The organism is Mesorhizobium sp. M0830 (assembly GCF_040319965.1).
Taxonomy (GTDB): domain Bacteria; phylum Pseudomonadota; class Alphaproteobacteria; order Rhizobiales; family Rhizobiaceae; genus Mesorhizobium.
In genome coordinates, this window is sequence record NZ_JAMYOR010000021.1 from 1 (window position 1) to 54,876 (window position 54,876).

The following is a 54,876-nucleotide window of genomic DNA, read 5'->3' on the forward strand; positions in this document are numbered from 1 at the left end:
CTCTGCTTTGTCCACATCTAAAGCTTGAATCATAACCCAGCCTCAGACGAAACCCCCCGGCAAGCCGATTTTCAAAACAGTCTCTGAGAGCAAATCCCTAATTGTACCGGCGGGTCCTGCGAGGTCGGCCAGCCATACGGATTCAAGCAACCGCACGGCGTTCCAATTTCCCAGCTGATCATAGAGAGGCTGATAGCTCCGTATCTTCCTCAAATCATACGAGATCATATAACTTGGCATTTTTCTTTTGCACTCCGGCCGCGATTAACAAGAGGTAACTGCATTGTGACTTGATACCCTTGGTAGTCATCTCCGTCCATATGGTTTGTTTGAGTGCCTCCTCAGCCGAGGATTAGCTAATGCGAAATAGCAAGAGTCGCGGCTTTCTAAGAATCGTGCTTTATGGCGCAGGTCTTGGGAGCAGTGAATATGGCGGAAGAAAAAACAATTGAATATTGCATGCTCAACGTTGCGGCGAGTCCGCATCCTGACGGTGCTTACCTAGGCCTTTTGGAAACTGCTGCGCTCAAACCAGTCAACTACTGGGGCGACCACTTCGCCACGATATCAAGGCCAGAGAAAGTCAAAGACGGCTTCTTACGAGGCCGAGTCGTCGCGTGGACGGAGATCGACAAAAACGAACCTGCCGTCCTGACGGATCGACTGCAGGAAATAAATTTCAACGACTTGAAGATCGATATTCCCGATAATGTTGGATTTAATGGGAGGGTTTTCCTATATGTGTTCAGGGAGTCCGATCACACGCTGTTTGTCGAAGTAGCAAACGATCTCGGCAAACGGTTGTCTCCGCAGCGAGCGCGTAAAATCTTTGGGATGCTTTTCGATGCGATAATACAAGGTGTGGACGCTCCCTTGGTTGAGGTGACGATCATTCCGGAAGAAGATGCGCTACGGCGCATTCTATCGATACCCACGCTTAAGCGCCTACGTATCCACCTGGTGAGGCCGAACGCGGATGACCTTGATGTCAAACGCATCATGGAACGACTGGAGGCCCAAAGGGCAAAGAGCGAAGACATCATACTTGTCGCTTTGCCCAGTCACGGTATCGAACTAAATGAAGAAAATAAAACAATTGCCGAAGTCGCGGAACACAATGGCTTTGTCGAAGGCTCGGGACAAGAAGATGATGGCGCCGGCGTCAAGTATAGTACGCGGGAGTACCCGCGCATCATCAAGCGGATCGTCGGCCAAATCGGCTCCTCCTTCGCGGAGGCAATGGCAGTTGCCTCTGAGACTCTTCTTAGAGCACCCCGCGACTAAGGTTTTCCGGCTCTACTGGAATCTATATGGCGGACTTCCGGCGCTGCTTAGGTCGCCTTATCTTTACGTGGCTGCGATTCTTACGTATTTCGGCAGTTCGCTCTGGCTTCCCGCAACGGGCGTTGAGAAAGCTTGGCCACAGGTGGCGATCGACATTATCCCGAGCATGCTGGGATTTTCGATGGGCGGTATGGCTATCGTTTTAGCGTTTTCATCCGCTCAGAGTTTCAAAGTCCTAAGCGAGAACGGTGCGGCCGACTCCGCCTTTCTGAAGATGATAGGAAATTTCTTTCACTTCATCCTTGTTCAAACTGTCGCAATTTTCACCGCAGTCTTTGGAAAGGGATACCATAACGAGGTTTTGGCAGCCTTCGGATTCTTCTCGTTTGGGTATGCCATCCTCGTGGCAGTTGCTACAGCTGGGCAGCTATTGAACACCGCCCAAGTGGTAAATTTGGCCGAATCAATTCCAGAGGAAAAGCCGGATAAGTGAGATTGCCGCATGCGATTTTCACCCAGCCCAAGCCTTTGGCTGAAGCGCATGGAAACAAATCGGCCGGGCACGCAGCAGACGTCTGATAGGTCCGACTCGCCGTCGCTTACTCAATCACAGAACATCATCGTAGGTTTCGCCGCAATCTCGCGAATCGGCGATCTTGAGCCAGCTCCTACTCCACGATCTTCCAGTAAGAATCCTTGCGGATCACCTTGCCGTCGCGAAACGTATAGAAGTCGCAGCCCCGGACTTCCTTTTTCACGCCCTCGCGGGTGGTGCCGGTGAGGGTCCATTTCGACATGCCGGTGTCGGCGGCCTCGTCTGCAAAGTGCTCAGCCTTGCCGTAGTGGACATCGGGCAGGCCTTCGAAGCGTGTCGCCAGCGCGTCTCTTACGTTGCGTCTGCCCTCGAAGCGAGCGCCCCAGGGCTCGGCTCCCCTCGGCATCTCCAGGACGCAGTCGTCGGCAAAGGACGCCATGATGCGATCGAGATCGTGCGCGTTGAAGGCTTCGCATCCGTCAGTGTCGCTCGAATGTCCATTGGCCCGTCTCCTGGATAACCGACAGCGTCCCGAAGTAGGTCACTGGCGACGGGGACGGTCAAGCGCGCAAGTCGCCGAGACTCCGCCCGAAAGCGGATTCGCACCTCTATCGCATTGGTTGCCCATGACCCTCCGCATCATCCCCGCCACGCTGCGCGACCTGTCCTACATCGCCGCCAATCTGCGCCCCGAAGATCGGGCCGAGATCGACTGCCAGCTTGACCGCTGGTCGCCGGCGCTGCTGGCGCTGACGGCGTTGCAGGGGTTTGCCTATGTCGCCGAGCTCGACGGCAATCCGGAGGCCGGGTTTGGCGCTGCCGAACAGCGTGGCGGGCTGTGGATCGCCTGGAGCTGGGGCACGCGCCGCATGAAGCGCTGCGTGCCCGGGATGACGGAATTCTTTCACGCCGTGCTGGGGCCGCAGGTGGCGGCGCGGGGCGCCTGGCGGGTCGAGGCGCGGGCTCTGGCCGCCAATGATCTCGCGCTGCGCTGGCTTGGCCGGCTCGGTGCTACGCAACGTTGCCTGCTGCCGGGCTACGGCAAAAACGGCGAAGATTTTTTCCTCTACGATTGGACAAGAGAAGGCTGGAACCATGTGTCTGTTTCAAAAACCACCGGAACTGAAGCCGCTGCCGCCGGTGCCGACGGTCGAGGACAAGGACGTGCAGGCGCGCGAGGCGGCTCTGCGGGCTGAACTCGAACAGCGCCAGGGAACGCTGAGCACCATCAAGACCGACCTCGCACCCGGCAGCCTCACCGGCCAGCGCCGCGTGCTTTTGGGGCTTTGACCATGACCGCGATGAAGCGCAGTTTCAGGAAGCGCGTGTGGGATTGGTGGGTGTGGAGACGGCATGCGCGGGCGGCGAAGCGGCGAGGATAATCTCCCCCCTTGAGGGGGAGATGGCCGCAGAGCGGCCAGAGGGGGTCGGTGCGACTGGGCGCGACTTCTATCTTGAAAAAGAGAATGCTGGCGCTCCACGCGAGGCGACCCCCTCTGGCCTGCCGGCCATCTCCCCCTCGAGGGGGGAGATCGGCTGCTTCAGCGTCCTGCCGGCTTTCCGTAACAGCAGAGAGCAATTCGTCATCTTGCGGCGGGTTGACAATCCGGCCTCAGCCGCCATGCTGCACTGCAACATTTCTATCTCGGAGTCCGCAATGACAGATATCAGGTCATCGCGCATCGAATGCCTGGACGGGCTTCGCGCGCTCGCGGCGATCTGGGTGCTTGTCGGGCATTGCCTGCTCCTGACCGGCTGGCGTGTTCCCATCGTCGGCGAGCCGGATCTCGGCGTCGATCTCTTCATCATGCTGTCCGGCTTCCTGATGGTGTTTCATTATCAGCTGCGCCAGGACAAGGAGCCCTGGCAAAGACCGGAAACATGGCTGAAATTCTGGACGCGCCGCTACTTCAGGATCGCGCCACTGTTCTACGTCATGCTTTTGCTGGCACTCGTGCTTGGCCCCTATCTCTACGACTGCAGGATGATCATCGACGATTTCCTGTCGAGATCGCACCAGGCGCCCGAGCGCTATCTCGACGGCGGGTGGAAGAACATCGTCGCGCATCTGACGTTCCTGTTCGGCTTGGTGCCAGATTTCGCCTACCGCACGCCGCTCCCCGACTGGAGCCTGGGGCTGGAGATGCAGTTTTACGCAGCCTTCCCGGCCATCATGCTGTTGGTGCGCAGGTTCGACTGGATAAGAAGCGCCGGGCTGGTCGCCGCGGTTGGCTGCATCATCGTGTTTGCGCTGGGCCGATTGTCGATCCATTTTCCGATGCCGTCGTTCCTGGCCCTGAAGATGCAGATATTCCTGTGCGGCATGCTGCTTGCGGGCGTCGTGCATCAAAGCCAGCCACGGCCGTATCTGGCCTTGGCGCTGCTGCTGGCGGCGCTGCCGTTTGGCGGCGACTACGGACTGGAAAAGCTGCTGGTGCGTGAAGTGCTGGTGGCGGGGTTCTTTGCCCTGGTTCTCTACCGCATGCTGCCGGGGGCGGCGGGAACGCTGGCGAGGGCGATAGCCATGACGCTCAGCAACCGGTTCTTTCATCTCATGGGCGAGCTTTCCTTCAGCATCTACCTGATCCACCTGCTGGTGTTGCAGCCTGTCGCGGCATTCGTCATCAGCCAATACGGCCACGGGCTGGCGGCGCCGCTGCGTTTCGCGATCGTCGTTGCCGTCGTCCTGCCGACGGTGACCCTTTTGTCCTGGATCACCTACAATCTGATCGAGGTTCCCGGCCAGAAGGCGGGCCGCTTCGTCGTCCGGCGCTTTGGCCGCAAGGGCGGCGCGCCGGCGCTGGAGAGCGTCAAGCGCAGCGCGTGATCCTGCTGCCGATCGCAATCGCTTCGGCCAATGGGTACGCTGCCATGACACGACCGGCGGCGAACCAAATCCAGCTAGAACTGTGTCACGCCCTCTCGTGCGCGCCAAAGTGAGAGCCACTGCCGCAGCAGTGTCCGGATGTTCTTGTCGTAGACATAATGCGCGAATGCCGAGATCGCGATGATGACGACGGATGTTCCCAGAATGAACGGCAAGCCGTGCTCGTTCCACGAGGCCCCGGTCACAGATTCGACCACGGCGTTCGAAAGGCGGATGAGCGGAGTGTGAAGAACATAGAGGGCATAAGAGATATTGCCGGAGAAGAGCGCAATCCAGCGCCAAAACCCGGATAGCCGCAAACGGGAGGCGACGAGAACGAGCCAGGGCCAGACCAGGGCTATGATCGCCAGACTGTATAGTTGCACATGTTCGACGGGTCTGAAGATCATGAGCACGCCGCATAGCGTCAGGAGAAACGGCATATAGAGATTGCCATCCCGACTCTTCCCGGTCGCATATCGGTTGAGAAAGACCCCGAGAAAGAACGAGAACGCGATCCGGGCGGGAGCCGCGATCGTGTCGTCCCAATGGGCGCCGCCCCCAAGGACGAAACCCTGCCAAGCCAGAAGCACCAGGGCCAGGAAGGCAGCACCGACAATGAGCGCAAGTGACCGAGCAGCCAGCCTTACGGCCAGCGCGGCAAAAACGGCGTTGGCGACGAGTTCATAAAATAGCGACCACGCCGGGCCATTCAGCGGGAAAAGCACGTCGGGAAATGTCGAGAGCGACGGCGGCGTGGGTAAGAAAAGAACGGAAAACCCAAGACTTGCGAGCAAGTCCAGCCGCGAATACGAACTGAGCCCATGCGTTGCGACGATTGCACCCACGCCGATCACGGCCAGGCCGACCGCGGCAAAATATAGCGGGTAGAGCCTGAGAAGACGGATCTCCGCGAACTCCCAAAATGACATGCCTTTTCGGAACTTGTCGTCGTAGGCGTGGGCGATCACGAAGCCGCTCAACAGGAAAAACAGGTCGACGGCGAGGAACCCGGACGGCGCCAGATCATATCGCCGGCCCGTGAATTCGGTGAAGTGGCCTAGCATCACCAAAACAGCAGCGATACCCCGGAGGCCATGCAGAGCGTCGAAGTGGGCCGTTTCCGCCCTTGGTTCTGGCTTTTTGGTCATCCCGTATCCGTTACTTCCTCCATCTACGCACGGATTGCTGCAACGCACAAGAATGTTTTGCAACGCACACTCAACCCACATCCAGGAGCCCCACATGGCCATTGCAGAAGGCTCGGTCAGCCGCGCCCGCGATATTCTTTCCCGCCAGTCCGAGCTCGAGAGCGAGCGCAGCCAGTATGAGGCCGTGTGGGAGCAGGTGGCGGAGTTCTGCGACCCCGATGCGCCCGATATCTGGAGCGGCCGCCGCACAGGTAGTGCGAATTCGCAGGCCGAGCGGCAGGAGCGGCGTGGTGCGCGCGTCTACGCCAACACCATCAACTCGGCCGCCAACCGGCTGGCCGCCGGCCTGGAAAGCCTGATCATTCCGCAGTCGGAAAAATGGCACGGGCTGTCGACCGCCGCCATGAATGACGAGGAGACCGACGAGGAGAAAGAATGGGCGGAAGGTTTGCGCGATTTCCTGTTTGCGCTGCGCTACTCCGCCAATTCGAATTTCGTGCCGGCGACGCAGGCCTGCCTGCGCAACGTCGTGCGCTACGGTCCGGCCTATCTTTATGCCGAGGAGGGGTTCGGCGCGACGCTGATCCGTTACGCCTCGATCCCGGTGGTCGAGGGGTATCTCAGCCGCAACCGCTGGGGCCAGGTCGACATTTTCCACCGCCGCTACGAGCGCACGGCGCGGCAGGCGGCACAGCTGCTCGGTTATGAAAGACTACCGGCGCGGATAAAAGTGCTGGTCGACGATCCGGCCAAATGCGAGACGAAGATCTCGCTGATCCAGTGCATCCAGCCGCGCGACGAGCGCAAGATGTATCGGCTGGGCGGCCAGTACCAGTATCTCGACACGGCCTTCGCCTCCTACCACGTCATCGAGGACGAGGAGGAAATCGTCCGGGAAAGCGGCTTTCGCACCTTTCCGGTGTCGACCTTCAACTGGCGCCGCTACGAGGGCGACCCCTATGGCATCTCGCCGACCATCGAGGCGCTGACGACGGTGCGCGAGGAAAACGCCGTGCGCCGCTCCGGCCTGCGCGCGCTGCAGCAGATCACCGATCCGGCCACCGCCTCGAAGGCCCGGCTCGACTATGTGCCGGTGCTCAATCCGGGCGAGAATTATCCGGGCCTGATCGACGACAATGGCAGGCCGCTCATCGCGCCGATCTCGACCGGGCAGAACCCGACCTATGCCTTCAACTACGCGCAGAGCCGCGCCGACGAGATCCGCGACATGATGTTCGTCAACCTGTTCCAGACGCTGGTGCAGAACCCGCAGATGACGGCAACCGAAGCGCTGATCAGGCAGGAAGAGAAGGGCGCGTTGCTCGGGCCGTCCGGCTCGATCATCCAGGCCGGCTTCGCCAGCAATCTCGACCGCGAGCTCGGCATTCTGGAAGACAAGGGGCTGTATGACGAGGACAGCAGCTTCCTGCCGCCGGACAGTCTTGCCGGCAAGGCGTTGCGGCCGACCTTCACCGGCCCGCTCGACGTGCTGCGCCGCTCGGCCGAGGCGCGCGACACCATCCAGGTGGTGACGACGGCCATGCAGATGGCGCAGTTCGATCCGGGCGTGATGGACAACATCGACAGCGACGAGGCGATCAAGATCGTGCAAAGCGCCGGCCGCAGCCCGCAACGGATATTTCGCCGCAAGGAGGAGGTCGACGGCCTTCGCGATGCCCGCGCCAAGGCAAGCCAGGCGCAGGCCGGCATGGCGGCGATCGCCACCGCCGGCAAGGCAGCCAAGGACGCGGTGCCGGCTGCCGTGCAGGCACGCGACAGCGGCTTGCTCGACGGGTTGCAAGACATGCTGGGCGGCGCCCAAGATGCGCAAAGCGGTCAAAACGGGCAGCCCGTTAGCCGGGCGGGTAACGGCGCATGAGCCGGAAACGCTTCGCTCACTCCGGACAGGCCGGCAGTCCTGCCAGGGCGCGGGACGCGCTGGCCAAGGCGTATCTCCGTGTGTTCTCCGGCGAGGATGGCGAGATGGTGCTCGCCGACCTCGCGGCGACGACCGGCTATTACCGGCGGCCTTCCTATGGCGAGTGGATGGCGCGCACCAGGACGCCGAACGGGTTCGAGCTGCACAGCGCACTCAGCAATGCGCGGGCCGAAGTGGTGCAGCACATCATGGGGTTTCTGACGCTGGACGAGACGCAGCTTGTGGCGCTGGAGAAGGCGGCAAGGGCGGAGGGGTAGCTGTTCTCCAACGCTGGTGCCCTCTCCCCGTCCTACGGGGAGAGGATGCCGGTAGGCAGGTGAGGGGCGGCACCGGCATCTCAGAAGGTCGCGCTGCCCCTCATGCGAGCGACACGGAAACAGGTACACTAGATGCATCAACAGATGCGTCGGAACCGAATTCGGGGAGCGGGCAACGTTCTGAGGCGTTGGGGAACCAGCAGACCCAGACCGCGTCCGCAATTTATGAACAAAATGAGAACATCTATCCTTCCGTCGAGGTAGCTGGTATATCAAAGTCGGTCGCGAGGAATTTGTGTATCGACTTTTGCACTAACGCCACATTGCCCACCGGCACGTACGACGGAGCACCATTTCACTATTGTATGGCCAGGTGTATGGAAAATTATGGGCATTGAAGGATGAATTAAATGGTAGACAATCTCCGCAGAGATGATGCAGAGGCTATTGTGCAATTAATTCTTAGCACCTCTAAGTCTCTAAATGAATTCTTGCTTGATAGAAGAGATTCAAGGAGCAAAGAAGAATTCGATTTCCTTAAAAAAATCGTTGGAAGGTTGATGGGATTTCAATATTTCGAAGTGGTTGAAGTCGTTGGCAGTAAGTATAAAGACATCGTAGAAAATTTGCATGGATCGTACCACTCTAATTTAAATTTCAAGTTTCCTGAGATCAATAAGTGATGAAAATATATTACTACCTAGAGTCGGGGGTGTCTGGTGGTTTTGGCGAAAATATAATTTTGGACGCGAGTGTTCATCCTCCTCTCGTAGCCCGTTTGCATTATGAGTTTGATGGGTGGTTGGGTGATAGGATGGTGACGTCGTTCCCGTGCTACCTTGTCACCGAAGATGTGAAGGAGAAAATTCTCAAGAGTGAATTTTCAGGCGTAACCTTTGACAAGGTCGAGGTGACCACTTCTGAATTGTTCGAGGAAATGCAACCGGACCAGAAGCTTCCGCCCTTCGTATGGCTGAAAGTGAACGGGGATGCCGGTCGCGATGATTTCGGAATAGCGAAAGATCTCCGCCTCGTCGTTTCCGAGCGCGTTCTCGATGCCCTCAAGCCATTGGGGATTTCCAATGCCTTGGTTGAGCCTTTTGAAGCGTCTTGATGGCCTCAGTCCTGGCGGCTCTTTGGGGGGCGGTGTTGAAGCGATGGATTGCTGCCCTGAGGGCGAAACTCCCCGAAGCGACACGTGAGGCGGCACGGGGGCATCCGGCCAACGGGTCGACCGGATACTTTAAAATAAGACCTGATGTGGCTGGTGGGCTTGGCAGAAACACCGTTTTGGACCCCAGCGTCCATCCTCCGATTGTGACCAAGCTCCACTACGTGGTAGAGGGCTGGACCGGTGATGTGCTCGTTACGACGTTCCCGTGTTACCTCGTCACCGAAGAAGCCCAGCGCGCATTGCAGCAGATAGGCTTTTCAGGTGCGACGTTCGCTGGAGCCGAAGTGACGACATCCGAAGAGTTTCATGAATATCAACCTGGGCAGGAACTTCCACCTTTTGTCTGGTTGAAAGTGAATGGGAAGGCTGGCCGCGACGACTTCGGGATCGCAGCAGACTATCGCCTCGTCATTTCGAAACGCATTCTTGATTTGCTGGAATCACTGGGAATACCGTTTGCCGTGGTCGAGCCCTACGAACAGTAACGGATTACGCCTGTGTTGTCGTGGCGATGCAACGCTGACGACCTCTCCAGTGAAATTTGGCGGTAGTCCGATCGACACCTCCAACAAGATCGTTCTGCCTCGCGAAGTTCATCGGCAGCAGGTTACACCCTGGTGGAACAAATTGCTGAAAGACATGGAGAATAGCAGTGGGATATAGTTTAACTGAGGGACAGTTCGAGGCACCAGCTGAATCCGCGGTCGTCGATGGCCTGTCCGCAGGCTTGGGAGTCACGCTACCCAAGGATTACACTGACTTCCTCAAGGAGCATAATGGGGGTGAAGGCTTCATTGGCGACAGCTACATAATTTTTTTCAAAGCCGAAGAATTGGCTAACTTCAATCGAGAATATCAGGTTGAAAAATATGCGCCAGGCATCCTCTTGTTCGCATCGAACGGAGGGGGGGAAGCCTATGGCTTCGACACCGACGACGTGGAAATGCCAATCGTGCGCATCCCATTTATAGTTATGGAGTGGCAATCCGCCGAGACGATAGCGCGAGACCTCGCCGGTCTATTTGCTCGGCTGGAGGACTGGAAATGAGCGCCCAAAATACAAATTCGCGCTCCAAGGGCATGGAACTGTTCGAGGTCAAACCGATTGCGGTTGGCGGCGATCCAGTCAGTTTGGAAAACAAGATCTGGTTGACCAGACAAGAGCATTTTGAAGCGGTGCGCTTCTGGAATCGAACTATCGAAATTCAGCGTAAGGCGGCACTGGAAAAGGCTGCACGGGCGGAGGGGTAGGCGGTAGCGGTGAAGCTACCTTGCCTGTTGGCCGAGCGACGGCGCCAGCATGTCGATACTTCGCGCTGCCCCTCAACCCCCTGCCGGGACCTTCTCCCCGGTGAACGGGGAGAAGGGGCTAACGATCAATAATCGCCGTTGTAGTACCGGTCGTCGCAGGGCGCGGTGTAGATGCGGCCGTAGCGGTCCTGGTAGCGGCAGAGCTGCTCGCCGCGGCGCTGCGGGGTGGTGGCTGAGCCTACGACGGCGCCGAGCAGGGCGCCACTGGCCGCGCCGATGACCGTGCTCTTGGTGTTGCCGCCGATGGCCTGGCCGACGAGGGCGCCGCCGGCGCCGCCGATCAGCGCGCCGGTTCCGGCGCGCTGCTGGCCTTCGGTCTGCGCGCAGCCTGCCAGTGCCGCAGTCATCAGCACGGCGGCGATGGCTTTGTGAAAGTTCATGTGAGGTCTCCCTTGAATGCCTGAAATCCCTATCGCTCGTCCCGTGCGGCCGCATTGCGGCGGAACGGGGGCACGGGGCCTCACGATATAAGACATGGTTTCTCGGGTGTTGATAGACCGACGGCCGAAAACACGTCTTTCGAACAAGGCGCTAGCGGCGATCCTTGTCAAAGCGATTCAACCCTTTGATTGTTCGACCCGGTGCCGGAGTTCGCTCGGTCGGTTTCCAGAATTTCACTCACCAATGGAGAAATGCCATGACCCGAGGTCTTCCCCGGACGCTTGCCCGTGCCGCCGCCCGCGAGGCCGGCCTTGCCCCGCCCAGGCCCGGCCTGAAAGCCGTGACCACAGGGCAGGGCGGATCGTACCGCACTGTCTTCACCTTCGCCGGCATGCAGGTGCCGGTCGCCGATGCGCTGGCTTATGCCGGCCAGAAGATCTTCGATTTCACCGACGGCAAGGTGCGCATCAAGGGAGGCACGGCGCGGCTGCAGTTCGCAGTGCTCGGCATCCGTCCGTCAACGATCAACGACAATGCAGCGCTGACCTGGTCGCTCGGTTCGGCGGCGGCATCGAGCGCGACGCTGGCAGGAACCATGGTCAATGTGTTGGCCTCGACGGCCCGCACGCTCGACGGCGCCGGCGCCGCACTCTCCACCGCCTCGAGCGCCGACATCGCCGCCTCTGTGACGCTGGATGGGACAGTGACGCCGATCGATCTCCATCTCAACCTCGCGTTTGCCACCGGTACCGACATCGATGCCGACGGGACGATTGCCGTGACCGGCACGATCACGCTGCTTTGGGAGAACTGGGGAGATAACGTTTAATCGCTAGCGAGAAGGCGGCCGGTTCTCACCGTTTGCTTCTAACCATGCCTCCCACTCTGCTTGCGTTAGGCTTTCGCTTCCATGGGTACGGTGCCACTCAACCCACTCGGCATGCGTCGGAAGTTCGTCGAAAGCGGGTTGATAGCCTTGCTGCTCGTATTCAGCGTTTGGCAGCAGCATGGAGTTCTTCTCGTAGAGCACCATCACGACGCTGTCGCTGTGGCGGTACAGGCCTTTGGCCATAATGTCCTCGGCGTTTAACGAGAAAAATCCATGCCTGCACAGCATGGCACAAGTAACTTTCTGCAACAAATCAAAGGAATCTCACACATGACAGATCTGGCAGACGCCGGGTCCGTGGCGGCGCTTGCGCTGCCGGCGGGCAACCCGGCATGGCCTCCGGCCAGCCCGGTACGGCCACCGGCAGGCGCAGACAACAGGTCCGCCGCGCCTGGCGCCAAAAGTTGGTTTGACGGTCTTTCCGAAGGCAACCGCAAGCTCGCTGAAACCAAGGGTTGGACCAAGCCTGAAAGCCTCGACCGGGTTTTCACTTCCTATGCGGAGCTGGAGCGGCAGCAGGGTGAGAGCCTGCGCGTTCCCGCGCCGGACGCGCCTCGGGAAGACTGGGACCGGTTTCATGCCCGGCTGCCCGAGGCCATGCGTCCGGTCACCTCATCCGAGAAGGTCGAATACATCAGGCCGGAAGGATTGCCTGACAATTTCGCCTATTCGGACGAGCTCGCCAACGCATCCAAGGCCTGGGCGGTCGAGGCCGGTGCTTCGCCGAAGACCGCGCAGGCCTATCACGACAGGTTCGTCGGCTACATGGCCGAGCAGGCCGCGCGCCAGGAAACCGCGCTCGCCCGCTCGGTCGAAGCCACCCATGACGACCTTGTCAGGGACTGGGGACCGATCGACAGCGACGGCTTTCGCCAGAAGTTGGAGGTTGCCAACCGGGCGATGAAGAAGCTCGGCCTGGTCGATGCCTACAAGGCGAAGGGCATCCTTCTGCCTGACGGGGCGCTGACCGATCCGCAGATCGCCAAGGCGTTCCAGGCGATCGGCGAGGCGATGTTCCGCGAAGACACGATCGACGGCGGTGCTGGTCGGAGCGGAGCCAATCCGTTCAAGCGCAACGCCGCCGGCGAACGCAACCTGACTGACATTTCAGCCCTCGTCAAAAGCGACCCGGCCCGCGCCCGGCGGCTGGCTCGCGAGGCCGGGGAGAACCCCGATCTCTGGATGTCCAACAACCCGCGCTGACGATCGATCAGCCGCATTCGAAACGCCCCCTCATCCGGCCGCTTCGCGTCCACCTTCTCCCCGTCGGGGAGAAGAGGTGCGTCGACGTCGCAAGTCTCCTCTCCCCTCGGGGAGAGGTCAGCCGAGCGAAGCGGAGGCTGGGTGAGGGGGCGCCGCCACCAAACCAAACCTGAAGGAAGAGAAAAATGGCAGATGCCTACACCCGTATCGCGGATGCGATCGTTCCGTCCGTCTATGCGCAATATGCTTTCGAGGAGCATGTCCAGTCGCTTGAGATCTACCAGGCCGGGATCCTGTTTTCCGACCCGGCCATTTCCTCGAAACTGTCGATGGGCGGCCGCTCGGTCGACATGCCCGGCTGGAAGGATCTCGGCAACGACCCGTCCGAGCCGGTCAATGACGATCCGGCCGATTCCATCGAGATGAAGAAGATCGGCTCGCGCCGCGAGGTTGCCGCCCGCAATGTCCGAGCCCAGGCTTGGGGCGTTCCGGACCTGACCTCGATCCTGGCGGGCGATGATCCGCAGAAGCTGATCGTCAAGCGGCAGACCGAATACTGGCAGCGCGCCAACAAGCTGACCTTGCTCGGCATCCTGAAGGGCGTCGTCGCCGACAACGTCGCCAATGACGGCGGCGACCTGGTGCGCACCACCGGCGCTTCCATCGTCGACACCGACATCATCGAGGCCGCCTATCTGATGGGCGACCGCGCGGACAAGTTCAAGACGATCTGGATGCACTCCAGGCAGATGAAAGCACTGAAGCTCGCCGACCTCATCGACTATGTGCCGTCGTCCGAGCAAGGCGGGCCGCTGATCCCATATTACATGGGGCTGCGGGCCGTTGTCGATGACGACATTCCGCAGGCTGGGGGCGTCTACACCGCCTTCATGTTCAAGGACAAGGCGATCCTGTGGAACGAGCTGCCGGTCAACACCGAAGGCGGCCCGCTGGAATTCGACCGCAAGCCGCGCCAGGGCCATGGCGGCGGCGTCACGGAAATGGTCGGCCGCCGGCACTTCGTCCCACACGTGCCCGGCACCCGCTTCCTCGACGCCGCTTCGGCCGGCGAATTCGCCACCGACGCGGAACTGGCGCTGGCGGCGAACTGGGACCGCACCGCGTCGAGCGTCAAGAACATGACGTTCATAGCGCTGAAGACCACCGAGGCTTGATCAGGCCGAGGCGAGGGGCGGGAGCGAAAGCTCCCGCTGCTCGCAGAAATAGTCGAATTGTAATGGGTGACGTAACTGTTTCCTTGCTGTCGGGTGATACAGAGCCTGAAAGTCTCGGATCGCTTGCCATGAATACTTTCAACACCTGGTTGTTTCCCCTTATAATGGGCGTCTGTTCACTGTCGTTGCCCTTCCATTGGTATGGTGGCAACCTGTTGGATACGGATATAAAGGCTGGTCGCGTCAAGCCTTCCTCGCTCAATGCCATTTCCATTTTCGCGAAATATGACGCCTTGAAACGGCGAGCGGATCAGGGCGATCGTTTTGCCTGGTGGTCGCTGCTCTTGGCTGGCGTTGGGCTGGTATTGGGCATGCTCATGGTGCTGGCAATGTTTTCCAGCCCCATCTGGCGCAGGTGGCTGCTCTGACAGGCTCGATTTAGCTGCAGGCTGGTTTTTAAGTCGCGATCCGTCGCGCCCCCCTCTGGCCTGCCGGCCATCTCCCCCACACGGAGGGAGATCGGCTGTCATTGTGGCCCTTGCCAATCTTCGATGTCGCAGGAAGAGCGCCAGTGCCTGAACTGCCGATCTCCCCACCCGTGGGGAGATGTCCGGCAGGACAGAGGGGGGCGTCGTAGAGCGCGATGTCTGAATATCGCCATTCAATTCCCCCAGCCGCTTGGCAGCGGCTTTTTTCATGTCCGGAGAAAAATCATGACCCGACCTGCATGGACGAGGCGCTGACCCATGGCCATCACCCCGCTCGATATCGCCAATATGGCGCTGGCCGTGCTCGACGAGGCGCCGATCGACAGTCTCGATCAGGACGTCAAGGCGGCGCGGCTCTTGAACCTGCATCTCGATCTCACCCGGGAAGCGGAACTGACCAAATGTGCCTGGGTGTTCGCCATCCTGCGCGCCACTGTGGCGGGTGCGGATACCGGCGGCGATTGCGGCTTGAACTTCGCCTATGAACTGCCGGCCGATTGCCTGCGGCCGCTGCCGCTGACCCACAACGGCGAATCGGACGGGGTGCCGATCTCGTGGCGCCAGGAGGCGGGGTTGATCTATTCCGATCAGTCCGGGCCACTGACCATCCGCTACATAGCCAACCTCACCGACCCCAACGACTGGGACGCGCTGTTCACCGAGGTGCTGGTGTCGGCCCTTGCCGTCAAGGTCGCGCATCCGCTGACCCACAAGTCGGGCATGATAGACATTGCCCGCTCGGCCTATGACCGGGCGCTGGAGGCGGCGCTGACCGCCAACGCCATCCAGCGCGGCGGCCGGCTCTACTCCGCATCGTGGTCCAGCCAGCGCGGCGACACCAGGGTTGTGCGCTGATGACGACGCTGTACCCGATCCAGGACGTCTTCACCCGCGGCGAAATCAGTCCGCGCCTACATGCACGCGCTTCGCTCGACTTCTACCGGGCGGCGCTGTCGAAATGCGAGAACTTCGTCACCCTGCCGCATGGCGGCATCCGCAAGCGCGGCGGCACTTATTTCGCCGGCGAGGTGAAGATCTCGGCGAAGAGGACGCGGCTGATCCCGTTCATCTTCTCGGCTGATCAGGCCTACGCGCTCGAATTCGGCGACCGCTACATCCGCGTCTACGCCTATGGTGCGCGCGTCGGCACGGTAGAGGTCGCCTCGCCCTATCTCGAGGCGGAGCTGTTCGAACTGGCCTATGTCCAGTCTGCCGACCAGATGTGGATCACGCATCGGAACTACCAGCCCAAGGTGTTGACGCGAACCGCGCACACCACGTGGACGCTCGAAGATTTCGAATTTCTCGACGGTCCCTACGATACGCTCAATGACACAGCAACGACGCTGACGCCATCCGACACCGGGCATCTCACGCCACAGATGACCAGCAATTCCGCTCCATCTGGCACCGCATCCACGGGCAGCGGTGGCGCGTCGGCCTGGCAGATGTTCGACCGCGACAAGACGCAGAATATCGAGGTCGCAAGCGGTGGCGACGGCTACATCCGATATCGCAATGCCGACAGTATGCGGCGCGTGGTCGATGCTTACTGGATCACCACGTCGAAGACGGCGACCGGCAATTATGACTTCTTCACCGCATGGGAATTGCAAGGCTCAAACGACGGTACCAACTGGGTGACGCTGGACACGCGCACTGGGGAACTCGGCTGGGGAAACGGCGAAACCCGATTCTATGATTTCACCAACAAATCAGCGTTCGAATACCATCAGCTGGCGTTCAGTGGTGGCGGTGGCGACGATGCCAATGCGAGCGTCTCCGCTGAATTGGCTATGCATATCGCCGCTTTCGATCAGACGCCGTTCGACCTCACCGCCTCGTCAATCGTCGGCATAAACGACGACAACGGCTTTCAACCCTCGGATGTTGGTCGCACCATTCGCCTTCTCGGTGCCGATGGCATCTGGCGCTGGGGCAAGATCACCAGCCGCACGAGCACGACTGTCGTCAAGATCAGACTGTATGGTCACGCCTTGCCGAACGCGAACCCGATCACGCGCTGGCGGCTCGGCACTTTCGTGCCCGGCAAGCATGTCGAGAGCGGCTCGCTCTACGAGGAGCGGCTGGCCTTCAGCCGGAAATTCTCCGTCTATGCCTCGGCCACCGGCGATTTCGACAATTTCGCTCTCGGCGAGAAGGACGACGACGCGCTCGAGTTCATCCAGGCCGGCGGCGGCCAGGCCAACGACATCGTCTGGATCGCCGACAGTGACGGCGCGCTTTTGATCGGCACATCCGGCGGCATCCGCGCGCTTTCGGGCTCGGGCATCGACGAGGCGCTGACGCCGTCCTCGTTCAAGAACCGGCGCTCGCGCACCTTTGGCTGCGCCCGCATCCGCCCGGTCGATGCCGGCCAATCGTTCCTCTATGTCACCCGCTCGCGCAAATCGATCGCCGAGCTGACGCAGACGGCGCAGAGCCGCTTTGCTTCGGACGACGTCGGCCAGATCTCCGAGCATATTCCCAAACAAGGCGTGGTCGAGCTCGCCTTCCAGACCGACCCCGACCCCTTGCTGTGGTTCCCGCTCGAGAATGGCGAACTCGGCGGCTATACCCATCAGCCATCCCAGGAGGTCAGAGGCATGCACCGGCATCGCCTTGGCGGCGCCTTCAACGGTTCCGATTGGGCGGTCGTCGAAAGCGCCACTGTCACCCCCGGCCAGGACGGCAACGACGATCTATGGCTGATCGTCAAGCGCACCATCGGCGGCGTGACGAAGCGCTACATCGAAATCAAGACCGCACCGTTCGAATATCGCGCCATCGCAGACGCCTTCGAGGTCGACTGCGGCCTGACCTACACGGGGCTCTCTGTCACCACGGTGGGCGGTGCCGTGCATCTCGCCGGCAGGTCCGTCGATGTGCTGGCCGACGGCAAGGTCTATCGCGGGCTGACTGTTAGCGGCGGTGGCACGGTGATGCTGCCTGATGGCTCGGCCGCCGCCAAGTGGCAGCTCGGCCTGCCCTATGCGGCGGGCGCCGACACGCTGGAACTCGATGTCGGCGGTCGCGACGGCTCCATCATGGGCCGCCGCAAGAAGGTGGCCAAGGTGATCCTGTCGCTGCTGGAAACCGACACCACGGGGCTCCAGGTGCAATCCTTCATGCGCGGCCGCTGGGAGCCGGTGCGCATGCCCTCGATCGCCGCACCCGATGGGCGGGCAACGCTGTTCACCGGCAATGTCGAGGTGCCGATCGACGACAGTTGGGAAGGGCAGGGCCGGGTGAGAATCCGCCACGTCAACCCGACGCCTTGCACCATACGCGCGCTCACGCCGGTGTTTGACGCCGAGCCCTAGAGGCGGCTGATCTCCCCCCTCGAGGGGGAGATGTCGCCGAAGGCGACAGAGGGGGTCGGTACGACGGGACGCGACCTTCTGCATTGAAAAGAGGACGCCAGCGCTTCACGCGAAGCGTCAACCTTCATCTGCCGCAAGAGGTCGCATCAGGTCGAACCGACCCCCTCTGGCCTGCCGGCCATCTCCCCCTCAAGGGGGGAGACACCCCTCCGCCGACTCCATCCACCCACGAAGGACCCCATCCGTGATCACATCCCTCCATGCCGAGCAACTCGGCAGGGCGCGGACGGCTGCCGAATTCGCTGCCGTCATCGCCTTGCTCGACACCGACCTCAACGAGGCGCTCGCCCGCAGACGCGAACTGGCTGAGGCCGAGGACCGCGCGGTCTTCGGCGATGGCGACCTGGCCGCCGCGCGCGCAGCCCTCGACGACTGCAACGACGCCATCGCGCTACTGGAAAAGACCATCGACGCCGCCGACAAGCGCCGCGCCGATGCCGCCGCCAGCGAAGCCCGCGCCGATATTGCCGCCCTTGGCGACGAGATCAAGGGCAGGGCGGCAACGCTGGGCGAGCGCTGGCGCGACGTCCACCGGCTGGTCGAGCAGTTGCGCCAGCAATTGTTCGAGGCCGATGCGCTGGCCCGCACTATTGCTACCGCCAATGGCTTGTTCGACGCCGCCGGCGTTGCCGAGTTGAAGGTGAACCTCACCACCACGCGCCGCGCCGCCATGGCCGGGCCGCGGGCCGCCCCACCCGCCCGTCTCAGCCGGCCGGCGCTGCAGGCCGACAGGCTTTTGCTGTCCTTCCTCAGCCCCGGCGGCGCCCTCGACCCGCGCCCGCCGCTCGGCGCGCCGGTGGACGGCGTCAAAAGCAAATTCATTCCAGCAAAGACCTCCTTTGGCGAACGAGGCTGAACCATGTGCACACTTGCCCTTCTCGGCACGGCTCTTTCTGCCGGCGGTGCGCTGGTCGAAGGCCAGCAGTCGAAGCGGATGGCCGACTATCAGGCCAGGGCCTATGAGCAGCAGGCGCAGGCCGACGCGCAAAGTGCCGCCTTCGACCAGAGCCAGGAGCGCCATAAGCAGGATCTCTTGCAAGGCCAGGCGCGCGCCCAGGCCGGCGCGTCCGGCGTCGGCATGGCAGGCTCGCCGACCGAGGTGCTGGCCGCCAATGCCAGGCAGGGCCAGCTTGATCTCGACGCGATCCAGTACGGGTCGAAACTGCGCCAGAACAATCTCAATACGCAAGCCGCCATCTCGAGCTTCTCCGGCAAGCAGGCGGTGACGGCCTCGATCTTCAACGCCGGCAACGCTCTCGTTGGCGGGCTCTCCAAAATCCAGGATCCGACGAAGGCACCGGCCTCAAACACGGCAACCAGCGCCGTGCCGACGCGCTCCGTGATCTTCGGCAGTTCGCCTCTCAGGGCTGCGTGGGCGGGGAGAAGCTGAATGGCGACCATCCCTCTCCACTTAGCCCAGCGCCGGCTCGATACCGGCAATGCGCTGCAATACCCGCAGGGTTCGCCGATCGGTGGCGCCATGCAAGGGCTGGGCGACGAGTTCTCGGCCATCGCCGCACGCTACCAGCAGATGAAGCACCAGCAGGAGGCATTCGACGCGGAGCTGGCGCGCCGCCGGTTCAAGGGCCGGATCGCGCAGGCGGAAGACGAGGTGACGGCGGATGCGCCGGCCGACGGCGCCGGCTTGCATGACGCGATGTACGGCCAGGTCGATCCGCGCACCGGGCGGGTGGTCAAACCAGGCCTGTTCGACACGCTGTTCGACGCGGCCTTGCCTGGTATGCCCGAGAGCCAGCGCGCTGGTTTCGCCGGGCAGAAGGAGGCGATGCGGGCGGTTGGCGCGCGGCGCATGGCGCAGCGGCAGCTCGAGCGGCGGCAGGATTACGAGCAGGCCGAGGTCGACACGGCGCTCAAGACCAGCGCCATCGCCATCGGCAACGCCAATCCCGACGATACTATCACCTTCGAAGCAGCACGCCAGGAAGGGCTCGACCTGATCGACAAGATGGGGCTCGACCCGGGTATCAGACAGCAGAAGGTCAAGGACTGGTTCGGCACTGCGGCCAAGACGCGCCTCGAGGCGTTGATCGCCAAGGATCCGAAGCGGGCGCTTGAGATGTTTGGTGTCGGGACGCCGGCCTCCGGCCGCGATGCCCCCGGCGACCGCCTCGGCAAGAAAACACCTGATGAAACTGTGGCACAGGCGTTTGCGGGCCGTGCTCCGGCGCCCGATCCGATCACGACCAAGCCGGCAGTCGACCATCTCGCCGACCTGTCTCCAGATGACTTCAGCGACTGATCGACCACGCGCACGCCGCGACCACCGCCCAACTGATCGAGGCGCGCACCAACATCGCCCTCGCTTCGCAGAACGCCCCGGACGCAATCGCCAATACGGGCAGCTATTCCGGCAAGATGCCCAGCCCCGCCGACTTCGCCGCCATCTATGGCACCGAGGAGGGCGGCAAGCAGTACCAGAACTTCAACTTGAAGATTGATGTCGGTCGTCAGGCCTTTGGCATGCGGACCATTCCCAACCAGGCGATCCACGCAGCGCTGCGCGATTCGGAGCCTGGCCCGGCCAGCTCCAACGAAGAACAGACACGGTATCAGGTTACGGTCGCCGCTGCGCTCAAGACTCTGGGCATGAGGCGGGCCGACCCTGCTGGCTACGTTCGCGAGGTCTTCCCCAATGTCGATGCCGCGTGGAGGGCGGCGACGAATCCGGACGGCAACGGTCCGGCCGCCTATCAAGTCGCAATTGCCCGTTCTATTGCTGCTCAAGAACAGTTGGATTTTGAGAACATCCAACCCTTGGCAAATTCATTCTCGGCCGATCCGACTAACACACTAGATATCCGTGAACTGCTGCACCATGCGAGCGACACGGAAGCAGGTACACTAGATGCATCAACAGATGCGTCGGAACCGAATTCGGGGAGCGGGCAACGTTCTGAGGCGTTGGGGAACCAGCAGACCCAGACCGCGTCCGCAATTTATGAACAAAATGAGAACATCTATCCTTCCGTCGAGGTAGCTGGTATATCAAAGTCGGTCGCGAGGAATTTGTGTATCGACTTTTGCACAAACGCCACATTGCCCACCGGCACGTACGACGGAGCACCATTTCACTATTGTATGGCCAGGTGTATGGAAAATTATGGGCATTGAAGGATGAATTAAATGGCAGACAATCTCCGTAGAGATGATGCAGAGGCTATTGTGCAATTAATTCTTGGAACCTCTAAGTCTCTAAATGAATTCTTGCTTGATAGAAGAGATTCAAGGAGCAAAGAAGAATTCGATTTCCTAAAAAAAATAGTTGGAAGGTTGATGGGATTTCAATATTTCGAAGTGGTTGAAGTCGTTGGTAGCAAGTATAAAGACATCGTAGAAAATTTGCATGGATCGACCCCTAATTTAAATTTCAAGTTTCCTGAGATCAATAAGTGATGAAAATATATTACTGCCTTGAGCCGGAGGTGTCTGGTGGTTTTGGCGAAAATATAATTTTGGACGCGAGTGTTCATCCTCCTCTCGTAGCCCGTTTGCATTATGAGTTTGATGGGTGGTTGGGTGGTAGGATGGTGACGTCGTTCCCGTGCTACCTTGTCACCGAAGATGTGAAAGAGAAAATTCTCAAGAGTGAGTTTTCAGGCGTAACCTTTGACAAGGTCGAGGTGACCACTTCTGAATTGTTCGAGGAAATGCAACCGGACCAGAAGCTTCCGCCCTTCGTATGGCTGAAAGTGAACGGTGATGCCGGTCGCGATGATTTCGGAATAGCGAAAGATCTCCACCTCGTCGTTTCCGAGCGCGTTCTCGATGCGCTCAAGCCATTGGGGATTTCCAATGCCTTGGTTGAGCCTTTTGAAGCGTCTTGATGGCCTCAGTCCTGGCGGCTCTTTGGGGGGCGGTGTTGAAGCGATGGATTGCTGGCCTGAGGGCGAAGCTCACCGAAGCGACACGGGAGCACCTAATCGACGGGTCGGCAGGATATTTTTACATATGGCCGAACGTCGCTGGTGGGCTTGGTGAAAACACCGTTCTTGAACGGAGCGTCCATCCGCCAATCGTGACCAAGCTTCACTATGTGGTAGAGGGTTGGTTTGGTGATGTGATCGTCACGACGTTCCCCTGTTTCCTCGTCACTGAGGAAGCCCAGCGCGCACTGCAGAAGATGGGCTTTTCGGGTGCAACGTTTGCCCATGCTGAAGTCACAACCTCCGAAGAGTTTCACGAGGATCAACCTGGGCAGGAACTTCCACCGTTTGTCTGGCTTAAAGTGAATGGCAAGGCCGGTCGCGACGACTTCGGAATCGCAGCAAACTATCGCCTCGTCATCTCGAAACGTATTCTTGATTTGCTGGAATCATTGGGAATTCCGTTTGCCGTGGTCGAGCCTTACGAACAGTAACGGGATCGCGTTTTTGAATTGCGATGGCGGTTCATTTTTTCGGTTGCGCCCGTGTGACTGCAGTGAACATTCGGACTGAGAACCGGAAAATAGTGCACTGTCACCGTTACCAAGGCCTAGGTTGCGTCGCTGAAAGAAAAGCCCAGCCTTTCCGCGATCTGCGAAAGGCTCATTTATTACGCCACCTATGATGCGTGAGAGGTAATATGCCGACTGACCCACGTTATGATGGACAACCGCTGCTTAGGCTGCTGGAGCTTTATGTGCTCTGGGCCATCCGAGAGCTCTCTCAAGAGTCGGAGGATGGCTTGAAAAAGATGGGCCCCAAACTGCAGTCTATCTATGGCGGCGACGGACAATGGCATGATGCCATTGCCCAGGCCATGCACATGCCCGAGGGAATGCCGGCAGCAATCCGGGATATGTGGGCAAGGAATCTCGAAATCGCCCGCGTCAATGACGTAACCCTCCCACCCCAGAAATTTGCCGAGATGTTCGTGGACGAAAATTTCGCGGGTTGAACGCGGTTCTCTGATTGGAATCGCTGTGATGGCTGGCGTTCTACGGCGCTCCCTCTGTCCTGCCGGATATCTTCCAGAGGTACGGTGACACTGCACTTTATGAATCGATACGGACCAGAGTGAAAGAAAATAGTACACTGTTACCGTAATTCGGAGTGGAAGAAAATAGTACACTTTCACCGTAATTCGACAGAATTGATTTGCAGCTAGGTGGGAAGCAGATACTGGAGAACATGGGCCCACTGGATCCCAGCGTTAACACCAGTCTTGGGTCGAAGATAAGACACCAAATCAAGCTTCTGCCTTATGGAACCAAAATCAACAAGGTAACGATTGGAGATCGCGATGTTCGAGACATTCCAACAAAACTTCCCGGTGGATAGCAGGGCGCCAACCGATGCGGGCGACCTTTCGCTTGATACGAAGGTGCCGGGATTGAAAGAGTTGCTAACGAGTTTCGGAGGCGGATCGTTCAAGTAAGGCTTGTATAGGATCGTCCGCGCACAGGACGTGGCGCGCTGGAACGCGAGGGTCAGCCTCGGCTTTCCCGAGTTCGCCGGGCGGATCATTTGCTTTGGCTATGATTGGCAGGGCACGGCGTTTGCTGTCGATACCGGACGGTTGGAGCAAGGCGAGCCCGGTGTCGTGATGTTTGAACCCGACACGGGCGAGGCTCTGCAGATACCGTGCAATGTCCGAACCTTCCACGATATTGAACTTATCGAAGACGAGGACGCCATATTGGCGTCCGATGGGTATGCAATGTGGCGGGAAGCTGGCGGCGCCCAGCCGGCGTATGCTCAATGCGTAGGCAGTAAGAAACCGCTTTTTCTTGGAGGCGAGGAGACGATCGAGAATCTGGAGTTGTCGGACCTTGATGTCTATTGGCACATCATGGGCCAAATCATTGCGAAAGTAAAAGGCCTACCACCTGGAACACCAGTGCGCATATCACCTTAAGCTGGATGGGCAGGTGCATGGCCATCTATTCAGCCCGATAGGTGAGCGATGCGATATTTCGAAGTTGAGCCCGATGTCGCTGGTGGCCCGGGCAAAGGTACGACCATGGACACCGGCGTCCATCCGCCGGTTGTGGCAATTACGGTGACCACTTTTTACCGGTCACACCCATGTGACTGGGGTTAACCTCCGGACGCGCCCACGTCGCAAAAACAGACCCTTTTCAGCCTCGCTTTCGCGGGGCTTTTTTCATGGAGCAAGTCTCATGGCCCGTCCTGCAACCGCCGCCGTTCGCCTGTTGACCGGCGAGCGCGAACCCGTGCGCCTGGCGACGACCGTGAACCTGGAAACGATCGTCATCGACGGTGTTGCCTGGATCCAGGGCCTCAAGGTCGTCGACGGCATCCAGACAGCGACCGGTGACCGGGTGCTGGTCAAGGACCAGGCCGACGCCAGGCTGAACGGCATCTATACGGCCTCGCAAGGCTACTGGTATCGCGCCGCCGATGCGCGAGCGGGTCGCACGATGCAGAAGGGAACGACGGTGCATGTCCAGGAAGGCGCGGCTTCGGGCAATTTCGTCTTTGTCTTCCAGACGCTGAACCCCGTGATCGGTACCGACGACATTGTCCTGTCGTTCTATCAGTCCGACGACACGGTCGGGGATATTCGGGAAGCCGCTCAAGACATCATCGACCAGGCCCAAGCAGCGGCCAATCTCGCGGCCGAAGCGATGACCACGGTAATTGATCCCCAATTCGCCACGCTCGCCGCCGCCCAGGCGTTTTCCCCGCCGATCGCCCCGACCTACATCCGCACCGCGTTCTACGACAGCCACCAAGTGGCGGGCAGCGGCGCCGTCTACCGCAAGAACGGAACCACGGCCGGGGATCTGGTGATCACCTTGAGCGACGGCGTGACGAAGGTGGGGTATGGGCTGGCAGACACGCCGATTGCATCACAGAAAGGCGCTCGCAAGAATAACTCCAATGACGATGCGCCGTCGGTGCAAGCGTCACACGACCTGGCGCTGGGCGGGGTCAGATTGCCAGCTGGTTCCTACAAGATGGTGCCAAGTTCAGTCTCGCCTTTCACCTTCGGCAATTTCTCCACCGTGAACGTCTATCGTGCGGTCGCTTTAACTGCGGACAATGTCACCTTCAATGGCCATGAGGCGGTATTGCACGGTGTGAGCCGAGCCAGCGCTATCGCGGCGGATGTCCAGCCGGTCTTCTCGACCGACAAGAACATGATTGTCGGCACCCGGAAGAACATCACATTTGACAGCATTACCTTCGACCCTGAAAATAATTCTGATCCAACGAACAGCAACCAACGCTTTGTATATGCGGTCGGCGTCGACGGACTGAGGTTTCTGGATACTAAGGGCAGTTCCAGCGGCAACCGGCGTGGCTACTACGCCCACATCCAGAACAGCAAGAATGTGCAGGTTGACGGACATCGTCACCAGAAGATTACGGGCGGCTTCAATGTTCGCTATGTCGATGGCTTCGTGATGACGAATTTCCTTTTCGAAGACTTCTCGGAAGCGATCGATCTCGACGGCGCCAGCCAACGTGTTGTCATCCGCAATGGAGCGTTCAAGTCGACCGCGCGCGTGAACCAGTGTATCGACGTCAACGACCAACTCGACGCTTCGATCGGTGATTTTTCAGTCAACAACACCGGAAATATCGTCACAATAAACTATAAGACGACGACGCCCGATACGTTTGCGGAATATGTCGCAGGCACGATTGTCAGGAATTTCCAGGTCGGAAAGCGCATCCTTCTGTCAAACATCTCGGGTTCCGCAGTCGGCTCAGCGGCCACTCCGGCTTTTTACATCGGTTGGGATTGGTCGGCAGGAAATCACGCCGGTGCGGCCCCGGTGCAGGACATTACCCTGCAAAACATTATGCTCGACGATCACGGCTACTTCGACATTCGCGAGGCGGTCAACCTGAAGCTCAAGGACATCACCTCCCGCCGGGCACAGTGTGGCTTCAACCATGCCGTGAACTGCATTTCAGCCGCGTCGAATGCCGATCAGATCGCATGGTCTGATCTCGACGTGGATATCGACGGACTGCGCATCGAGGCATCTGATAAAGGCGGCCTGAATATTTCGACACCTTCACAGGCAAAAGTTAGGCGACTGATCACGCGGGGAAACAACACGCTTGGTGGTGCATTTACGGATCTAACAATCACGGGGCTTGCCACTCGTGCCGGACGCGCTTCCATCGACGAGTGCGATATCGGCGGCAATGTTGTGTTGAACGGCGACAGCACCGCCATAGCGGCTTGGACTGGTGACACGATCTACAAGCGCAACGCTATTGTGACCAACGGCGGGAATTTCTATCGCGCAACAGCCGAGGGGAAATCGGCCAGCAGTGGCGGGCCAACCGGAACGGCACTTTCTGTCACAGATGACGGCTCGGCATCGATTGCGATGTGGGCGCCGTCGACCGTTTACAGTGTGGATTCAGTGCGATCGAACGGTGGCGCGTATTTCATTTGTGTGACGGCAGGCATTTCGGCTGTTGCAGGTGGTCCGGCTGGGACGGATCATCGGATCGCCGATGGTACTGTAGTTTGGCGGCCATTTGGTGGCGCGGTGACGTGGGAATATCTGCTTTTTCCGTATTCTCTTACGTGGGGGAAAAACAATCACGTCAAGGGGATGATCACCCTCCAAGGTGACGTGCAGAGGTACATATTCGGCGAAAGCATCGCCGCTCAATTCGGTGACTATGCTGCAACGGGGTTGATAAACAAGAGCGTGTTCGTAGCGCGTCGCCGTGGCAGGATTGTTCGGGCCAGCTACCAAGCGACTGCCGATGCCATGGCCGATGCGGCCAATTACCGGAATCTGATCTTGCGACGCCTTCGGGCAGGTGCTTCGGCAAACGTGTCGACCATTGATACCAGCGCAATAGGGTTGACGGCGCTCGTCATGCGCGACGGCGTTGTTGCTGCCAACTCAGCCGGCGCTGACCTGGAGCCGGGCGATGTCATATTCGTCAACTCAAATTCAGTCGGCGCAGGCAGGGCTCTGATAGGGCTTGGCGTAACGGTTGAGTTCATCGAGTTTTGAAGCCTGCGGTCGGGAACGACTGAAGGTGTGCTTTAACGTTGATCAGCGGGCGGCGTGATTCGCGATCACCCCCTAGGACCATGTCTGGCAAGCTCACGTAGCGCTAGCCGGCAGCGTTATTTGGAGGGCGTAAGCATCTTGCGTTTCACTTGACAATAATGAAGGTGTTTATTGCACGTGTCGCCAAGAATCAAAAAGGCATTCGAATGCGGCCCCTTCGCCACTTCGGGCTCCCAAAGTTGCTCTTTCTAGCCCCGGTACTCTTCTTCGCAGTTTCTCGAACCGACTATGCGAATTATGCCTCGTATGCCTTGGAAGGTGATATCGTCGCCTACTCAAGAGATTTCGCCTATGCGACCAGGGCAACATTCCTGGTTTATATGACGGCAGTGGCGCATGAGCCTGTGTTCATCGCCATGCATTGGCTTTACGCCAACCTGGGGTTTTCGATCTCTGACAGCATGCTAGCCAACAGCATGGTTATGGTCTCAGTCTACTATCTTTACTCGGTCAGACAAAGCGATAGCGTAATCCTTGGAGCGATATCGGCTGTCGGGCTGATCATGCTGCCATGGTTTGAGCAATTGGGTCAAAACACGTTGCGTCAAGGATTTTCGCTTATCTTCATTCTCGCGTTCTTTCTCGCGATTAACGACGGGAAGAAATACCGAGCCATCCTCTTTGCCGCTTTGGCGATCGGTAGCCACTATAGCGCTGCTCTATTCGTTGCGATCTATGTCTTGGCGGACATTGTTCCACGAAAATTTATAGTTTCGGCAATCGCCCTGATTTTCGCTGCTTATGTTACAAATTCTACTACTATCATTTCTAATATAATAATTACCCCGATTCTGGCGCAGGCTGGCCTATACACTCAGTACTCCTCCGACATGTTTATGAGCTACGGAATAGGATTCAAGGCCTTGTTTTTTTCCTATTCGTTGGTCTAATGCATCGCCAGTATCTTATTGATTAATATGGCGGCAAAGAAGTCGGATGAACGCCTTGGAAAGTATTGTGTCATCATGACGGTTATATACATGTTGGCGAGCGGACTACCTTATTACAACCGAGTCGCCATGATGCCGATGCTTTTGCTCCCGGTGGTGCTCGTGACGCTATATGCTCGTATAACCGCTCCACGCCGTTCTTCGGCATATCAGTGAAAATCATTCGACTAGGCGCTGGCTAGGCTCTTAACTCATATTCTGCGCATCGACTGAGGTGCCGTGGGTTGCTTTCTGGGGTCGCATCCCCTCGACCGTGAAATCTTATTGTCCGCCCGGGAAATATCGCTCAATCTTCAAGCAACCGTCACCATAGACAGCAACTCGCGGGCACCTGCGCCCGTTCTCAGAGGCGGCACCTACACTGTCGTGCTCGATGCGTGCGGATCGTCATTGCCGCCCAGAAAGTACAAGCGAGCGGCCACGTTGTTGAGGCACAAAGTGCCACTGAAATTGGAAGCACGAGGGACCCGATTCAAAAGAACCCGTCCTGTGAAGTTCGCATTTGAGACCGCGTAAACTGCCGCCCGCCCGATCGAAACGGCAGCCGGAACCGTTCCCAAAGCGATGAAACCAGACTGCGAAAAACCCCGTCCATCGGCCTTGAGTAGATAGCTGAGGCCGAGGCGCGTAGCATGAGAACAACAAGCGCGAATGATATTGTTGCTTCACTAAGCTACGAGCCTGGTGGATTGCGTTCGGCCGCTGCGATTTCGCAGGTCTCGGTGATCGCACCTCGACGTTGTCCGTGCCCTCTCTCCCAAAGATCTGTGTGCCGACCAAGAACACCACAGCGCCCACCGGTATGGCTGCCCGCCAATCAACGCCATGATCCTCCAGCCCATCGCTCGCCGGGACATGTCGCGAGCAGATTGAACCATCGTGTCCATCCTCCCTGCCTAGCAAAACCGATCCGAAAGGAAACATAACCATGGACCGCAACTTCGCGCGGGCGCTTGCGCTCGTTCTGAAATCTGAAGGGCTCTGGTCGGACAATCCGGCCGATCCAGGCGGCGCCACCATGAAGGGGGTGACGCTCGCCAATCTCCGTCGCTACGTGAAGGCCGAGGCGACGAAGGCGGACCTCCGCAGCATTGGCGACGCGCAAGTTGCCGCAATCTACCGCCGTTTCTACTGGGACGCCGTGCTCGGCGCCGAACTGCCCGATGGCGTCGACTTTGCGGTGTTCGATTTCGCGGTGAACAGCGGGCCTGGGCGGGCGGCGAAATACCTGCAGGCGGCCGTGGGCGTTGCCCAGGACGGCCGGATCGGACCGGCGACCATCGCGGCAGTCGAGGCAAAACCGGCCGGCGTCATCATCGATGCGATCTGCGATGGGCGGCTGGCGTTTCTCAAACGGCTGCCGACATGGGCAACGTTCGGGCGCGGCTGGTCCGATCGGGTGAGGTCGGTGCGGGTTCAGGCCTTGCTGATGTCGGCGCAACATGCCGCGGTGGCCGCGCCGGCGACTGTCCCGCAACCGTCCAAAGCCGAAACCACCGCTACCGAGGCGCAGACGGTCCAGCCGGTGCCTCGGGTACCGCCATCCGGCGGCAAGACGGCTGCAGCGGCCGGTATTCTCTTGCTCATGGCCGCAGCGCTCACGGCGTTCCGGCATCACCTCACCGGTTTTTTCGGGAGCCTCTTTTGATGACATGGTTCAATACCAACGCCTTACACAATCTCCTCAACACGCTGATCGCCATCATCTGCGGTGGCGCCCTTGCCGGCTTCGACTGGACGATGTTCGGGGTGAGCGACCGCGCCGCGCTTCAGATCAGCGGCACTATCGCCCTTGCCAAGATCATCATCAACGCGGTGCGTGACGGTCCGCGCGGCATGATCGTGCCGCCGGCCAAGGAGACATGAGATGGGAACGCTCGCACTGCTTGGCCAGGTCTGGCCATATCTCCTTGCAACGGGTGCCGCGCTCGCCGGTCTCTGGACGGCCTACGCCAAGGGCAAGGCCAACCAGAAGGCCAGGCAAGATGCCGCCGACGCCGCGGCTCGCTCCGAAGCCCAGAAGATCGATGATGCCGTTGCCGGCCGGACGCCGGACGACAACCGGAGGAGGCTGGGCAAATGGTCAAAATCCTAGCGCTTTCCCTCACGCTGGCCGGCTGCACCACATCGGGCGGGTCGTTCTGCGCGGCCGGGCATCCCATCCGGCCGACACAGGCAGAGGTGGCGACTCTTTCCGACGCGTCGGCAGCGGCGATCCTGGCTCATAACGAAAAGGGTCAGAAGCTCTGTGGATGGAGACCGTGATGCACGAAATTTTCGACCTGCTTGGCATCAAGGGACCGGTCGTGGCGGCTGGCCTTGCCGGCGGCGTTCTGCGCGCGCTCTCGCGGCATCGCTACAAATTGCGCGAAATGATAGCGTCGCCAATCTGTGGCGCCTTGGCGGCGGCATATCTGACGCTGCCGGCGGTGTCCTACGCCAGGATCACCGGCCTGCCGATGCCGGATCCCGTCGACGACACCACCACACTGGCAGCGGCCTTCCTGATCGGCGTCTGCGCCATGTGGATCTCGGACGTCTTGTTCGAGTTTGTCGCGAGGCGATTCAAGCCGCCGTCAGATGAGTAGCTGCTGGCTCCGGTCGGCGTTGTCTGTTGGCATCTGCTTGACAGCATGCCCGAGACACTTTCGGCATAGAGCCGCGCCGAAAGAGCCGCCAGACGCGGTATAGTCCTCATTTCATTTCCACGACTGCCATTTTTGCCCGCCTCGGCTCGCGCCGGGGCGGGCCATTTTGCGTTTCGGCTCGATGCGGCGGCGATTCGGATTGGCAAGCCTCAAGCCAGGATGTTGACCGCGCGTGCCGCGACCAGCGCGATGGTCAGCAGCGAGATCATGGATTCCGCCATCATCAACAGCTTGGCGCGCTGGGAGAGTGGCAACGTATCGGTGGGCGAAAACGCTGTCGCATTGGTGAAGGCAAGGAAGAAATAGTCGACGAAGCCGGGCAGCCAATCGCGAAGGTCACGGTCGTTCAGCGTCATCTGTGCGAACAGGAAGTCGGCCTGCGCGAGCTTGACGAGCCCGCAGGTCGGCGGTCCACCGCGATCGGTGCTCCAGAACCACAAGGCAAAGACGATGACGTTGGTGACCCATATGTTGAGCGCATCGATCAGCAGCGTCGTGCCGCTGTTGCCGGCATGGCCCTCCAGCAAGGCACGCACCAGCAAGAACAGCGAACCACAATTCATGAGGCTGATGATGGCGGTCATGGTTAGCGCGGTTCTGCGGATCATGATGCGAAACTGGCCGATCGCATGCCACTCGTGATCATCGACCGCCTTTCGGGTGGCGGCCTGTGTCCAGGCCGTGGCCACCGACAAGGGCAGCAGCAGGGCGGCCTCCAGCACCGGCGCCAGCCAGCGCGGCCCAAATGAGAGGTTGTTGATGACCAGAAGCTGCAGGCAGATGATAACCAGAACGGCCGCGCGCGCCATCCAGAAGTCGAGCGCACGGTAGTGGATGACGGCGTGGTGGTGGCGCATTGGGATCCGGATTTTTCAGGCTAGGTCAGCCGTGCAGCGCTATCGTGGCTGGAGAGAGGAGCGCCGATACTCCTGCTCGATAATGGTGCTGCAATGGCACATAGCTATACTTTTTTGTAAGCTTCGACGTTTGGGCTGTTCGTCAAACCGGACTATGTGATCTAAGCGCCGCATGGCGGGGATAGATGGATCCATGGACGACTGGGTGCCGGCGGAATTGGTTGCCGCCGGCGTCGATTCCCCATCGGTTTTGTCCAGTCTAACCCGTCGTCCCTTGTATTTGCTGGCGATTTTGTGCCTGACGCAGATATTCTGCTGGACGGTGGCGCCCGCACTCGTCAACGTCTCACCGCCCAACGATGTCGTCGAAGGCTTCATGTGGGGCCGCGAATGGGTGCTGTTGAGCTACAAGCATCCACAGCTTCCCGCATGGCTGCTCGAGACCAGCCATCTTCTGACCGGATCGTTCCGCTGGCCGCAATATTTCGTGGCCCAGCTGACGATCTCGGCGACTTTCGTCCTGGTCTATCTGCTGGCCCGCGACCTGATAGGGCAGAAGCGTGCGCTGGCTGCCGTGCTTTTGATGCCGTCTCTCTATTTCTTCGGCTGGCCGACCCCGCAGTTCAATCATGACTACGCGCAGATGCCCTTCTGGGCCGCTATCTGCTGGCTGTTGTGGCGTGCAGGGCGTGGTGGTGGGCCGGGCTGGTGGCTTGCGCTCGGACTTGTATCGGGCGTCGGGCTCTACGCCAAGTTTTCCACCGCCCTGCTGTTGCTGTTCGGTGCGATTTGGCTGTTGTCCGACCCGCGGGCACGCAGTCGGCTCGCCACGCCTTGGCCATGGCTTGGCCTTGTGGTTTTCGTCGCTGTCGCTGCGCCGCTGGCCGTCGAACTCAACCGCGTCGATTTCCTGCCGCTGACCTATGCTGCCTGGCGCGATCAGTGGGTGCTGGCCCATCGCTCCCGCTTCTATTATATCGGCGTCCAGATGGCCGGGCTCTGCGGCTTCGTTCTGGTGCTGGCGATATCAGGGCTGCTGCGGCGCTCGGCGCCGCCGCAAGAGCCCGTTGGGCGCGGTATTCTCGTTTACCTCTTGTGGATGGGGCTTGGCCCGGCGCTCCTCGTCATGGTGGCGTCCCTGTTCACCGGGGCAGGCGAGGCCTGGGGCGCGCCGATGTACAATCTTGCTGGCGTTGTGGCGCTTGCCTTGCTGGGCCACCGCCTCGGCACCGTCGAGATGCGAAAGCTGGCGATCTGCGCGTTCGTCTGCATCATCGGCATATCTGGTGCTTATGCGGGGATCCGCTGGACGAAATGCAATTTGCGTGGACGGATGGACGCCGTCTGTTGGCCGGCGCAGAAGATATCGGATGAGGCCGAGGTCGTCTGGCACGCGGCCGCGCCCGGTCGGCTCGACATCGTCGGCGGCCATCCCCTTATCGCGTCGCTGGCGGGCCTCAACGCCTATGACAAGCCGTCGATCTTCACCGACCTGAACATGCAGTATGCCCCCTGGATCACCAAGGATCGGCTGCGCGACCACGGCATACTGCTGGTCTGGCCTGGGCGCGACGTGCCACCTCGACTGCAGGTGTGGGTGGGCAACGTCCCGGTCAAAACCGTTCTTTTCGACTGGTCGCTCAGGGCGCCGCCGGTGGTGGTCAGCTTTGCCGCCATTCCGCCCGGCGCGCCGCAGTTGGCGAATGCGATCGACAGCCTCGCCCAAACGAGCAACTGAAGCAGGTCGGCGGTCCGCTGGACGGAGCAAGAGACAATGCCCATTTATGGGAGATCCAAGTTGATTTTGCGCAATTCCAGACGGAAAATCGCTACACGTTTTTCCTGGAATTGCTTTTGAGGAGACGTGATATGGCGACTTCGACCGAACGTGCAGTTCTTGCCGGCGGCTGTTTCTGGGGCATGCAGGATTTGATACGGCGCTATCCCGGCGTCATCTCCACCCGTGTCGGCTATAGCGGCGGCGACGTGCCCAATGCCACCTATCGCAACCACGGCACCCACGCCGAAGCCATCGAGATCAATTTCGACCCGGCCATCATCAGCTATCGCACGCTGCTGGAGCGCTTTTTCCAGATCCATGATCCGACGACCCGCAACCGGCAGGGCAACGATGTCGGGCTGAGTTACCGCTCGGCGATCTATGACACCAGCGACGAACAGAAGCGCGTCGCCGAGGACACTATCGCCGATGTCGATGCCTCGGGTCTGTGGCCGGGCAAGGTCGTCACCGAAGTGGCGCCGGTCGGTCCCTTCTGGGAAGCCGAGCCTGAGCATCAGGACTATCTGGAGAAATATCCCAACGGCTACACCTGCCACTTCGTCAGGCCGGGCTGGAAGCTGCCGGTTCGCGAAAAGGCTGTTTCGTAGACTTCACAACCGGCGACTGTGCCGGCTCGACGAGACCGTCGAGCGGCTTCGTCGCAGGCCAAGCCCTTTCAGGTCACTGCGCCTTGTCACCTCGGTGCAGCCGTCGAGCGCCTGATATCAAGGACTGCGCCATCTTAGCACGCCACGTGGCAAATCAAGCGCGGCTAGGAACACGCTGCGGGGGGTAACGCCTGCTGCGTTGGGTATGACGTTGACCCTTGGCGGCTGCGAGACCGCGCCCCGCTTGAAAAGATCGATAATGCCAGCTTGGCCTTGTTTAGGAGTGCCCGGTTCCGCGGGCGCCCAAAAAAGCCGCGGAGCATGCGCTCGCGGCTTCCTCGGTTGCCGGCAATGGCCTACTTACCGCAGTGGTTATCGTTGACCGTCGGCACAGAGGTGCCCGGCGAGGTGTGGGTGGCGTCAGGCTGCGCGCCCTGCGGGCCGGCCGGGCAATTTCGATCTGCGTTCGAATTCATGTCGCCGGGCATGCCGGTCGTGCTGTTGGTTATGCCGAGGTCGACAGTACCGGGCCTAACCGTATTCGGCGAAGCCGGGGTGTTCGGCTCCACAGTCACCGACTTCCCGCTGCCGGCGCCATCGCCACTTGCGTTATTGCTGCCGGCACTTTGCGCCATGGCTGACATGGCCAGACCAATCGTGAGAGCCGAAGCTGCGAGGATTTTCATGAACATGGTTTGTCTCCATTTCTGTGAACTCGTCGCTTGTTTCTACGAAGGTGATCGCATTTGCGACTATGGGGACAACCGGTCGCGGCAGCGAAGGTTCCCGATAAAATTTCGCTCCAGAAACATCGGCGTCTTCGACCCAAGAACCACGCCTGGCGCAATGCTTTTTGGTGCAGCGCGCTGAAAAAATGGCTTTCACTTCGGTTTGATTGGTGCTTTAACCCGCGCATCCACAGGGGTGCTCCGTACGGTCGGGGCTGAGACGGGGGCGGCAAGCCCACAGACCCTAAAAGCTGATCTGGGTAATACCAGCGGAGCGAGGCGGGCCATGTTTTCAGGCGCACAGATTTCCCTATATCCCATGGCCGACGATTTCGTCGGCGTCATCCTTGGCGCGCTGGGCGCGCTCGGTCCCTATCGCGACAAGCTCCGGATCGAGACCGACGACATCTCGACCCTGCTGGTCGGGCCACCCGAGGTGCTGTTTCCAGCCATGCGCGACCTCTTCGTGGCGGCGGCGCGCAGCGGTAAACATTGCGTGCTGTCAGCCACCATCTCACGCGGCTGCCCGGGCGAGCCCGACGATCCGATCTGCCGCTCCGATGCCCTTGGCGGACCTGTCGGGCCACTCGGCCCGCGCAGGGATGCGGCCATCGCGGCGGTGCGCGGCGCGGCTTCGACTGGCCAGCCGGCGGCAGCGCAGTTCTCGCTCTATGTGATGGGCACCGACGACCATATGGACGAGATCTACGGCTGCATCGATTTTCTCAAGCAGTCGGGCGTCTATGAGCGCTCTAAGCATTTCTGTACGAAATTGCGCGGTGATGCGGGCCCGATCTTTTCGGCGCTTGACGCGGCATTCTGCCGCTTCGGACCGGGTGCCGGCCACGTAACCCTTGACGTCACGGTTTCAGCCAACAGCCCGTCGGCCGTCTGAAACAGCCGCCGCCTATGCGCGGCCGTCAAAGGTTACCTGCCGTGGTCCCATCCCCAGTTTCTTCGCGCCCGATCGCGAGCCTTCTTATCAAGGCGGTACCGGTGACGATGTCGGTCGGACTGCTCCTGCTGGCCTGGGAGCTTTATGCCACCTATTCCGGCATCAAGCCGACGACACTGCCGGCGCCGTCACGCGTCCTCGCGCAAGCGATGCTCAATCGCGAGGCGTTGGTCGACAACGCCATTCCGACCATCCGCGCCACGCTGCTTGGCTTTGCCTGTTCGCTCAGCGTCGCCTTTGCGCTGTCGATACTGGTCGACTTTTTCCAGCCGCTGCGCCGCGCGCTGTTTCCCGTCTTCATCGTCAGCCAGACATTGCCGCTGGTGGCGATCGCGCCGCTGGTGGTGCTGTGGTTCGGCTTCGGACTGGCGCCCAAGATCATGCTGGTGGCGCTGGTCACCTTCTTTCCGATGCTGGTGGCATTGGTCGAGGGTTACGAGTCGACCGAGGCCGAGATCGGCCAGATGCTGCACGCCATGGGGGCAGGGCGCTGGCGCGTCTTCGTGCTGGCGCGGCTGCCTTCGGCGCTGCCTTACTTCTTTGCTGGCCTGAGGATCTCCATCACCTATGCCGTGGTCGGCGCTATCTTCGCCGAATATGCGGGTGCGGCGAAGGGCTTGGGCATCTATATGCTCAACGCCAAGAACAATTTCCACCCCGACCTGGTGCTGGCTGCCGTCGGCGTCAGCGCAGCGCTTACACTTGTCCTGTTCGGCTTGACTGTACTGTTGCAGCGCCTTGCCATGCCTTGGGAGGGCAAACAAACCGCAGGGAAGCGGCGATGAGCCGGCTCGAACTGCGGCATGTGCGCAAGGCGTTCGGTGGGCTCGACGTGCTGGCCGATATATCGCTGAGTGTCGGCGCTGGTGAGTTCGTCTCGGTGCTTGGGCCCTCGGGCGCCGGCAAGTCGACGCTGTTCCAGCTTCTGACCGGCGCCGAGCACGGCGAGGGCGAGATGTTGTTCGACGGCGCGCCCCTCGATGACCACGGCAGGCATTTCGCCTTCATGCCGCAACGCGACGCGCTGATGCCGTGGCGACGCATCCTCGACAACACGACGCTGGGGCTCGAAGTGCAGGGCATCGGGCGCAAGGCGGCGCGGGCACGTGTTGCGCCGCTGTTTGCCGAGTTCGGGCTTGCTGGCTTCGAGCGGCATTTTCCTGCTCAACTGTCCGGCGGCATGCGCCAGCGTACGGCCCTGCTGCGCACGGTGGTGCAGGAGCGCGACATGCTTTTGCTCGACGAACCGTTCGGCGCGCTCGACGCGCTCACGCGCACCGCGATGCAGCGCTGGCTTGAGCGGATGTGGCGGGATCACCGCTGGACGGCGCTCCTGATCACCCATGATGTGCGCGAAGCCGTGTTCCTGTCCGACCGCATCTATGTGCTGTCGGCGCGCCCGGCCCGCATCGTGCGTGAAATCAAGGTCCCACTGCCGCGCCCGCGCAACTTTGGCGGCGATGCTGCGCGCCAGGCAAGTGCGCTCGAGGCCGAGATCCTCGACATCATCCTCAACCCCAACCCATCCAAAGGAAACGACCATGATTGACTTGACGCGCCGGCAGGCTCTGCTGCTGACCCTTGCGACCGGCCTTCCGCTCTTTGCCGGATCGGGGCGAGCCCGGGCACAATCGGCGGCGCAAAAGGTCACCGTCGCACTCGACTGGACGGTCAACACCAATCACATCGGCCTGTTCGTCGCTCGCGACAAGGGGTTCTATTCCGAAGCTGGACTCGAGGTCGAGATCCTGCCTTACAGCGATACCGGCGCCGGCACGCTGGTCGCCAACCGCGTCGCCGATTTCGGCATCAACGGTACCATCAGCCTGTTCACCCAGAAAACCGCCGGGGCCGACTTGAAGGGCGTCTATGCCGTGGTGCAATCCGAAACCGGCCGCGTGGTTTTCAATGCGGCACGCAGCGAGATCAAAAGCCCGAGGGACCTTGACGGCCTGACTTATGGCGGCTTCGGCAGCGCTTGGGAAAACGCACTGATCGGCACCATCATCCGTCACGACGGCGGCAAAGGCAATTTCGAGACGGTGACGCTGGGTACCTCAGCCTATGAGGCGCTGGCCAACGGTTCGGTCGACTTCACGCTCGAAGTCTCGACCTGGGAAGGCGTCGAGGCCGAGTTGAAAGGTATCAAGCAGCGCAGCTTCGTCTATGCCGACTATGGCGTGCCCGATGAGCACACGACACTGATCTCTTCGAGCGAAGCCTATCTCCAGGCAAATCCGAAACCTGCCGCCGCCTTCATCCAGGCAACGCGGCGCGGCTACCAGTTCGCTGTTGATCATCCCGATGAGGCGGCAGCCCTATTGGTCGCCGCCAACAAGGACACGCTGACCAATCCGGCACTGATCGAGGCTTCGCTGAAGATGCTGGTCGACGGCCATTATCTGCGCAGCCAAGGCGGTGCCATCGGGACGATGGATCCGGCCAAGATGGAAGCGATCGGCGACTACCTCTTCGCGTCCGGAATCCTGCGCGATGCCAATGGCAAAGTGCTGACGCAACGCCCTGATTTCGCGAAATATTTCAGCAATTCAGCTCTGGGGTAGGGAGCCAATCGGCTCTTCGACCTTCGAGGAAATCGCTGGCCAGCCAAGAAGCTCACGAGGTGCGGCAGCTCTACGTCAGACCCACAGATCAGCAGACCCGACCGATTCAATTCCGGACGATCTCATAGAGCAGAGTGGTTTTGATGTGTCGCCCGGGTTCACCCTGCAGTGACAGGGCGGCTGCGTAGAGTTTTGCTACGGCTGGGCAGAGACCTTCGAATTCCCGGCTCATATTGGCAATGGCAGTCATCTCGGCGGGAGTGCCGCCAGCGTTGATGAAAGCGTCGGCCAGCAGCGACCAGTCTCCGTCGCTGGCAGCGGCGGCCGGCAGACTGCCATTCTTCGCTGCGCCGAAAGCGTGGAACAGGGTGGCGCCGACCTTGTCCATGTCGATCAGGAAATCCTGGTCCGGCGTGCCGAGTGCATCCGGCCCTTCACGAAGGTAGTTGTTGCAGATGGCAGCGGTTTCCCGCGCCATGACATGGTTGAGCATATCCGATTGTGCACGCAGCGCTTCGGCGGCTTTGCCGTCCGGAGCCGAGGACAGCAGGGATGCGTATCTTCGCCTGAGATCGGCGACAGCCATCCTGCTCGCATTTCGCACCTGATCGACATTTCCAAGTCTGGCCACGGCCGTGATTTTTTCCACGACGACGTCGTAGTCGTCTGGAAACTCCTGCTTGATTGCCTTGAAAATCTGGCTTCCTTGGCTTTCAATCTGTTCGCTTACCTGAGCTGTGGTCAGCATTTGTGGATCGGGCGAACCCGCCACCGTCTGGTAAAGATATTTGCCGCCGGCAAAGCCGAGCGCCCAGGGCAATACCTTTATCGCAACAAACGACAAAGCGGCGACCGCCGCCACGCTAAAGCCTTTCCAACGTCCCATCCACCGGCCCTCCCTGAACCTGTCTAGTTCGCGCCGAGGGTCCGCGCCTTCTTGCGGTCGGCTTCGGCGCGCTTGTGATTGTCCTTGGCCTCCCACGCAACGGGTTCGACTGGCCGGACCCTGTCGTCTGCGGCCTGTTCGTTGCAGGTACCTGTCCGTTTCGGATCGAGCTTGATTGCCTGTCTGCAGTCGGCAGCGGCAATCACGTAGTCTCCTACAGACGCCCTGGCCAGGGCGCGATCGTAATAGGCTTCGGCATTGTTGGGATCGAGCCCGATTACAAAGCTGAACGAGTCTATCGCGCCTCCGACATAGCCTTGAATCTGCTGGTTCAACCCCCGTTGCAGATTCCAGGCGATAGCCGCTGAATTGTCCTGCTGGGGAGCGGCCATAGGTGCATCCGCAGACGGAACTTCACCGCCTGTCACCTGCTCGTTGCAGGCGCCGGACCGTTGTGGTTCGAGTTCCATGGCTTTTCGGCAGTCGGCCGTCGCGCGGTCACGATCGCCTTTGCGGGTCAATGCGAGCGCGCGGCCGAAATAGGCGGCAGCATCCTTCGCGTTGACGTCGATCACCTTATCGAAATCAGCTATGGCGCGATCATTGTCGCCTGTATTCGTCCAGGCGACGGCCCTGTTGTAGTAGCCGTCCGCGCTGTCGGGGGCGAGCCCAATCGCCCGATTGGCATCGGCAACTGCGCGCGGCCAGTCGCTCTTGCCAATCCAGGCAGCGCTTCGATTGGCATAGGCGTCGACGCTTTCCGGATCGAGGCTGATGGCATGGTCGAAATCAGCTATCGCAAGGTCGTAGTCGCCTTTGGAAGCGTGGGCGATGCCTCTGTTGACATACACTGCGGCGCCTTGTGGATCGAGGCGGATCGCCTCGTCATATTCGGTGATAGCCCTGTCGTGGTCGCCCTTGCGTTGCCAGGTGGCGCCGAGACTGTTGCGCGCATTGCGGTTTTGCGGATCGACAGTGAGCGCCTGCTCGAAATCGATAATAGTCGCGTCGGTCTTGCCTTTGCGAAAGAAGGCCAGGCCACGGCTGTAGTAGGCGTCGCCGGAGCCAGGCTCGAGGCTGATTGTGACATTGAAGTCAGCGATAGCGCGGTCGTTTTCCCCCTTGTTGTACCAGGCAGCCCCGCGATTGAAGTAGGCCGAGGCATCTCTGGCATCGAGCATGATCGCCTCGCTGTAGTCGGCGATCGACCGGTCGTAATCATGCTTGTCGTCCCAGGCGAGGCCGCGACGGAAATGGGCGATGACACGGTTCCGCGACGGTTCGGTCTTGTCGTCGGCAATCGGTGTGCAGGCGGCGATGAGCTGATCGGCACCGATCTCGCTGTCGCTGAAGCAGACGGCGTTATCCTTGCCGGCGGCGAGCGCGGATGTGTTCAGGATAAGGAGGACGACAAGGCTTGCCAGCGACCAGCGCACCCATGGAAGGGCTGTCGTCAGCGCGAATAATCCGCTTACGGCGGCAGCCAGCCCCGCACCTTTCCAACGTGCCATTTCGCTGGCCCCCCGAACACCCGCCTCAGCGGTGATCTGCCTATTGTTCGTCATTTGTTCCAAAAATGCAAGCAGAAATTGCAGAGCGGAATGGATGAGACCTGTCTGCCGCCATGGTGCCGGGCCGACTTCTTGCGAGCGGCAAAGGCGCGCTTCGCCTGCATCCCCGGTCCCGACATATCCCGTTTGATGCCGATCTGATCTTGTTGATTAACCGCCCGGCAATGGTTGCGTGCAAAGGTTGCCCCGAGGGATCATTGGGGTGCTTGCCTTGCTCATATCAAAAAGCGAAACCCTTTCGCACATCAATGACGACAGGATCTTGTCCGCGGCTCGGAAGCGCGAAATCCTGGTCGATTTGCGGGAAGGTTTCTTTCGGATCTGCGCGCTGGCTTTCGCGGGGATGTTCGTCTACCGTGGCGTGTATCACCTCATGCTTGACCCGACCCGCCTCAACGTGGCGCTGGTGGCGATTTCCGAGGTTCTGACCTTTACCTGGCTGCTTCTGTCGCGGCGACCGCAGGTTCGCGACTGGAACCCGCTCACGGCAGTTGTCTCCGTGGTCGCCAGCTTCGGTGTCGGCTTCATCGACCTGGAGCCGGGGGCAGCCATCATCCCGGTCTATGCCGCCGCGCCGCTGCAAGCCCTGGCGTTGGGGTTCGTGATCTGGGGAAAGATATCTCTGGGGCGTTCGTTTGCCATTCTGCCGGGCAATCGCGGTGTGATGACCGGCGGTGCCTACCGTCTGGTGCGGCACCCGATTTATGCCGGCTACCTTGCCGGCCATGTCCTGTTCCTGTTGTCCGCCTTTTCCTTCTACAATCTCGCCGTCTATGCCGTGATCACCTTCTTCCAGGTGCATCGCATCTTGCGCGAAGAGGCGCTGCTGGCCGCCACGCCGGAGTACCGGGACTATATGAAGCGCGTCCACTACAGGCTGTTCTACGGGATCGTCTGACAAGAAGGCCTATCGGCTGCGATCACAGCCATCTCGGCGGCGATGCGATCCCTGGCCAGGGGCTTATGCGTTGCCCTGGGCGTCATCCATGGGCGCAGCCGCAATCGTCGGAGTAGAGCGTCAGTCATCAAGAGCGATCGCGATCTCGTGACCGCCTTGATACCAGCACGCACCCGATTGTGATGTGCGACGATCCGTTTGTGATCCGGCTCGTTTCGGAATTTTCGTAAAGTCATCGCGGTCCACACCCCCCGTGGAAACAAGAGGAGAGGGTCCCACCCCTTGTCCTCCTCCAAGGCCCGCCCCGGTTCACCCGTGGCGGGCTTTTGCTTGGCGGTCGAGGAGCCGCGTGGGTCAAGCGTCGAGGAGGGCAACGGTTTTCCGGGGCTCAATCCTAGCCGCCGGACGTTTGGTTCGGGTCAGATACTGGCGCCGATCGATTACTCCATGTCAGGCACATCGCCGCTGACGAAGAGCGTTTTCGGCGGGCCATATTCGCCCGGCGTCGGATCGGCCTCGCGGCTCCAGGCGATGACGCCGGCATGCTTTGCCGCCAGAGCCCTGGCGGTGCGTATGGCGCGATCCTCGCTCTGCTGGTCGGCGGGTCCAAAGGCTGGAAATAAGTCGCCGTCCTCGCCGCGATCGAATGCGACCACGACGATCAGCCTGGGATTTTTCTGGCCACTGGAATCGGACACTTGCACCTTAGGCGCGAAACCTATCACAATACAGGGAATTGGGCCGGCTCGTTCGATTCCGGGAGGTGGGGTGGTGCAAGACCAGCGTTTCGATGAGCCGGTCCGGATTGCGCTCGGCCGATCGCGAAATTCGATCTTCAACGTGGAGCGGGTCGCTCAGGCTGCCGACATCCTGATGAACCGCTGGCCGGTTGCGACCGGTCAACGGCACATGGTTGCTCGCAAGGTCTGCCTGGCCGTGCTTGAGGGGAAGAAAGAAGCCTCGGCGGCACGGGCGGCATTCATCAACGCCGCGATCGAGGCGGATATCCTCGTTGAGCCCCGTGAAGTGTCGATACCGTAACGGGTCCGGCCAGGATTGAATCAAGAACCAGCGCTATCCTCTTGATGGTGGTCGGCCTTCGCAATCCGTATGCCCGCCTGTCGTCGACGCTTTTTTGTAGGCGTTCCCCAAAATCCGCGCCCGTTTGCTCGTCCTCAGGTCATGTTGACACGGCGTCCGTGGATCTGTATTGAACAGGATTATACAGGTTCACTGAACAGGTACCTATATGAAACGGCGCGCGGTTCAACTGTCTCCCGGCACCGGCAAGCCCGAACAGATCGCCACGGTTCTCGAACATGAGATCCGCTCCGGCGTTCTCGGTTTCGGCGACCGCCTGCAAAGCGAGAACGAACTCGTCCAGCGCTTCTCCGTCAGCCGCAATACGGTCCGCAAGGGCCTCGAGGAACTGTCCAGCCGCGGGCTGATCACCACCAAGGTCGGAATCGGCTCCTTCGTCACTTTCGATGGCAAGCCGGTCGACGACGCCATCGGCTGGTCGCGGGCGTTGGCCGATGCGGGCGCCAATGCCGAGACGCGGACGCTGCGGCTGGAGGTCATCGAGGATACCGATCTGGCTTCGCTGCTTGGTATCAAAAGCCCGTTCTTCATCGCCGTCGACCGGGTGCGTACCAACGCCAGCGACGGCCATGCGATCTCCATCGAGCGCAGCCGGCTGCCATTGTCACCCGAGCTTGAAGACGTGCCGTTGCGCGGATTGCGCGAGGGCTCGCTGCACCAGACGCTGCGCGCCGCCGGCCTCATTCCCGACCACGGCGAGGAATGGGTGGAGATCGAGATGCTCAACGCCGAGGACGCCACTATCCTCGGCTGCCCGCAAGGCACGCCGTTCCTGCGCGGCCGCCGGTTGACGCGCGCCGTCGACGACCGGCCGATCGAATATGTCACCAGCCTGCTCAACCCCGCGCATTTCGCGCTGCATATGAGGTTCTGAGCGATGCCGGACACAGCCAAGGACCCGCTCGATCGCGCCATGGGCGCGCTTGTCGGCGGAGCGCTGGGAGATGCGCTCGGCATGCCGACGCAGCTTTTGTCGCCGGCCCGGATTGCCGAACTCTACGGCCATGTCGAGGATTTCATCGCGCCTTTCGCCAATCATCCAGTGTCGAAGGGATTGGCTGCCGGTACCATCACCGACGATACCGAACAAGCGCTGCTGCTCGGCCGCATTCTCGTCGAATCCGGCGACCGCTTCGACCATAAGCGCTGGGTCAATGCGCTGCTCGACTGGGAACGCGCGGTCAAGGCGCGCGGCAGCTATGATCTTTTGGGACCGTCGACCAAGCGTGCCATCGACGCTATCAACAGTGGCGTGCCTGCAGAGGAAGCGGGACGCAGTGGCGACACCAACGGTGCGGCCATGCGCATTGCCCCGGTCGGCATCATGATGCCGCTCGAACCATTGGGGGCATTCGTCGACAAGGTGGCGGAGACCTGCCGGGCCACGCACAACACCTCGATCGCCATCGCCTCCGCCGCTGCTGTTGCCGCCGCTGTCAGCCGCGGCGTCGCCGGCGGTGGTTGGCGCGATGCTTCCGCCAGCGCTGTCGCGGCGGCGAGGCGAGGGGCGACGCTCGGCCATTGGGTCACCGGCGGCGACATCGCCGCGCGTATCGTCTGGGCACAGGACATCGTGCGCGGCAAGGCGATCAGGGATGCGATCCGGCTGATCACCGATCTGGTCGGCACCGGCGTCGCCAGCCAGGAATCCGTTCCTGCTGCCTTCGCGGTGCTGGAAGTCGCCCGGGGCGATGCATGGAAAGCAGCGGTCATCAGCGCCAATCTCGGCGGTGATACCGACACGATCGGCGCCATCGCGGCCGGCATGGCCGGCGCCTGCACCGGCTTTTCCCGGCTGCCGCAACAGCACATCGCCCGGCTAAAGGGCATCGACATGTCAGAGGTTCGCGCGCTTGCGGCCGACCTCGTCGCGGCACGGGTGGCGAAAACTGCCTCCGGCAAGGACGCGGCGGCATGAATGGTCGTCTCGTCCATGTCGGTAGTGCCGTGGTCGACTATGTCTACCGCATCGACGCCTTGCCGGCGCCCGGCATGGAGAAGACGGCATCGAGCTTCGCCCAGGTGGCCGGCGGCGGATTCAACATGATGGTCGCGGCCAGCCGCACCGGGATGAAGGTGGTTTTCGGCGGCCAACTCGGCAGCGGGCCGAATGGCGACTTCCTGCGCGCCGCTTTCGCCGCCGAGGGCATCGCGACACTGACACCGCCATCACCCTTGATGGACAGCGGCAATTGCATCGCCATGATCTCGAGTGATGCCGAACGCACCTTCGTGTCGTGGCCGGGGGCCGAAAGTGTGCTCAGCCTCGAATTGATGGCGCCGGTCGCGGTGGCGTCTGATGATTGGGTGTTCACCTCCGGCTACACGCTGAGCTACCCCGCAAGCCGTGGCGTGCTGGCGGACTGGATCGAGTCGCTGCCGGACGAAACCCCTTTCGTCTTCGACCCGACGCCGGTCGTCACGGACATTCCGCGCCCGATCCTGTCGCGGGTGCTTGCCCGCACCACATGGCTGAGCTGCAACACGACGGAGGCGGCCGAGATCGCCGGCACGGGCGATGTCGAAATTGTCGCGGCACGACTTCTGGACGACCATTGTCCGCAGGCTGCCGGCGTGGTCATCCGCTGCGGCGCAAAGGGCTGCCACCTGCGGTTGGCCGATGGGTCAGCGTGGACCATTGGCGGCTACGCGGTCACCGCAATCGACACCAACGGCGCCGGCGACACCCATATCGGGGCTTTCGTCAGCGCGCTGGCGCGCGGCGCCCCGCCCTTCGAGGCAGCGCGTTACGCCAATGCCGCGGCCGCCATTTCGGTTACCCGCCATGGCGGCTCGTCGGCGCCGACCGACCGCGAAATCCAGACATTCCTGAGCCATGCCGCCGACCCGTCGGGGGCAGGCCGGACACAGAAGGCCAACGCATAACTGCCGGAAAGCCTGACAAGCCCGGAAAGCGGGCAAACACAGAGAGGAACCAACCATGCGCATGCCTGACTTGACTGCTCTTGTGACGGCGACCGCCGTCTTTACCTCCGCACTCGCGTTCGCCGCCAAGGCCGACGAAGTGCATGTGCTCAACTGGAAGGGCTACGGCACCGACGAGCCGTGGGCCGTAGAGGCTTTCGAAAAGGCGACCGGCAACAAGGTCGTCAACGATTTCTTCAATTCCGAACAGGAAATGCTGACCAAGATCCGGACCAATCCTGGCCTCTACGACGTGGTCATGATCAATGCCGCCTTCAACGACCAGGCTATGGCCGGGAAACTGATCCAGCCAATCGACATCTCCAAGTTGCCGAACTATGCCGATATCAACAAGGACAAGGCGGGATCGCCGATGCTCGTCCATGATGGCAAGGTCTATGGCGTGCCGTGGGTGTGGGGCCTGACGGCGCTCGCCATCAACGATAAATCCTTCGACAAGCCGCCGACGAGCATCGCCGAAATGTGGGATGCCGCGCACAAGGGCCGCGTCGTCATTCGCGACGACGCCGTCGAGGCGGTGCAGTTCGGCGCCATCGCCACCGGCCAGAACATCAACGACATCAAGGATATGGGCGCCGTCAAGGCGAAGCTCACCTCGCTGATGCCGCAGATCAAGACCTTCTGGAGCTCGGAGAACGACTGGAACCAGATGGTCGCCTCCAACCAGATCGACATCGGCACCTATTGGAGCGGCTCGGCCGATCGCGCCAAGACGCATTTCAAGCTGCCGGTCTCGCTGGTCGTGCCGCAGGAAGGAGCCGTCGCCTGGCTCGACGCCTTTTCCATTCCGGTCGGCGCCAAGAACGTCGCCGGGGCCGAGGCCTTCATCAATTACATGATCGACCCGAAATTCTACGTCGAATGGGTCACCAAGGTCGGCGCGCCGGTCTCGGCCAACACCAAGGCGGTGGAAGCGCTGCCCGCGGATGCCTTCAACCGCAAGGTCATGGGTGACCCCGAAGTGGCCAAGCGCATCCAGTTCCAGGCGCCGATCACCGACGCGCAGCGCGAGGCCTATCTGGCGCTGTGGCAGCAGCTCAAGGTCGACGTGAAATAAAGCCGGCATCGGAATCAGCCGGCGGTTCGCGCCGGCTGGTTCTTCCAATCTGGGGAGAGAAGGCTGTCATGGCAGCTGCAACAGCATCGCGCAGCGGGCTGAGATCGGCATTGCCGCTGCTGGCGCCTGCCTATCTCTGGCTGACTGTGGCGATCTTCCTGCCGCTCTCGGCCATGGTCTTCTTCTCGTTCATGACCGAGCTGCCCCTGTCGGGAAAACCGTGGGCCTTCACCCTTGGCAACTATGCCGCCTTCTTCTCGCAAAGCCTCTATCTGACGCTTTTGCTGGCCTCGCTGCGCCTCGGTCTCGAGGTGACGCTGTGGTGCGTCATCATCGGCTATCCCGCGGCTTACGTGCTCGCCAAAGTGCTGAAAGGGCGCAGCCGCGAGGCCATCTTCCTGCTCGTCATCCTGCCATTCTGGTCGAACGGGCTGGTGCGCATCTTCTCCTGGGCGATGGTGCTACGCGAGGGCGGCATCCTCGACACCGCGCTCAACGCCGTGCTGCCGTTCAAGGTCAACATCGATCTGATGTATTCCTATCCGGCCGTCATCATCGGGCTGGTGCATTCCTATGTGCCCTACATGGTGCTGACTTGTTATCTCACGTTGCAGGCCATCGACGACTCGCTGATCGAGGCCGGACGCTCGCTTGGCGCCTCACGGCTGCAGCTCCTGAAGCGGGTGATCATACCGCTGTCGATGCCGGGGCTGGTGGCGGGAGCCGCCCTGATCTTCGTGCCGGTCGTCGGCTCGTTCATGGAACCGCGCATCCTCGGCGGCCGCACCGGCACCTTCTACGGTACAGTCATTGAGGACCAGTTCGTCGCCGTGTTCAACTGGCCGCTGGGTGCCGCGCTGTCCTTCATTTTGCTGGCGGTGGTGCTGGTCATCCTGGCGGTGGCGTCGCCGGCGTTGCGGAGAGCCGCGTGATGGCGACCACCCGCATCCTCGAAGGGCTCGGCCGGTTCTACATCGGACTGCTGCTCGCCTTTCTCTATCTGCCGATCATCATCATGGCGCTGATGTCGTTCAACGTCTCGCCCTTCTACCAATTGCCATTCGAATGGACGACCGAATGGTACGCCTCGCTGTGGCAAAACGACCAGCTGATCGCCGCCACCTGGAACAGCGTCGAGATCGCCGTAATCGCCACCGTTATCTGCACGGTGCTCGGCTCGGCGGCATCATTGGCGCTCTATCGCCATGAATTTCGCGGCAAGAAATTCCTGAAGGCGCTGCTGTTTCCGCCGATCGCCATACCGTGGCTCATCACCGGCACGGCGATGCTGATCTTCTTCTTCGGCGTCGGCATCGGCCGCGGCCTGCACGCGATCCTTCTCGGCCACGTCGCGCTGGCGCTGCCCTATGTCATCGTCGTCGTCTCGGCCCGGCTGCAGACCTTCGCGCCGGAGCTGGAGGAGGCGGCGCGGTCCCTCGGTGCCAACCAGTGGCAGGTGACAAGACGCGTCACGCTGCCCTGGATCATGCCTGGCGTCATTGCCGGCGGACTGTTCGCGTTCGCCGTCTCGTTCGACCAGTTCGTGGTGTCCTATTTCCTGGCGACGCCGGGGCAGACAACACTGCCGGTCGAAATCTACGCCGCGATCCGCAAGGGTTTCACGCCCGAGATCAATGCGGTCTCGACGATCATCATCGTCGTGTCGATGGCGCTGATGCTGCTGACGGCGCGGTTCTTCAAATTCGGCGGAGAGAAATAATGGCCGGCGTGCAGGTATCGAACATCTCGCGCAGTTTTGGGGCACACAAGGCGCTCGACGACGTCTCAATCGACTTCGCCGATGGCGGTTTTTATGCGCTGCTCGGGCCATCGGGCAGCGGCAAGACCACGCTGCTGCGGCAGATTGCCGGCTTCGATTTCCCCGATTCAGGCCGCATCACCATCGGCGGCGAGAGCGTCGAGCGGGTGCCGGTCGAAAGGCGTCGCATCGGCATGGTGTTCCAGAACTATGCACTGTTTCCCAATATGAGCGTCGCCGACAATGTCGCCTTTGGCCTGTCGGTGCGCGGCGAGGCCAAGGCGGTGATTGCTCTAGAGGTGCAGCGCGCCCTCGATCTCGTGCAACTCGGCAAACTCGGCGGCCGGCGACCGCACCAACTCTCCGGGGGGCAGCGCCAGCGCGTCGCGCTCGCCCGCGCCATCGTCACCAAGCCGCGCGTGCTGCTGCTCGATGAGCCGTTGGGCGCGCTCGACAAGGCGCTGCGGGTCGACATGCAGATCGAGCTCAAGCGCATCCAGCGCGAGATCGGCATCACCACCATCTTCGTCACCCACGACCAGGAAGAGGCGCTGACGATGAGCGACCGCATCGGCATCCTGCGCGACGGCAGGCTGGTGCAGGAGGGGCCACCGGAGGAGATCTACGACCGGCCGAAGAGCGAGTTCGCCGCAACGTTCCTCGGCGACGCCAACATCTTTCGCGGCGACAGCACTGGCAACGGCATCCGGCTGCCGGACGGCACAGCGATTGCCTCGGGCGTGGGTGCAAAGCTTGCCGCCGGCGCCAAGGCGAGTTGTGCCGTGCGGCCCGAACGCATCCGCATCGCGACGGATGGCGGGGCTTCGGATGCGGCCAATTCGAACGTGCTCAAGGGGCAGGTTTCCAAGCGCATCTTCGCCGGCAATAACAGTACATACTTCGTCGAACGTGCTGGCCAGATGCTGAAGGTCATCGTGCAGAACACCGGTGCCGACAGACTGGCGGAGGGCCAGGAGGTGGTGCTGCGCTGGTCGCCTGAGAGTACAGTGCTGATTGCGCCGGGCTAGTCGACGCGGTTCGATAGATGGGGCTGTTGGCGTTCCTTCGCACCCCCCTCTGTCCTGCCGGACATCTCCCCCGCAAGGGGGGAGATTGGCGGTTTGAGCCTCACTGCCCTTTCTGGAACGTCGAAAATTTGCGAAAGCGATGATGACGGCCAATCTCCCCCTTTGCGGGGGAGATGCCTGGCAAGGCAGAGGGGGGTGCTGTCCCTCCGTCCTTTCCGATAACGAGCCCGGAGCTGCGATGACACTTGAACTGAGTGCGCGCGACCGATCCATGCTCGATGGCGAGCACGGCCCTTCCGCAGCCGCGGCGATGAAGATCCTGATCACCTTCACCAAGGCGGTCGGGGCAGGCAGTCTGCTCGACATTGCCGGCGCCCATATCGATGGCTGTCTCTACCATGGCAGGGCCGGCCTTGATTTCGTCGAGCGGCTGGTCGAGGGCGGCGGCCGCGTCCAGGTGCCGACGACACTGAACGTCGGCTCGTTTGATCTCATCCATCCCGGCATGGTGAAGATGCCGGCGGCGGAGGAGGTGCCGGCGCGGCGGCTGATGAAGTCGCATCTGGAACTCGGCTGCCAGGCGACATTCACTTGCGCGCCCTATCAGACACGTTTCCGGCCAGACTTCGGCCAGCAGATCGCTTGGGGCGAATCCAACGCCATCGTCTTTGCCAATTCGGTGATCGGCGCGCGCACCAACCGCTATGGCGATTTCATCGATTTGTGCTGCGCCATGACCGGGCGCGCGCCGGCCTGGGGGCTGCACTTGAACGAGAACCGGCGCGGCCGGATTCTGTTCGAGCTGGCCATTGCCGACCCGCAGCCGAGCGACAGCCTGTTCGTCGGCATCGGGCTGGTGATCGGGCAAGCGAGCGGCGACCGCGTTCCGGTGATTGCCGGCCTGCCGCAGCCGCGCGACGAGGACCAGTTGAAGGCGCTGGGCGCGGCGGCGGCAACGACCGGCGCGGTGGCGCTGTTCCATGCGGTCGGCATCACCCCGGAAGCCAGGACACTCGAGGACGCATTCCATGGTCAGGTTCCAGAGGAGACGATCCGCATCACCCGCGCCGATATCGATCAGTCGCTGGCCCGGCTGTCTGGAGTGCCCGATGGCGCGCCGCTGGCGGCGGTGTCGCTCGGCACGCCGCATTTTTCGCATGAGGAATGGATGAGGCTGCTGCCGTTGCTGCGCGAGATCGCACCGGGCAGGCACATTCCGATCTATGTCAACACCGGCCGAGCTACCCTGACGCGACTGCAGGCGGAGGGGGCACTTGATGGCATGGAGGCGTTCGGCCTGATCCCGGTCGCCGATACCTGCACCTATGTCACTGCGATCCTTCAGCGCCTCGACGGCGTGGTGATGACCAATTCCGGCAAATGGGCGCATTACGCGCCCGGCAATATCGGCGTGTCCGTCGCCTTCGCCGAGATGAAGGATTGTATCCGTTCGGCGGCGGCCGGGCATGTCGTGCGGAGCGCCTCATGACGATTCAACGAACCGGCAGCTTCCAGCTGGCCGGCGAGGCCGAGGGCCGAGCGCTGGTGTTCTCGCAACCGCTCAGTTTCTGGGGCGGCATCGATGCCGAAACCGGCGACATAACGGACCATTCGCATCCTGGCCTTGGCCAGAATGTCGCCGGCAAGATCCTGGTCATGCCGAGCGGGCGCGGGTCTTCGTCTTCGTCTTCGGTGCTAGCCGAAGCGATCCGTCTGGGAACGGCACCGGCCGGCATTCTCCTGGAACGCCCGGACCCGATCCTGGCGGTCGGCGCGATCGTTGCCGAATTTCTCTATGAGATCCGCATGCCGTTGGTGGTGTGCGACATTGCCGGCATAACCTCAGACGACAGGATTGCCATCGCTATCGGGACGGATGGCCCGGCGATCGTCAGCGTTCACCCCGCCATCAATCCCGCGGCGCCACGCCGCCAGTAGGCGGCGGCCAGCGCCCATCGGCTTTGGCCCGCGCACATTAGATGCGATCCTGCCAGGCGCTCTATCCGAAAGGATTGATGATGCCCTGACGTTCGGCGTGTCTGCGATGGCATCCTCTCGCGGGCCGCCCCTGCAGCCTGCCATACAACCTCATCCGTCCGGATTTCTTCAGACGGGCTCCTGCTTGGACAAACGTGCCGGCCCGGCTCGAAACATTGGCACGATATTCCAAGCCACGCGGTTGACCGTGAATGTGCTCTCCAGGCTATAATATACTAAGCTCATAGACTAACTGCTGATGCTCAAACGCTCGCACGTTGGCTCTGTAAAAACCGGCCGAAAAATGGGGGAGCGCATCGATGCCGAAGACAGAATCCAATCCGATCGACCTTGGCACCAGGGCCGCCGACTTCCTGTTGCCGGATGCCCAAGGCGTGCTGCACCGGCTCGTCGATTTCGATGCCAAGCCGGCCTTGCTCGTGGCCTTCATCTCCAACCGCTGCCCGTTCGTCGTGCTGATCCGCGAGCAGCTTGCCGCTTTCGCCAGGGAATATGCCGGCAAGGGGCTGCAAGTGGTGGCGATCAACGCCAACGACTATGAGGCGCATCCCGAGGAGACGCTTGCCCGCATCGGCGAAGAGGCCGAAGAGTTCGGCTATTCCTTCCCCTATCTCAAGGACGCCTCGCAGCAGACGGCCAAGGCCTATGGCGCGGCCTGCACGCCCGACTTCTTCCTGTTCGATGCCGACCGGCGGCTCGCCTATCACGGGCAGTTCGACGATGCGCGGCCGGGCAACGGCAAACCGGTGACCGGTGCTGATCTGCGCGCGGCGGTGGATACGGTGCTGGAGGGCGGCAAGCCCGCGGCAAGCCAAGTGCCGTCGATCGGCTGCAACATCAAGTGGAGCGCCGGCAACGAGCCGGTGTGGTTCGCAAACGCCGATCGCGCTGCGTAGCCATCTCGCGCTGTCGCGAACTCAGTCACCGAGCATCCATGCCCAAGCCGCAAAAATCCGCTTCCGACAGCTTGCAGCTCCAAGCCGATGTGCTGGTGCTGGGCGGCGGGCCGTCGGCTGCCTGGGCGGCTGTCGCGGCGGCCGAAAGCGGCGCCAAGGTGGTGCTGGCCGACAAGGGCTATCTCGGCACCAGCGGCGCCACGGCGCCGTCCAACACCGGTACCTGGTGCGTGCCGCCGGGTGACAACAGGCATGCCGTCGTCGAGCGGCGCTGGCAGCGCACCGGCGAACTCGCCGATCCGCGCTGGATGCTGCGCTGCGTCGACACCGCCTACCGCAATCTGCTCCGGCTGTCCGAGTGGGGCTACCCCTTCCCGAGCGAGGATGACGGACGGCTCTACATCGCCAATCTGCGCGGCCCGGACTACATGCGCTTCATGCGCCGCCGGGTGCTTCTGGCCGGCGTCACTGTGCTCGACCACCATCCCGCGCTCGAACTTCTGTCCGATGGCGATGCCATCGTCGGCGCCGCCGGTGTCGCCAGGCAGGCCGGTCACGACTGGCGCGTCGACGCCAACGCCGTGGTGCTGGCGACTGGCGGCTGCGCCTTTCGCGAGCGCATTCTCGGCGCGACCGGGCTCACCGGCGACGGCTATCTGATGGCCGCGGAAGCCGGCGCCAGCCTGTCGGGCATGGAGTTCACCGGCAAGTACACGATGGCACCCTATGGTTCCTCGCTGAACAAGGGGCTGCCGTTCCGCTGGGCGTCGTTCCATCGCGAGGACGGTTCGCCGATCCTCGGGCCGACCGGCGAGCCGTTGCGCAACGGCATCGGCGACCGCGAGGAGGAAGTGGCGCGCGCGCTGATCGACGGCCCTGTCTATGCACGGCTCGATCAGGCCGAACCGGCGCTGCAAGGCTGGCTGCGCCAGGGCCAGCCGAATTGCTTCGTGCCCTATGACCGCGCCGGCATCGATCCGTTCAGCGAACTGTTCCGCATCACCTTGCGCGCCGAAGGCACGGTGCGCGGCACGGGCGGCATCGATATCGTCTCCGACGACTGCGCCACCGGCGTGCCCGGCCTCTACGTTGCCGGCGATGCCGCCAGCCGAGAGATCATGACCGGGGCTGTTTCGGGCGGCGGCGCCGTCAATTCGTCCTGGGCGCTGGCCAGCGGCTGGTGGGCCGGCAAGGGCGCCTCTACACATGCCAAGCGTCGAAACGGTAAGGCGTTTCGCAGTGCTGCGCAGTCGCTCGGCCAGGCTGGGTTGCGCCCGGCGGCAACGCCGCGCGCCGACATATCGGCAGGCGAGATCATCGAGGCGGTGCGTAGCGAAGTCACGCCGCTCGACAAGAATTTCTTCCGCTCTGGCGAGGGCCTGGAGAAAAGCAGCGAGAGGCTGGAGAGCGTCTGGCGCGACGTGCGCGACCATCTGCAGGGCGAGGGGGTGGATCGGGTCCGCACCCGCGAGGCGGCATCGATCGCGGCTGCCGGGCGCTGGTCGGTGGCCGCCGCACTTTACCGCACCGAGAGCCGCGGCATGCATCGCCGCACTGACCTGCCCGGCAAGAGCCCAGCCTTCGCGCACCGGCTGGTGATCACGGGGGTCGATGCGTTTCGTATTGCAGGCGCGCCCGAGCGGCTGGCGGAGCTGGCGTCATGATCGAGATCGTCTCGGCCACGCGCTGCGTCGAATGCGACATCTGCGTCAAGGTCTGCCCGGCCAACGTCTTCGACGCGACCGACAACGGCGTGCCGGTGATCGCCCGCCAGGACGACTGCCAGACCTGCTTCCTCTGCGAGATCTATTGCCCGACCGACGCGCTTTATGTGGCCGAATTCGCCGAAGGGCCGACCGGCATCACCGAGGCGGAGGCCGATGCGCGCCAGCTGTTCGGCTCCTATGCCCGCGCCCTCGGCTGGAAGCGCGGCAAAGCCGGCGGCTCGGAGTTCGACCCGACGCACCGCATCCGCGTGGCGCAGTGAACCGATCGGAGACAGACATGGACCGCCCAAACATGGACCGCCCAAACATGGACCGCATCGTCGTCAGCGACATCAGCAAGACCTTCCAGCTCAAGCCGGGGCAGTTCGTCACCGTCGACGGCGAGGCGACGGACCGCGTCACCGTGCTCGATGGCGTCGATCTTTCCATCCGCAAGGGCGAGTTCATCACGCTGGTCGGACCCAGCGGCTCGGGCAAGTCCGTGCTGCTCGACATCATCGGGGGGCTGACGCAGGCGACCGGTGGCGACGTCCAGCTCGACGGCCGGCGGATCACCAGGCCCGATCCCAAGACCGGCTATGTCTTCCAGCAATATGCGTTGTTTCCCTGGCGCACGGCGCTGGCCAACATCGAATATGCACTGGAAGTGCGCGGCGTCGCCAAGGCGGAACGCACCGCTACTGCCCACCATCTGTTGGCGCTGTTCGGCCTTGCCGGCTTCGAAGACCGTTTCCCCAACCAGCTGTCGGGCGGCATGCAGCAGCGTGTGGCGATCGCGCGTGCGCTGGCCAGCAATCCGGAAGTGCTGCTGATGGACGAGCCGTTCGCGGCGCTCGACCAGCAGACGCGCGAGCTGCTGCA

At 61.3% G+C, this 54,876-nt stretch carries 63 protein-coding genes and 1 riboswitch (1 of these 64 only partly in view); of the genes, 54 read left to right on the forward strand and 9 right to left on the reverse strand.

Annotated elements, in window-relative coordinates:
• The first annotated feature begins 429 nt into the window (after positions 1 to 429).
• Positions 430 to 1,284: a DUF4747 family protein gene (locus NKI20_RS14760; RefSeq protein ID WP_352831515.1), complete on the forward strand. Its 855-nt coding sequence runs from the start codon at positions 430 to 432 to the stop codon at positions 1,282 to 1,284.
• Positions 1,285 to 1,351: 67 nt separating this feature from the next.
• Positions 1,352 to 1,777 (forward strand): hypothetical protein, encoded by a 426-nt coding sequence (locus tag NKI20_RS14765; RefSeq protein WP_352831517.1) that lies wholly within the window; start codon positions 1,352 to 1,354, stop codon positions 1,775 to 1,777.
• Positions 1,778 to 1,952: 175 nt separating this feature from the next.
• Here the strand turns inward: NKI20_RS14765 and NKI20_RS14770 are convergent, their stop codons facing one another.
• On the reverse strand, positions 1,953 to 2,258 hold the full coding sequence (locus NKI20_RS14770) for a nuclear transport factor 2 family protein (protein WP_352831519.1): 306 nt from the start codon (positions 2,256 to 2,258) through the stop codon (positions 1,953 to 1,955).
• A 187-nt stretch (positions 2,259 to 2,445) separates the two neighbouring features.
• Here NKI20_RS14770 and NKI20_RS14775 point away from each other — a divergent pair, with 187 nt between their 5' ends.
• Together NKI20_RS14775 and NKI20_RS14780 are read left to right on the forward strand one after the other, a co-directional pair.
• Positions 2,446 to 3,015, forward strand: coding sequence for a hypothetical protein (locus tag NKI20_RS14775; RefSeq protein WP_352831521.1), 570 nt, complete (start codon positions 2,446 to 2,448; stop codon positions 3,013 to 3,015).
• A 461-nt stretch (positions 3,016 to 3,476) separates the two neighbouring features.
• Positions 3,477 to 4,646: an acyltransferase family protein gene (locus tag NKI20_RS14780; protein WP_352831523.1), complete on the forward strand. Its 1,170-nt coding sequence runs from the start codon at positions 3,477 to 3,479 to the stop codon at positions 4,644 to 4,646.
• Between the two features lie 74 nt (positions 4,647 to 4,720).
• Here the strand turns inward: NKI20_RS14780 and NKI20_RS14785 are convergent, their stop codons facing one another.
• Positions 4,721 to 5,836, reverse strand: a complete 1,116-nt coding sequence (locus NKI20_RS14785; RefSeq protein ID WP_352831525.1) for an acyltransferase family protein — start codon at positions 5,834 to 5,836, stop codon at positions 4,721 to 4,723.
• Between the two features lie 94 nt (positions 5,837 to 5,930).
• Between NKI20_RS14785 and NKI20_RS14790 the strand changes: the two genes are divergently transcribed.
• The 7 genes from NKI20_RS14790 (at position 5,931) to NKI20_RS14820 (ending at position 10,457) form a co-directional block, all read left to right on the forward strand.
• Positions 5,931 to 7,715 (forward strand): portal protein, encoded by a 1,785-nt coding sequence (locus NKI20_RS14790; protein ID WP_352831527.1) that lies wholly within the window; start codon positions 5,931 to 5,933, stop codon positions 7,713 to 7,715.
• Positions 7,712 to 8,032, forward strand: coding sequence for a Bbp19 family protein (locus NKI20_RS14795; protein ID WP_352831529.1), 321 nt, complete (start codon positions 7,712 to 7,714; stop codon positions 8,030 to 8,032). The genes NKI20_RS14790 and NKI20_RS14795 overlap by 4 nt, the downstream gene beginning before the upstream one ends.
• 410 nt (positions 8,033 to 8,442) lie before the next feature.
• Positions 8,443 to 8,715, forward strand: coding sequence for a hypothetical protein (locus tag NKI20_RS14800; protein ID WP_352831531.1), 273 nt, complete (start codon positions 8,443 to 8,445; stop codon positions 8,713 to 8,715).
• Entirely contained in the window at positions 8,715 to 9,146 is a 432-nt protein-coding gene (locus NKI20_RS14805) for a hypothetical protein (RefSeq protein ID WP_352831533.1), read from the forward strand. Before NKI20_RS14800 ends, NKI20_RS14805 begins: the two co-directional genes overlap by 1 nt.
• Positions 9,146 to 9,691 carry a hypothetical protein gene (locus NKI20_RS14810; protein ID WP_352831535.1) on the forward strand — a complete coding sequence of 182 codons (546 nt, stop codon included), beginning with the start codon at positions 9,146 to 9,148 and terminating at the stop codon, positions 9,689 to 9,691. Before NKI20_RS14805 ends, NKI20_RS14810 begins: the two co-directional genes overlap by 1 nt.
• A gap of 167 nt (positions 9,692 to 9,858) precedes the next feature.
• Positions 9,859 to 10,254: an SMI1/KNR4 family protein gene (locus tag NKI20_RS14815; RefSeq protein WP_352831537.1), complete on the forward strand. Its 396-nt coding sequence runs from the start codon at positions 9,859 to 9,861 to the stop codon at positions 10,252 to 10,254.
• On the forward strand, positions 10,251 to 10,457 hold the full coding sequence (locus NKI20_RS14820) for a hypothetical protein (protein ID WP_352831539.1): 207 nt from the start codon (positions 10,251 to 10,253) through the stop codon (positions 10,455 to 10,457). The genes NKI20_RS14815 and NKI20_RS14820 overlap by 4 nt, the downstream gene beginning before the upstream one ends.
• A 125-nt stretch (positions 10,458 to 10,582) precedes the next feature.
• Here NKI20_RS14820 and NKI20_RS14825 read toward each other — a convergent pair whose 3' ends face one another.
• Complete coding sequence (locus NKI20_RS14825; RefSeq protein ID WP_352486238.1) at positions 10,583 to 10,897, reverse strand: YMGG-like glycine zipper-containing protein; 315 nt, start codon at positions 10,895 to 10,897, stop codon at positions 10,583 to 10,585.
• Positions 10,898 to 11,154: 257 nt separating this feature from the next.
• Here NKI20_RS14825 and NKI20_RS14830 point away from each other — a divergent pair, with 257 nt between their 5' ends.
• Entirely contained in the window at positions 11,155 to 11,727 is a 573-nt protein-coding gene (locus tag NKI20_RS14830; RefSeq protein WP_352831541.1) for a hypothetical protein, read from the forward strand.
• A gap of 3 nt (positions 11,728 to 11,730) precedes the next feature.
• On the opposite strand, the gene NKI20_RS14835 is transcribed toward NKI20_RS14830, so the two are convergent.
• The gene (locus tag NKI20_RS14835) at positions 11,731 to 11,970 is read right to left on the reverse strand and encodes a hypothetical protein (RefSeq protein ID WP_352831543.1); all 240 of its coding nucleotides are present in this window, start codon (positions 11,968 to 11,970) and stop codon (positions 11,731 to 11,733) included.
• A gap of 87 nt (positions 11,971 to 12,057) precedes the next feature.
• On the opposite strand from NKI20_RS14835, the gene NKI20_RS14840 reads away from it, so the two are divergent.
• The 21 genes from NKI20_RS14840 (at position 12,058) to NKI20_RS14940 (ending at position 30,596) form a co-directional block, all read left to right on the forward strand.
• Positions 12,058 to 12,990: a hypothetical protein gene (locus NKI20_RS14840; RefSeq protein WP_352831545.1), complete on the forward strand. Its 933-nt coding sequence runs from the start codon at positions 12,058 to 12,060 to the stop codon at positions 12,988 to 12,990.
• A 185-nt stretch (positions 12,991 to 13,175) separates the two neighbouring features.
• Positions 13,176 to 14,165 (forward strand): Coat protein, encoded by a 990-nt coding sequence (locus NKI20_RS14845; protein WP_352831547.1) that lies wholly within the window; start codon positions 13,176 to 13,178, stop codon positions 14,163 to 14,165.
• A 128-nt stretch (positions 14,166 to 14,293) separates the two neighbouring features.
• Positions 14,294 to 14,593 (forward strand): hypothetical protein, encoded by a 300-nt coding sequence (locus NKI20_RS14850; RefSeq protein ID WP_352831549.1) that lies wholly within the window; start codon positions 14,294 to 14,296, stop codon positions 14,591 to 14,593.
• Between the two features lie 318 nt (positions 14,594 to 14,911).
• On the forward strand, positions 14,912 to 15,508 hold the full coding sequence (locus NKI20_RS14855; RefSeq protein WP_352831550.1) for a phage connector family protein: 597 nt from the start codon (positions 14,912 to 14,914) through the stop codon (positions 15,506 to 15,508).
• Positions 15,508 to 17,976, forward strand: coding sequence for a phage tail protein (locus NKI20_RS14860; protein ID WP_352831552.1), 2,469 nt, complete (start codon positions 15,508 to 15,510; stop codon positions 17,974 to 17,976). The genes NKI20_RS14855 and NKI20_RS14860 overlap by 1 nt, the downstream gene beginning before the upstream one ends.
• Positions 17,977 to 18,220: 244 nt before the next feature.
• On the forward strand, positions 18,221 to 18,892 hold the full coding sequence (locus NKI20_RS14865; protein ID WP_352831554.1) for a hypothetical protein: 672 nt from the start codon (positions 18,221 to 18,223) through the stop codon (positions 18,890 to 18,892).
• A gap of 3 nt (positions 18,893 to 18,895) precedes the next feature.
• Positions 18,896 to 19,426 carry a hypothetical protein gene (locus tag NKI20_RS14870; RefSeq protein WP_352831556.1) on the forward strand — a complete coding sequence of 177 codons (531 nt, stop codon included), beginning with the start codon at positions 18,896 to 18,898 and terminating at the stop codon, positions 19,424 to 19,426.
• Positions 19,427 to 20,296 carry a hypothetical protein gene (locus NKI20_RS14875; RefSeq protein ID WP_352831558.1) on the forward strand — a complete coding sequence of 290 codons (870 nt, stop codon included), beginning with the start codon at positions 19,427 to 19,429 and terminating at the stop codon, positions 20,294 to 20,296.
• Between the two features lie 116 nt (positions 20,297 to 20,412).
• Entirely contained in the window at positions 20,413 to 21,168 is a 756-nt protein-coding gene (locus NKI20_RS14880; RefSeq protein ID WP_352831560.1) for a hypothetical protein, read from the forward strand.
• A 12-nt stretch (positions 21,169 to 21,180) separates the two neighbouring features.
• Positions 21,181 to 21,450: a hypothetical protein gene (locus tag NKI20_RS14885; RefSeq protein WP_352831562.1), complete on the forward strand. Its 270-nt coding sequence runs from the start codon at positions 21,181 to 21,183 to the stop codon at positions 21,448 to 21,450.
• A complete protein-coding gene (locus NKI20_RS14890; RefSeq protein ID WP_352831564.1) occupies positions 21,450 to 21,881 on the forward strand; it encodes a hypothetical protein in 432 nt (143 codons plus the stop codon). The genes NKI20_RS14885 and NKI20_RS14890 overlap by 1 nt, the downstream gene beginning before the upstream one ends.
• Positions 21,881 to 22,414, forward strand: coding sequence for a hypothetical protein (locus NKI20_RS14895; RefSeq protein ID WP_352831566.1), 534 nt, complete (start codon positions 21,881 to 21,883; stop codon positions 22,412 to 22,414). Before NKI20_RS14890 ends, NKI20_RS14895 begins: the two co-directional genes overlap by 1 nt.
• Positions 22,415 to 22,620: 206 nt before the next feature.
• A complete protein-coding gene (locus NKI20_RS14900; RefSeq protein WP_352831568.1) occupies positions 22,621 to 22,935 on the forward strand; it encodes a hypothetical protein in 315 nt (104 codons plus the stop codon).
• A gap of 345 nt (positions 22,936 to 23,280) precedes the next feature.
• On the forward strand, positions 23,281 to 23,415 hold the full coding sequence (locus tag NKI20_RS14905; RefSeq protein ID WP_352831570.1) for a hypothetical protein: 135 nt from the start codon (positions 23,281 to 23,283) through the stop codon (positions 23,413 to 23,415).
• Positions 23,416 to 23,418: 3 nt separating this feature from the next.
• Positions 23,419 to 23,895 carry a T6SS immunity protein Tdi1 domain-containing protein gene (locus NKI20_RS14910; RefSeq protein ID WP_352831572.1) on the forward strand — a complete coding sequence of 159 codons (477 nt, stop codon included), beginning with the start codon at positions 23,419 to 23,421 and terminating at the stop codon, positions 23,893 to 23,895.
• 265 nt (positions 23,896 to 24,160) lie between these two features.
• A complete protein-coding gene (locus NKI20_RS14915; protein WP_352831574.1) occupies positions 24,161 to 26,998 on the forward strand; it encodes a hypothetical protein in 2,838 nt (945 codons plus the stop codon).
• 158 nt (positions 26,999 to 27,156) lie between these two features.
• A complete protein-coding gene (locus NKI20_RS14920; RefSeq protein ID WP_352831575.1) occupies positions 27,157 to 27,948 on the forward strand; it encodes an EpsG family protein in 792 nt (263 codons plus the stop codon).
• A gap of 988 nt (positions 27,949 to 28,936) precedes the next feature.
• A complete protein-coding gene (locus NKI20_RS14925) occupies positions 28,937 to 29,656 on the forward strand; it encodes a glycoside hydrolase family 108 protein (protein WP_352831577.1) in 720 nt (239 codons plus the stop codon).
• The gene (locus NKI20_RS14930; protein ID WP_023761024.1) at positions 29,656 to 29,874 is read left to right on the forward strand and encodes a hypothetical protein; all 219 of its coding nucleotides are present in this window, start codon (positions 29,656 to 29,658) and stop codon (positions 29,872 to 29,874) included. The genes NKI20_RS14925 and NKI20_RS14930 overlap by 1 nt, the downstream gene beginning before the upstream one ends.
• Position 29,875: 1 nt before the next feature.
• Positions 29,876 to 30,103 (forward strand): hypothetical protein, encoded by a 228-nt coding sequence (locus NKI20_RS14935; RefSeq protein WP_023761023.1) that lies wholly within the window; start codon positions 29,876 to 29,878, stop codon positions 30,101 to 30,103.
• Positions 30,104 to 30,272: 169 nt separating this feature from the next.
• A complete protein-coding gene (locus NKI20_RS14940) occupies positions 30,273 to 30,596 on the forward strand; it encodes a hypothetical protein (RefSeq protein ID WP_023761022.1) in 324 nt (107 codons plus the stop codon).
• A gap of 209 nt (positions 30,597 to 30,805) precedes the next feature.
• Here the strand turns inward: NKI20_RS14940 and NKI20_RS14945 are convergent, their stop codons facing one another.
• Positions 30,806 to 31,513: a hypothetical protein gene (locus tag NKI20_RS14945; protein WP_352601978.1), complete on the reverse strand. Its 708-nt coding sequence runs from the start codon at positions 31,511 to 31,513 to the stop codon at positions 30,806 to 30,808.
• Between the two features lie 193 nt (positions 31,514 to 31,706).
• Here NKI20_RS14945 and NKI20_RS14950 point away from each other — a divergent pair, with 193 nt between their 5' ends.
• Together NKI20_RS14950 and msrA are read left to right on the forward strand one after the other, a co-directional pair.
• On the forward strand, positions 31,707 to 33,251 hold the full coding sequence (locus NKI20_RS14950) for a glycosyltransferase family 39 protein (RefSeq protein WP_352831580.1): 1,545 nt from the start codon (positions 31,707 to 31,709) through the stop codon (positions 33,249 to 33,251).
• Positions 33,252 to 33,382: 131 nt separating this feature from the next.
• The gene (msrA, locus tag NKI20_RS14955) at positions 33,383 to 33,901 is read left to right on the forward strand and encodes a peptide-methionine (S)-S-oxide reductase MsrA (protein WP_352831582.1); all 519 of its coding nucleotides are present in this window, start codon (positions 33,383 to 33,385) and stop codon (positions 33,899 to 33,901) included.
• Positions 33,902 to 34,257: 356 nt separating this feature from the next.
• Here the strand turns inward: msrA and NKI20_RS14960 are convergent, their stop codons facing one another.
• A complete protein-coding gene (locus NKI20_RS14960) occupies positions 34,258 to 34,593 on the reverse strand; it encodes a hypothetical protein (protein WP_023761017.1) in 336 nt (111 codons plus the stop codon).
• Between the two features lie 218 nt (positions 34,594 to 34,811).
• Positions 34,812 to 34,925, forward strand: a riboswitch (TPP riboswitch).
• Here NKI20_RS14960 and NKI20_RS14965 point away from each other — a divergent pair.
• From NKI20_RS14965 to NKI20_RS14980, 4 genes are all read left to right on the forward strand, one after another.
• Positions 34,916 to 35,524, forward strand: coding sequence for a YkoF family thiamine/hydroxymethylpyrimidine-binding protein (locus NKI20_RS14965; protein ID WP_023761016.1), 609 nt, complete (start codon positions 34,916 to 34,918; stop codon positions 35,522 to 35,524). (Overlaps the previous riboswitch by 10 nt.)
• Positions 35,525 to 35,538: 14 nt before the next feature.
• Positions 35,539 to 36,369, forward strand: a complete 831-nt coding sequence (locus NKI20_RS14970) for an ABC transporter permease (protein WP_352831585.1) — start codon at positions 35,539 to 35,541, stop codon at positions 36,367 to 36,369.
• The gene (locus tag NKI20_RS14975; protein WP_352831587.1) at positions 36,366 to 37,133 is read left to right on the forward strand and encodes an ABC transporter ATP-binding protein; all 768 of its coding nucleotides are present in this window, start codon (positions 36,366 to 36,368) and stop codon (positions 37,131 to 37,133) included. The genes NKI20_RS14970 and NKI20_RS14975 overlap by 4 nt, the downstream gene beginning before the upstream one ends.
• Positions 37,126 to 38,148 carry an ABC transporter substrate-binding protein gene (locus NKI20_RS14980; protein WP_352831589.1) on the forward strand — a complete coding sequence of 341 codons (1,023 nt, stop codon included), beginning with the start codon at positions 37,126 to 37,128 and terminating at the stop codon, positions 38,146 to 38,148. Before NKI20_RS14975 ends, NKI20_RS14980 begins: the two co-directional genes overlap by 8 nt.
• Before the next feature lie 106 nt (positions 38,149 to 38,254).
• On the opposite strand, the gene NKI20_RS14985 is transcribed toward NKI20_RS14980, so the two are convergent.
• Together NKI20_RS14985 and NKI20_RS14990 are read right to left on the reverse strand one after the other, a co-directional pair.
• Positions 38,255 to 39,034: a hypothetical protein gene (locus tag NKI20_RS14985; RefSeq protein WP_023761013.1), complete on the reverse strand. Its 780-nt coding sequence runs from the start codon at positions 39,032 to 39,034 to the stop codon at positions 38,255 to 38,257.
• Positions 39,035 to 39,057: 23 nt separating this feature from the next.
• Positions 39,058 to 40,545, reverse strand: a complete 1,488-nt coding sequence (locus tag NKI20_RS14990; RefSeq protein ID WP_352831591.1) for a tetratricopeptide repeat protein — start codon at positions 40,543 to 40,545, stop codon at positions 39,058 to 39,060.
• Between the two features lie 322 nt (positions 40,546 to 40,867).
• Between NKI20_RS14990 and NKI20_RS14995 the strand changes: the two genes are divergently transcribed.
• A complete protein-coding gene (locus tag NKI20_RS14995) occupies positions 40,868 to 41,503 on the forward strand; it encodes a methyltransferase family protein (protein WP_352831593.1) in 636 nt (211 codons plus the stop codon).
• 440 nt (positions 41,504 to 41,943) lie between these two features.
• Here the strand turns inward: NKI20_RS14995 and NKI20_RS15000 are convergent, their stop codons facing one another.
• On the reverse strand, positions 41,944 to 42,201 hold the full coding sequence (locus NKI20_RS15000) for a hypothetical protein (RefSeq protein ID WP_352831595.1): 258 nt from the start codon (positions 42,199 to 42,201) through the stop codon (positions 41,944 to 41,946).
• Positions 42,202 to 42,274: 73 nt separating this feature from the next.
• Here NKI20_RS15000 and NKI20_RS15005 point away from each other — a divergent pair, with 73 nt between their 5' ends.
• The 14 genes from NKI20_RS15005 to NKI20_RS15070 all read left to right on the forward strand — a co-directional run.
• Positions 42,275 to 42,544 (forward strand): DUF982 domain-containing protein, encoded by a 270-nt coding sequence (locus NKI20_RS15005; protein ID WP_023761008.1) that lies wholly within the window; start codon positions 42,275 to 42,277, stop codon positions 42,542 to 42,544.
• A gap of 208 nt (positions 42,545 to 42,752) precedes the next feature.
• Entirely contained in the window at positions 42,753 to 43,478 is a 726-nt protein-coding gene (locus tag NKI20_RS15010) for a GntR family transcriptional regulator (RefSeq protein ID WP_023761007.1), read from the forward strand.
• A 3-nt stretch (positions 43,479 to 43,481) separates the two neighbouring features.
• Positions 43,482 to 44,522, forward strand: coding sequence for an ADP-ribosylglycohydrolase family protein (locus NKI20_RS15015; protein WP_352831598.1), 1,041 nt, complete (start codon positions 43,482 to 43,484; stop codon positions 44,520 to 44,522).
• Complete coding sequence (locus tag NKI20_RS15020; RefSeq protein ID WP_352831600.1) at positions 44,519 to 45,490, forward strand: PfkB family carbohydrate kinase; 972 nt, start codon at positions 44,519 to 44,521, stop codon at positions 45,488 to 45,490. Before NKI20_RS15015 ends, NKI20_RS15020 begins: the two co-directional genes overlap by 4 nt.
• 55 nt (positions 45,491 to 45,545) lie before the next feature.
• On the forward strand, positions 45,546 to 46,607 hold the full coding sequence (locus tag NKI20_RS15025; protein WP_352601957.1) for an ABC transporter substrate-binding protein: 1,062 nt from the start codon (positions 45,546 to 45,548) through the stop codon (positions 46,605 to 46,607).
• 68 nt (positions 46,608 to 46,675) lie between these two features.
• Positions 46,676 to 47,539, forward strand: a complete 864-nt coding sequence (locus NKI20_RS15030) for an ABC transporter permease (RefSeq protein ID WP_352486100.1) — start codon at positions 46,676 to 46,678, stop codon at positions 47,537 to 47,539.
• Positions 47,539 to 48,327: an ABC transporter permease gene (locus NKI20_RS15035; protein ID WP_352831603.1), complete on the forward strand. Its 789-nt coding sequence runs from the start codon at positions 47,539 to 47,541 to the stop codon at positions 48,325 to 48,327. Before NKI20_RS15030 ends, NKI20_RS15035 begins: the two co-directional genes overlap by 1 nt.
• The gene (locus NKI20_RS15040) at positions 48,327 to 49,394 is read left to right on the forward strand and encodes an ABC transporter ATP-binding protein (protein WP_352831604.1); all 1,068 of its coding nucleotides are present in this window, start codon (positions 48,327 to 48,329) and stop codon (positions 49,392 to 49,394) included. The genes NKI20_RS15035 and NKI20_RS15040 overlap by 1 nt, the downstream gene beginning before the upstream one ends.
• Positions 49,395 to 49,632: 238 nt before the next feature.
• The gene (locus NKI20_RS15045; protein WP_352831605.1) at positions 49,633 to 50,883 is read left to right on the forward strand and encodes an aconitase X; all 1,251 of its coding nucleotides are present in this window, start codon (positions 49,633 to 49,635) and stop codon (positions 50,881 to 50,883) included.
• Positions 50,880 to 51,332, forward strand: a complete 453-nt coding sequence (locus tag NKI20_RS15050; RefSeq protein ID WP_352831608.1) for an aconitase X swivel domain-containing protein — start codon at positions 50,880 to 50,882, stop codon at positions 51,330 to 51,332. The genes NKI20_RS15045 and NKI20_RS15050 overlap by 4 nt, the downstream gene beginning before the upstream one ends.
• Before the next feature lie 359 nt (positions 51,333 to 51,691).
• Positions 51,692 to 52,288 carry a thioredoxin family protein gene (locus NKI20_RS15055; protein ID WP_352831611.1) on the forward strand — a complete coding sequence of 199 codons (597 nt, stop codon included), beginning with the start codon at positions 51,692 to 51,694 and terminating at the stop codon, positions 52,286 to 52,288.
• 38 nt (positions 52,289 to 52,326) lie between these two features.
• Positions 52,327 to 53,952, forward strand: coding sequence for an FAD-binding protein (locus NKI20_RS15060; protein ID WP_352831613.1), 1,626 nt, complete (start codon positions 52,327 to 52,329; stop codon positions 53,950 to 53,952).
• Positions 53,949 to 54,275: a 4Fe-4S dicluster domain-containing protein gene (locus NKI20_RS15065; protein ID WP_352831615.1), complete on the forward strand. Its 327-nt coding sequence runs from the start codon at positions 53,949 to 53,951 to the stop codon at positions 54,273 to 54,275. The genes NKI20_RS15060 and NKI20_RS15065 overlap by 4 nt, the downstream gene beginning before the upstream one ends.
• A 47-nt stretch (positions 54,276 to 54,322) precedes the next feature.
• On the forward strand, positions 54,323 to 54,876 hold the 5' portion of the coding sequence (locus NKI20_RS15070) for an ABC transporter ATP-binding protein (RefSeq protein ID WP_352831678.1). The gene runs 283 nt beyond the window's last position; 554 of the gene's 837 nt are visible here — the first part of the coding sequence; its start codon is at positions 54,323 to 54,325; the stop codon falls past the right edge of the window.

Coding starts and splice junctions, on each gene's coding strand:
- NKI20_RS14915 (WP_352831574.1), top strand. CDS start 24,161: ATGGCCCGTCCTGCAACCGCCGCCGTTCGCCTGTTGACCGGCGAGCGC.
- NKI20_RS14950 (WP_352831580.1), top strand. CDS start 31,707: ATGGACGACTGGGTGCCGGCGGAATTGGTTGCCGCCGGCGTCGATTCC.
- NKI20_RS15020 (WP_352831600.1), top strand. CDS start 44,519: ATGAATGGTCGTCTCGTCCATGTCGGTAGTGCCGTGGTCGACTATGTC.
- NKI20_RS14920 (WP_352831575.1), top strand. CDS start 27,157: ATGAAGGTGTTTATTGCACGTGTCGCCAAGAATCAAAAAGGCATTCGA.
- NKI20_RS15055 (WP_352831611.1), top strand. CDS start 51,692: ATGCCGAAGACAGAATCCAATCCGATCGACCTTGGCACCAGGGCCGCC.
- NKI20_RS15050 (WP_352831608.1), top strand. CDS start 50,880: ATGACGATTCAACGAACCGGCAGCTTCCAGCTGGCCGGCGAGGCCGAG.
- NKI20_RS14790 (WP_352831527.1), top strand. CDS start 5,931: ATGGCCATTGCAGAAGGCTCGGTCAGCCGCGCCCGCGATATTCTTTCC.
- NKI20_RS14980 (WP_352831589.1), top strand. CDS start 37,126: ATGATTGACTTGACGCGCCGGCAGGCTCTGCTGCTGACCCTTGCGACC.
- NKI20_RS14960 (WP_023761017.1), bottom strand. CDS start 34,593: ATGTTCATGAAAATCCTCGCAGCTTCGGCTCTCACGATTGGTCTGGCC.
- NKI20_RS15030 (WP_352486100.1), top strand. CDS start 46,676: ATGGCAGCTGCAACAGCATCGCGCAGCGGGCTGAGATCGGCATTGCCG.
- NKI20_RS15035 (WP_352831603.1), top strand. CDS start 47,539: ATGGCGACCACCCGCATCCTCGAAGGGCTCGGCCGGTTCTACATCGGA.
- NKI20_RS15045 (WP_352831605.1), top strand. CDS start 49,633: ATGACACTTGAACTGAGTGCGCGCGACCGATCCATGCTCGATGGCGAG.
- NKI20_RS14775 (WP_352831521.1), top strand. CDS start 2,446: ATGACCCTCCGCATCATCCCCGCCACGCTGCGCGACCTGTCCTACATC.
- NKI20_RS14935 (WP_023761023.1), top strand. CDS start 29,876: ATGGGAACGCTCGCACTGCTTGGCCAGGTCTGGCCATATCTCCTTGCA.
- NKI20_RS14945 (WP_352601978.1), bottom strand. CDS start 31,513: ATGCGCCACCACCACGCCGTCATCCACTACCGTGCGCTCGACTTCTGG.
- NKI20_RS15025 (WP_352601957.1), top strand. CDS start 45,546: ATGCGCATGCCTGACTTGACTGCTCTTGTGACGGCGACCGCCGTCTTT.
- NKI20_RS14780 (WP_352831523.1), top strand. CDS start 3,477: ATGACAGATATCAGGTCATCGCGCATCGAATGCCTGGACGGGCTTCGC.
- NKI20_RS14940 (WP_023761022.1), top strand. CDS start 30,273: ATGCACGAAATTTTCGACCTGCTTGGCATCAAGGGACCGGTCGTGGCG.
- NKI20_RS14860 (WP_352831552.1), top strand. CDS start 15,508: ATGACGACGCTGTACCCGATCCAGGACGTCTTCACCCGCGGCGAAATC.
- NKI20_RS14805 (WP_352831533.1), top strand. CDS start 8,715: ATGAAAATATATTACTACCTAGAGTCGGGGGTGTCTGGTGGTTTTGGC.
- NKI20_RS14810 (WP_352831535.1), top strand. CDS start 9,146: ATGGCCTCAGTCCTGGCGGCTCTTTGGGGGGCGGTGTTGAAGCGATGG.
- NKI20_RS14930 (WP_023761024.1), top strand. CDS start 29,656: ATGACATGGTTCAATACCAACGCCTTACACAATCTCCTCAACACGCTG.
- NKI20_RS14830 (WP_352831541.1), top strand. CDS start 11,155: ATGACCCGAGGTCTTCCCCGGACGCTTGCCCGTGCCGCCGCCCGCGAG.
- NKI20_RS14890 (WP_352831564.1), top strand. CDS start 21,450: ATGAAAATATATTACTGCCTTGAGCCGGAGGTGTCTGGTGGTTTTGGC.
- NKI20_RS15065 (WP_352831615.1), top strand. CDS start 53,949: ATGATCGAGATCGTCTCGGCCACGCGCTGCGTCGAATGCGACATCTGC.
- NKI20_RS14795 (WP_352831529.1), top strand. CDS start 7,712: ATGAGCCGGAAACGCTTCGCTCACTCCGGACAGGCCGGCAGTCCTGCC.
- NKI20_RS14840 (WP_352831545.1), top strand. CDS start 12,058: ATGACAGATCTGGCAGACGCCGGGTCCGTGGCGGCGCTTGCGCTGCCG.
- NKI20_RS14900 (WP_352831568.1), top strand. CDS start 22,621: ATGCCGACTGACCCACGTTATGATGGACAACCGCTGCTTAGGCTGCTG.
- NKI20_RS15040 (WP_352831604.1), top strand. CDS start 48,327: ATGGCCGGCGTGCAGGTATCGAACATCTCGCGCAGTTTTGGGGCACAC.
- NKI20_RS14895 (WP_352831566.1), top strand. CDS start 21,881: ATGGCCTCAGTCCTGGCGGCTCTTTGGGGGGCGGTGTTGAAGCGATGG.
- NKI20_RS14885 (WP_352831562.1), top strand. CDS start 21,181: ATGGCAGACAATCTCCGTAGAGATGATGCAGAGGCTATTGTGCAATTA.
- NKI20_RS14825 (WP_352486238.1), bottom strand. CDS start 10,897: ATGAACTTTCACAAAGCCATCGCCGCCGTGCTGATGACTGCGGCACTG.
- NKI20_RS15010 (WP_023761007.1), top strand. CDS start 42,753: ATGAAACGGCGCGCGGTTCAACTGTCTCCCGGCACCGGCAAGCCCGAA.
- NKI20_RS14760 (WP_352831515.1), top strand. CDS start 430: ATGGCGGAAGAAAAAACAATTGAATATTGCATGCTCAACGTTGCGGCG.
- NKI20_RS14925 (WP_352831577.1), top strand. CDS start 28,937: ATGGACCGCAACTTCGCGCGGGCGCTTGCGCTCGTTCTGAAATCTGAA.
- NKI20_RS14770 (WP_352831519.1), bottom strand. CDS start 2,258: ATGGCGTCCTTTGCCGACGACTGCGTCCTGGAGATGCCGAGGGGAGCC.
- NKI20_RS14880 (WP_352831560.1), top strand. CDS start 20,413: ATGCCCAGCCCCGCCGACTTCGCCGCCATCTATGGCACCGAGGAGGGC.
- NKI20_RS14870 (WP_352831556.1), top strand. CDS start 18,896: ATGTGCACACTTGCCCTTCTCGGCACGGCTCTTTCTGCCGGCGGTGCG.
- NKI20_RS14905 (WP_352831570.1), top strand. CDS start 23,281: ATGTTCGAGACATTCCAACAAAACTTCCCGGTGGATAGCAGGGCGCCA.
- NKI20_RS14785 (WP_352831525.1), bottom strand. CDS start 5,836: ATGACCAAAAAGCCAGAACCAAGGGCGGAAACGGCCCACTTCGACGCT.
- NKI20_RS14800 (WP_352831531.1), top strand. CDS start 8,443: ATGGTAGACAATCTCCGCAGAGATGATGCAGAGGCTATTGTGCAATTA.
- NKI20_RS14975 (WP_352831587.1), top strand. CDS start 36,366: ATGAGCCGGCTCGAACTGCGGCATGTGCGCAAGGCGTTCGGTGGGCTC.
- NKI20_RS14970 (WP_352831585.1), top strand. CDS start 35,539: ATGCGCGGCCGTCAAAGGTTACCTGCCGTGGTCCCATCCCCAGTTTCT.
- NKI20_RS14845 (WP_352831547.1), top strand. CDS start 13,176: ATGGCAGATGCCTACACCCGTATCGCGGATGCGATCGTTCCGTCCGTC.
- NKI20_RS14850 (WP_352831549.1), top strand. CDS start 14,294: ATGAATACTTTCAACACCTGGTTGTTTCCCCTTATAATGGGCGTCTGT.
- msrA (WP_352831582.1), top strand. CDS start 33,383: ATGGCGACTTCGACCGAACGTGCAGTTCTTGCCGGCGGCTGTTTCTGG.
- NKI20_RS14985 (WP_023761013.1), bottom strand. CDS start 39,034: ATGGGACGTTGGAAAGGCTTTAGCGTGGCGGCGGTCGCCGCTTTGTCG.
- NKI20_RS14820 (WP_352831539.1), top strand. CDS start 10,251: ATGAGCGCCCAAAATACAAATTCGCGCTCCAAGGGCATGGAACTGTTC.
- NKI20_RS14875 (WP_352831558.1), top strand. CDS start 19,427: ATGGCGACCATCCCTCTCCACTTAGCCCAGCGCCGGCTCGATACCGGC.
- NKI20_RS14855 (WP_352831550.1), top strand. CDS start 14,912: ATGGCCATCACCCCGCTCGATATCGCCAATATGGCGCTGGCCGTGCTC.
- NKI20_RS14835 (WP_352831543.1), bottom strand. CDS start 11,970: ATGGCCAAAGGCCTGTACCGCCACAGCGACAGCGTCGTGATGGTGCTC.
- NKI20_RS15060 (WP_352831613.1), top strand. CDS start 52,327: ATGCCCAAGCCGCAAAAATCCGCTTCCGACAGCTTGCAGCTCCAAGCC.
- NKI20_RS14990 (WP_352831591.1), bottom strand. CDS start 40,545: ATGGCACGTTGGAAAGGTGCGGGGCTGGCTGCCGCCGTAAGCGGATTA.
- NKI20_RS15015 (WP_352831598.1), top strand. CDS start 43,482: ATGCCGGACACAGCCAAGGACCCGCTCGATCGCGCCATGGGCGCGCTT.
- NKI20_RS14965 (WP_023761016.1), top strand. CDS start 34,916: ATGTTTTCAGGCGCACAGATTTCCCTATATCCCATGGCCGACGATTTC.